General features: G+C 47.3%; 45 protein-coding genes and 5 tRNA genes. 2 read left to right on the top strand and 48 right to left on the bottom strand.

Translation table 11 applies throughout. The features are described 5' to 3' along the window. Positions 1 to 184 precede the first annotated feature (184 nt). From glmM to ACY2VT_RS06625, 42 genes are all read right to left on the bottom strand, one after another. On the bottom strand, positions 185 to 1,570 hold the full coding sequence (gene glmM / locus ACY2VT_RS06830) for a phosphoglucosamine mutase (RefSeq protein ID WP_461879369.1): 1,386 nt from the start codon (positions 1,568 to 1,570) through the stop codon (positions 185 to 187). A 6-nt stretch (positions 1,571 to 1,576) separates the two neighbouring features. Then, positions 1,577 to 2,593, bottom strand: a complete 1,017-nt coding sequence (locus ACY2VT_RS06825; protein WP_461879368.1) for an NAD-dependent epimerase/dehydratase family protein — start codon at positions 2,591 to 2,593, stop codon at positions 1,577 to 1,579. Next, positions 2,578 to 3,297 (bottom strand): IspD/TarI family cytidylyltransferase, encoded by a 720-nt coding sequence (locus ACY2VT_RS06820; RefSeq protein ID WP_461879367.1) that lies wholly within the window; start codon positions 3,295 to 3,297, stop codon positions 2,578 to 2,580. Before ACY2VT_RS06820 ends, ACY2VT_RS06825 begins: the two co-directional genes overlap by 16 nt. A 13-nt stretch (positions 3,298 to 3,310) precedes the next feature. Next, on the bottom strand, positions 3,311 to 4,516 hold the full coding sequence (locus ACY2VT_RS06815) for a CDP-glycerol glycerophosphotransferase family protein (RefSeq protein WP_461879366.1): 1,206 nt from the start codon (positions 4,514 to 4,516) through the stop codon (positions 3,311 to 3,313). Positions 4,517 to 4,520: 4 nt separating this feature from the next. Beyond that, positions 4,521 to 5,966: a lipopolysaccharide biosynthesis protein gene (locus ACY2VT_RS06810; protein ID WP_461879365.1), complete on the bottom strand. Its 1,446-nt coding sequence runs from the start codon at positions 5,964 to 5,966 to the stop codon at positions 4,521 to 4,523. A 2-nt stretch (positions 5,967 to 5,968) separates the two neighbouring features. Beyond that, entirely contained in the window at positions 5,969 to 6,472 is a 504-nt protein-coding gene (locus ACY2VT_RS06805) for an acyltransferase (RefSeq protein WP_461879364.1), read from the bottom strand. After that, on the bottom strand, positions 6,435 to 7,730 hold the full coding sequence (locus ACY2VT_RS06800) for an O-antigen ligase family protein (protein ID WP_461879363.1): 1,296 nt from the start codon (positions 7,728 to 7,730) through the stop codon (positions 6,435 to 6,437). Before ACY2VT_RS06800 ends, ACY2VT_RS06805 begins: the two co-directional genes overlap by 38 nt. Next, entirely contained in the window at positions 7,634 to 8,365 is a 732-nt protein-coding gene (locus tag ACY2VT_RS06795) for a glycosyltransferase family 32 protein (protein ID WP_461879362.1), read from the bottom strand. The genes ACY2VT_RS06800 and ACY2VT_RS06795 overlap by 97 nt, the downstream gene beginning before the upstream one ends. A 23-nt stretch (positions 8,366 to 8,388) precedes the next feature. Beyond that, positions 8,389 to 8,925, bottom strand: coding sequence for an acyltransferase (locus ACY2VT_RS06790; protein ID WP_461879361.1), 537 nt, complete (start codon positions 8,923 to 8,925; stop codon positions 8,389 to 8,391). Between the two features lie 125 nt (positions 8,926 to 9,050). Continuing rightward, a complete protein-coding gene (locus ACY2VT_RS06785) occupies positions 9,051 to 9,653 on the bottom strand; it encodes a DUF1919 domain-containing protein (protein ID WP_461879360.1) in 603 nt (200 codons plus the stop codon). A gap of 24 nt (positions 9,654 to 9,677) precedes the next feature. Then, positions 9,678 to 10,775: a glycosyltransferase family 1 protein gene (locus ACY2VT_RS06780; protein ID WP_461879359.1), complete on the bottom strand. Its 1,098-nt coding sequence runs from the start codon at positions 10,773 to 10,775 to the stop codon at positions 9,678 to 9,680. A gap of 63 nt (positions 10,776 to 10,838) precedes the next feature. Continuing rightward, a complete protein-coding gene (locus ACY2VT_RS06775) occupies positions 10,839 to 11,336 on the bottom strand; it encodes a glycosyltransferase (protein ID WP_461879358.1) in 498 nt (165 codons plus the stop codon). A 16-nt stretch (positions 11,337 to 11,352) separates the two neighbouring features. Further along, positions 11,353 to 11,802, bottom strand: coding sequence for a PssD/Cps14F family polysaccharide biosynthesis glycosyltransferase (gene pssD / locus ACY2VT_RS06770; RefSeq protein ID WP_461879370.1), 450 nt, complete (start codon positions 11,800 to 11,802; stop codon positions 11,353 to 11,355). A gap of 262 nt (positions 11,803 to 12,064) precedes the next feature. Continuing rightward, positions 12,065 to 12,562: a DUF1972 domain-containing protein gene (locus tag ACY2VT_RS06765; RefSeq protein ID WP_461879357.1), complete on the bottom strand. Its 498-nt coding sequence runs from the start codon at positions 12,560 to 12,562 to the stop codon at positions 12,065 to 12,067. 311 nt (positions 12,563 to 12,873) lie between these two features. After that, entirely contained in the window at positions 12,874 to 14,316 is a 1,443-nt protein-coding gene (locus ACY2VT_RS06760; protein ID WP_461879356.1) for a sugar transferase, read from the bottom strand. A 269-nt stretch (positions 14,317 to 14,585) separates the two neighbouring features. Then, a complete protein-coding gene (gene recO, locus ACY2VT_RS06755) occupies positions 14,586 to 15,329 on the bottom strand; it encodes a DNA repair protein RecO (protein ID WP_461879355.1) in 744 nt (247 codons plus the stop codon). 25 nt (positions 15,330 to 15,354) lie between these two features. Beyond that, positions 15,355 to 16,272: a GTPase Era gene (era, locus tag ACY2VT_RS06750; RefSeq protein ID WP_055227900.1), complete on the bottom strand. Its 918-nt coding sequence runs from the start codon at positions 16,270 to 16,272 to the stop codon at positions 15,355 to 15,357. Between the two features lie 20 nt (positions 16,273 to 16,292). After that, entirely contained in the window at positions 16,293 to 19,208 is a 2,916-nt protein-coding gene (locus ACY2VT_RS06745) for an insulinase family protein (RefSeq protein ID WP_461879354.1), read from the bottom strand. A 103-nt stretch (positions 19,209 to 19,311) separates the two neighbouring features. Then, complete coding sequence (locus tag ACY2VT_RS06740; RefSeq protein WP_158581007.1) at positions 19,312 to 20,277, bottom strand: SseB family protein; 966 nt, start codon at positions 20,275 to 20,277, stop codon at positions 19,312 to 19,314. 102 nt (positions 20,278 to 20,379) lie between these two features. After that, complete coding sequence (locus tag ACY2VT_RS06735) at positions 20,380 to 21,681, bottom strand: putative ABC transporter permease (protein ID WP_461879353.1); 1,302 nt, start codon at positions 21,679 to 21,681, stop codon at positions 20,380 to 20,382. Positions 21,682 to 21,941: 260 nt separating this feature from the next. After that, on the bottom strand, positions 21,942 to 25,490 hold the full coding sequence (nifJ, locus tag ACY2VT_RS06730) for a pyruvate:ferredoxin (flavodoxin) oxidoreductase (protein WP_461879352.1): 3,549 nt from the start codon (positions 25,488 to 25,490) through the stop codon (positions 21,942 to 21,944). A gap of 305 nt (positions 25,491 to 25,795) precedes the next feature. Further along, positions 25,796 to 27,610: an ABC-F family ATP-binding cassette domain-containing protein gene (locus ACY2VT_RS06725; RefSeq protein WP_461879351.1), complete on the bottom strand. Its 1,815-nt coding sequence runs from the start codon at positions 27,608 to 27,610 to the stop codon at positions 25,796 to 25,798. After that, positions 27,607 to 28,044 carry a GatB/YqeY domain-containing protein gene (locus tag ACY2VT_RS06720; protein WP_461879350.1) on the bottom strand — a complete coding sequence of 146 codons (438 nt, stop codon included), beginning with the start codon at positions 28,042 to 28,044 and terminating at the stop codon, positions 27,607 to 27,609. The genes ACY2VT_RS06725 and ACY2VT_RS06720 overlap by 4 nt, the downstream gene beginning before the upstream one ends. Before the next feature lie 89 nt (positions 28,045 to 28,133). After that, positions 28,134 to 29,285 (bottom strand): DUF362 domain-containing protein, encoded by a 1,152-nt coding sequence (locus ACY2VT_RS06715; protein WP_461879349.1) that lies wholly within the window; start codon positions 29,283 to 29,285, stop codon positions 28,134 to 28,136. 95 nt (positions 29,286 to 29,380) lie between these two features. Then, positions 29,381 to 29,737, bottom strand: a complete 357-nt coding sequence (rplT, locus tag ACY2VT_RS06710) for a 50S ribosomal protein L20 (protein WP_461879348.1) — start codon at positions 29,735 to 29,737, stop codon at positions 29,381 to 29,383. A 49-nt stretch (positions 29,738 to 29,786) separates the two neighbouring features. Then, positions 29,787 to 29,984, bottom strand: a complete 198-nt coding sequence (rpmI, locus tag ACY2VT_RS06705) for a 50S ribosomal protein L35 (protein WP_022461742.1) — start codon at positions 29,982 to 29,984, stop codon at positions 29,787 to 29,789. 35 nt (positions 29,985 to 30,019) lie between these two features. After that, positions 30,020 to 30,514 carry a translation initiation factor IF-3 gene (gene infC, locus ACY2VT_RS06700; protein WP_022461743.1) on the bottom strand — a complete coding sequence of 165 codons (495 nt, stop codon included), beginning with the start codon at positions 30,512 to 30,514 and terminating at the stop codon, positions 30,020 to 30,022. 269 nt (positions 30,515 to 30,783) lie between these two features. Further along, positions 30,784 to 31,107: a DUF1540 domain-containing protein gene (locus tag ACY2VT_RS06695; protein WP_461879347.1), complete on the bottom strand. Its 324-nt coding sequence runs from the start codon at positions 31,105 to 31,107 to the stop codon at positions 30,784 to 30,786. 127 nt (positions 31,108 to 31,234) lie between these two features. Beyond that, the gene (thrS, locus tag ACY2VT_RS06690) at positions 31,235 to 33,172 is read right to left on the bottom strand and encodes a threonine--tRNA ligase (protein WP_118741562.1); all 1,938 of its coding nucleotides are present in this window, start codon (positions 33,170 to 33,172) and stop codon (positions 31,235 to 31,237) included. A 395-nt stretch (positions 33,173 to 33,567) separates the two neighbouring features. Beyond that, entirely contained in the window at positions 33,568 to 34,035 is a 468-nt protein-coding gene (locus ACY2VT_RS06685) for a hypothetical protein (protein ID WP_461879346.1), read from the bottom strand. Between the two features lie 7 nt (positions 34,036 to 34,042). Further along, positions 34,043 to 35,329 carry an amidohydrolase family protein gene (locus ACY2VT_RS06680; protein WP_461879345.1) on the bottom strand — a complete coding sequence of 429 codons (1,287 nt, stop codon included), beginning with the start codon at positions 35,327 to 35,329 and terminating at the stop codon, positions 34,043 to 34,045. Positions 35,330 to 35,513: 184 nt separating this feature from the next. Continuing rightward, entirely contained in the window at positions 35,514 to 36,602 is a 1,089-nt protein-coding gene (locus ACY2VT_RS06675) for a hypothetical protein (protein WP_461879344.1), read from the bottom strand. Positions 36,603 to 36,614: 12 nt separating this feature from the next. After that, entirely contained in the window at positions 36,615 to 36,983 is a 369-nt protein-coding gene (locus ACY2VT_RS06670; RefSeq protein WP_461877209.1) for a type II toxin-antitoxin system HicB family antitoxin, read from the bottom strand. After that, positions 36,967 to 37,185 (bottom strand): type II toxin-antitoxin system HicA family toxin, encoded by a 219-nt coding sequence (locus tag ACY2VT_RS06665; protein ID WP_461877208.1) that lies wholly within the window; start codon positions 37,183 to 37,185, stop codon positions 36,967 to 36,969. The genes ACY2VT_RS06670 and ACY2VT_RS06665 overlap by 17 nt, the downstream gene beginning before the upstream one ends. A gap of 184 nt (positions 37,186 to 37,369) precedes the next feature. After that, positions 37,370 to 37,702 (bottom strand): helix-turn-helix domain-containing protein, encoded by a 333-nt coding sequence (locus ACY2VT_RS06660; protein ID WP_461874355.1) that lies wholly within the window; start codon positions 37,700 to 37,702, stop codon positions 37,370 to 37,372. A gap of 216 nt (positions 37,703 to 37,918) precedes the next feature. Next, positions 37,919 to 38,527 carry an HD domain-containing protein gene (locus ACY2VT_RS06655; protein WP_461879343.1) on the bottom strand — a complete coding sequence of 203 codons (609 nt, stop codon included), beginning with the start codon at positions 38,525 to 38,527 and terminating at the stop codon, positions 37,919 to 37,921. Positions 38,528 to 38,718: 191 nt separating this feature from the next. Further along, a complete protein-coding gene (locus ACY2VT_RS06650) occupies positions 38,719 to 41,775 on the bottom strand; it encodes a glycoside hydrolase family 2 TIM barrel-domain containing protein (RefSeq protein ID WP_461879342.1) in 3,057 nt (1,018 codons plus the stop codon). A gap of 94 nt (positions 41,776 to 41,869) precedes the next feature. Beyond that, a complete protein-coding gene (locus ACY2VT_RS06645) occupies positions 41,870 to 44,119 on the bottom strand; it encodes a glycoside hydrolase family 3 protein (RefSeq protein WP_461879341.1) in 2,250 nt (749 codons plus the stop codon). 306 nt (positions 44,120 to 44,425) lie between these two features. Further along, entirely contained in the window at positions 44,426 to 46,615 is a 2,190-nt protein-coding gene (locus ACY2VT_RS06640) for a DNA topoisomerase III (protein WP_461879340.1), read from the bottom strand. A gap of 16 nt (positions 46,616 to 46,631) precedes the next feature. Further along, positions 46,632 to 49,991: a 3'-5' exonuclease gene (locus ACY2VT_RS06635; RefSeq protein WP_461879339.1), complete on the bottom strand. Its 3,360-nt coding sequence runs from the start codon at positions 49,989 to 49,991 to the stop codon at positions 46,632 to 46,634. Between the two features lie 186 nt (positions 49,992 to 50,177). After that, the gene (locus ACY2VT_RS06630) at positions 50,178 to 50,405 is read right to left on the bottom strand and encodes an HPr family phosphocarrier protein (protein WP_147326098.1); all 228 of its coding nucleotides are present in this window, start codon (positions 50,403 to 50,405) and stop codon (positions 50,178 to 50,180) included. 332 nt (positions 50,406 to 50,737) lie between these two features. Next, positions 50,738 to 51,916 carry a serine hydrolase domain-containing protein gene (locus tag ACY2VT_RS06625; protein WP_461879338.1) on the bottom strand — a complete coding sequence of 393 codons (1,179 nt, stop codon included), beginning with the start codon at positions 51,914 to 51,916 and terminating at the stop codon, positions 50,738 to 50,740. 249 nt (positions 51,917 to 52,165) lie between these two features. Between ACY2VT_RS06625 and ACY2VT_RS06620 the strand changes: the two genes are divergently transcribed. Next, positions 52,166 to 52,540 carry a metal-dependent transcriptional regulator gene (locus ACY2VT_RS06620; protein ID WP_055221737.1) on the top strand — a complete coding sequence of 125 codons (375 nt, stop codon included), beginning with the start codon at positions 52,166 to 52,168 and terminating at the stop codon, positions 52,538 to 52,540. A gap of 104 nt (positions 52,541 to 52,644) precedes the next feature. Here ACY2VT_RS06620 and ACY2VT_RS06615 read toward each other — a convergent pair whose 3' ends face one another. Next, the gene (locus tag ACY2VT_RS06615) at positions 52,645 to 55,977 is read right to left on the bottom strand and encodes a family 78 glycoside hydrolase catalytic domain (protein ID WP_461879337.1); all 3,333 of its coding nucleotides are present in this window, start codon (positions 55,975 to 55,977) and stop codon (positions 52,645 to 52,647) included. 159 nt (positions 55,978 to 56,136) lie between these two features. On the opposite strand from ACY2VT_RS06615, the gene ACY2VT_RS06610 reads away from it, so the two are divergent. Continuing rightward, entirely contained in the window at positions 56,137 to 56,754 is a 618-nt protein-coding gene (locus ACY2VT_RS06610; protein ID WP_461879336.1) for a flavodoxin family protein, read from the top strand. Positions 56,755 to 56,863: 109 nt separating this feature from the next. Here ACY2VT_RS06610 and ACY2VT_RS06605 read toward each other — a convergent pair. From ACY2VT_RS06605 to ACY2VT_RS06585, 5 genes are all read right to left on the bottom strand, one after another. Then, positions 56,864 to 56,937 (bottom strand) — tRNA-Asp (locus ACY2VT_RS06605). Between the two features lie 34 nt (positions 56,938 to 56,971). Then, positions 56,972 to 57,045, bottom strand: a tRNA-Ile gene (locus ACY2VT_RS06600). A 4-nt stretch (positions 57,046 to 57,049) separates the two neighbouring features. Beyond that, a tRNA-Thr gene (locus ACY2VT_RS06595) sits at positions 57,050 to 57,122 on the bottom strand. 26 nt (positions 57,123 to 57,148) lie between these two features. After that, positions 57,149 to 57,220, bottom strand: a tRNA-Glu gene (locus ACY2VT_RS06590). Between the two features lie 54 nt (positions 57,221 to 57,274). Beyond that, positions 57,275 to 57,346 (bottom strand) — tRNA-Asn (locus ACY2VT_RS06585). Positions 57,347 to 57,387 lie beyond the last annotated feature (41 nt).

The following is a 57,387-nucleotide window of genomic DNA, read 5'->3' as shown; positions in this document are numbered from 1 at the left end:
TTAGTCACACTTGTGTGTGCCAATCTCATTATAGGATAAATTTATATGAATGGCTCACCTTCCGTGAAGGTGGCTCTATTCAAGCGATAGAGTGGTTCTGAATCACCGTGCAGATGGTTCTGTGCGGTCGGAATATACAACTTATACAAAACGACTCCGGACACTGCCAGAGTCGTCATTGACTTTACGCCTTATATCCCTTTTCGCCGATTACATTGACCACTTCGTCAACATACTTCTGGCAGATGTCGTGGTCAGGTGCTTCCACCATGACACGAACAACCGGCTCAGTGCCGGACTCACGTACCAGAATACGGCCGGTATCGCCCAGTGCCTCAGCAACCTTAGACACGGCTTCCTGCACAGCAGGGTCATTCTGTGCAGCCTTCTTATCGGTCACGCGAACATTCTCCAACACCTGCGGATAGATCTTCAGCGGTGCTGCCAACTCGCTCATCGGTTTCTTCTTAGCCAGCATGACTTCCATCATCTTCAGACTGGTCAGGATGCCATCGCCAGTGCTTGCGTACTTAGAGAAAATGATATGACCGCTCTGCTCACCGCCAATGCGGCAGCCGTTTTTAGCCATATATTCATAGACATACTTGTCGCCCACAGCGGTCTTAGCGTAACCGATACCCTGCTCATCAAAAGCTTTGTAGAGGCCAAAGTTGGACATAACCGTGGTGACAACGGTATTATTTAACAGCTTACCACGTTCTTTCATATAGCAGCCGTAGATATACAGAATGTGGTCACCAGTGATAACATTGCCCTTCTCGTCCACACACAAGCATCGATCAGCATCACCATCGTAGGCAAAGCCAATATCCAAGCCTTTTTCCACAACAAACTTCTGCAAACCTTCAATGTGGGTGGAGCCAGCATTCAGGTTGATGTTCAGACCATTGGGCTGGTTGTTGATAACATAGGTGTCTGCACCGAGAGCATCAAAGACAGACTTTGCAATGTTCCAGCTTGAGCCGTTGGCGCAGTCCAGACCGACCTTGACACCCTTGAAAGAGTAGATACCCAGAGAAATCAGATAACCCATATAACGATTTCGACCTGCCACATAATCCACCGTGCAGCCGATATGCTCACGGTGGGCGAAGGGCAGTTCCGGCCAATCCTTATCGAACACATGGAGCTTGCCGTCGATGTAATCCTCCACCAGCAGCAGAGTTTCCTCCGGCATTTTTTCTCCGTAGCAGTCAATCAGCTTGATACCATTGTCATAGTAAGGATTGTGACTGGCAGAAATCATGATGCCGCAGTCAAAGTCATCTACGCGTGCGATATACGCCACAGACGGGGTCGTAGTGACGTGGAGCAGATAAGCATCTGCGCCAGAAGCGGTCAGGCCAGCAACCAGGCTATACTCGAACATATAGGAACTGCGGCGAGTATCCTTGCCGATGACGATACGAGCAGGTTCGGTATCACCGTTACGCTCACAGAGCATATTATAGTACCAGCCTAAAAAGCGACCCACTTTATATGCATGGTCTGCTGTTAATGTAATTCCGGCTTCACCACGGAAGCCATCGGTTCCAAAGTATTTTGCCATACTAAACTAATCCTCATTAACAAATTGTTTTTTGATTATATAAGTTCTTTTCAATCCATCCTTAACACTGTATTGAGGTTTCCATCCAATGTTTTTTATCTTTTTGGTGTCCAGAAGTGCAAAAGTTGCTTTAGATACACTTTCATTGTTCTCTATTTCATAACGCACTTTTAAATTGGCCAATGATGCTATATATTCAGCATATTCCCCTAGTGTTAGCCCTTCATCATCATCAGAAATATTATAGGCTTGACCATCTTGTCCATCCAACAGTAATTTAAAAAGTCCGCTAACAGCATCTGCAATATAACAGTACGAATACCTTTGTTGGCCTTTACTTTTCAGAATGATATTTTCTCCATGAACTGCTTTATCCATAAATTGGCTCATAGCTTTTGTATCATGTTTTTTGTCTGCCCCAAATACTCTAGCAAATCTTGCAATTACTGCATCAACGCCAAAGGCACTTCGGTAAGACTGTGTTAATGCCTCACAAGTTCTTTTGGCTTCATTATATCCAGATCTTGCAAGGTTACAATCAATGTATCCGCAATATTTCTCATCCATAGGGACTGTCATACCTTGCCCATATATTTCCACGCTAGACGCTAAAAGGAACCGCGCCCTTTTCTCTACTGCCAATTTCAGCAAATTATCGCAGCCACATATATTTGTCATTATCGTTCCAATAGGATCGTCCGCATATTGTTTTGGATGAGTATTAGAAGCCAAATGTATGATGTAATCTATCTTTCCATCATACTGTACCGGTTGCTTAACATCCGCCCTTATACACTCAAGATATTCGCTTGATGTTCCTCCTCTTCTCGAAAGAGAAATCACCTTTGTGTTTTCGCCATATTTTTGATTTCGATATTTGATAAGCTCAATGAGAGATGTACCGATAAAGCCTGTTCCACCTGAAACCAAAATCGTTTTATCCTTAATTTTTTCCCAACTATATGGAAGCTCAGCTATTGATTTTATTTCTTCTTCCTTTAAATTCATCATTTTTTTATCCACTCGTCATTTTTTGCGCTTAATAATGCCTTGAAAATTTCAATATCCTCTACCGTTGTAATTTTTATATTTTTTTCTGAACCTTTTGAAAAATAGGTGGTATATCCATATTTCTGCATCAATGAACAAGATGCTGCCATATTAGTAACACCATCTCGAATCGCTTTATTATGAACAGTCCATAATTCATCAAACTTGTATGAATGTGGTGTCTGAGTTCTCCAAAGTTCTTCCCTGTTCAACGCCGCATTAGATTCCACACCATCTTTTGAAACGAACACAACTTCTGTAGTCGGAATCACTGTAACAGCAGAGCCAAATTTTTTTTGTTTTACGAGGTTGTCTGTAATTACATCCTGCGGTAACATAGGTCTATTACCATCATGGATTATCACCACAATATCTTTTGTTTCTTCATTATCTTCCTTAATCGCTTTCAAACCATTATAAATTGATTCCTGACCTGTCGCACCACCTATTACAATTCTTTTGAGTTTTGTGATATTAAATTGCTTTGCATATGCTTCAAGTACAGCATTCCATCCCTCTAAGCAAGACACATATATTTCATCAATACTTGGATGTTGCTGAAACGCTTCTAACGTATAGATAATAATTGGTTTATTTTCAACCGTCAAAAACTGTTTTGGAAGGTCTTGATGTGTTCTGCTGCCAATGCCACCAGCCGTTAAAACTGCAATGTTCATATACCTTGATTCCTCATTTCTTTAATCCCATATGGTTTACCAATCTTCTACATGCGTTGCCATCATCAAACTCAAATAATTTTTGTCTTAGCTTCACCCTCTTGTACTCATATTTATCTATACCTAATAATACTTCACCAACAAAATTCTTTAACTGCTCAAAGTCATTGATAATAGGCCCCGCCATCAATTCTGATGGATCATCCACAACTAATCCGTTCTTATATTCATTCAAATCAGAAAAAGTATATCCTAGTGGTTTATTCAAGAAAAGATAATCAAATGCCACGGATGAATAATCACTAATCATTGCATCCGTCTCTTTTAGAAGCTCGTAATTATCAATTCCAAGCTTCTTACACTTTGTTCCCGTTAGAAGTCGTATATTAGATTGTTCTTCAATGTGGACCGTACTCATATCCTGCATTGGATGAATTTTAATAATTAGTAGTCCATCACGCTCTTTCAAGATTTGATTTAACTTATATAATTGCTCGTTATTTTCCACAAGTGGTATTCCCAATGGCAGTTCAGCACGACTATCATTGCGCTGATACCCTCCACCTTTTCTAAAAGTAGGCATCCAGATAATTGTCTTTTTCCTGGCTGCGTCAACATTCATTTTACACAACTGCGGTTCACACGGTTTCAGAAGTTGATCATGTATAGGGAATCCTATGGAAATCATTTTGGTTTGTGGTTGCGGATTAAATTGGTTTTCTTGTATCTTTCTTGTATACTCAGACGGAATTAAAATATAATCCACACATTCTGGCACATCGATTTTTCCCTTTGAATTTTTCAGTGAAAATGCGCCGTGTGTCAAGTAATAAGATTTTTGTCCGTCCCGCACCTTTCCTGTTACAACACAATCCGCCGTGAAAAACTTTGCCATATAAATATAATAGTCTTTTAGCACATTCGGCTTATACAAGGGAAAGCAGACCACATTTGGGGGCAAGTTCTCCGGCTTTTTATTTTTGATTAACCACACAATCTTATATTTTTCATTGTAGCCATTTTCTATCAGATAACGATAAAATGCGCCGCCATTGCTATCAAAATCATTATGACTTTCAATAACAATAACGTCTTGTAATGTTCTTTTTTTAAGAAACACTTGCATAATTCTTTGAAGCATAATATCAATCTTGTACATATATATCACATCAAGTGTATGCTTCAAACCGTTTTTTTTCAGATACGAAATTACTTTCATGTCATCATTCCTTATTTTTAACAGCAAGTAACATATTCATGATTTTGTTTTTATTTACTATTGCAATAAGCACTATTATTGAAACCATTAAATATCGAATCAAAACATTTTTATATACCACAACAAGTGCAAACATCAACACTATTGTTCCTACAGAAACTGCCAGAATCAATTTTATATCGTAAATCTCACTTTCTATCTTTTTTTCACTCAACACTTTTCTATAGAACAGGTAGTGTACATAAGCCAAAAAGATATAGCAAATCAATGTCGTATAACCCGCCGCATAATATCCATATATTTTAATAAACACAAAATTCAAAATCAAATTCAATACAGCACAAATACAAGTAGCCGTTGAAATCCATTTTGTTTTTTCATAGTAATATTCAATAGTGCTGAATAATGAATACAAGAATATAAACAGAACTGAAAGTGCAATCGGGGGTATTACATAAATGGCATCCATGTACTTTTCCCCTGCAAATACATAAATCACTTCTGGTGCAAATGCCATCACACACATGCACAAACACGCTATTAAAACAACCAATCCATTTGCTACTTTTCTTATATCTTTAGTTTTTCCGTCCCTAATTGATTTGTAAATATATGGCGTCAGTGAATTATTTATTGCTGTCATCACCAACATCATCATGCTAGAGATCGTATAGGCCACACTATAATATGCGGCCTGTGCCGTTCCAACCATTCTGCCAATCATTAAACGGTCTGATTGGTTAAGAACATAGTTCGACAAATAATGTGGAATTAGAGGAAGATTAAATCCAAGCGCATACGTCCAATATTTTTTATTATAAAATATTTTTCCGCGGCAAAATAATAGAGCCAGAAGTAATACACCAACCAAGCCTTTTGCCAGCATATCCGCATAGACACGCGCTTCTGTTTTGTACGAAGTAAGTCCTACTGCAATTATGCCACCCCCTAATGAAAGGGCTGTCATAAAGATCGTCAAAGCAACATATTTTTTATATTTGTAATCAAATCGCTGCTTTGCGCTCCATAACTCCGTTGATGGCATGAAGAACAATTCAGCAAACATTGCAATCATCAAAACAGGTGATAGTTGAAATACCTCTGTCCAAAATGAAGGAGCAATAATATAAACACCTAAAAAGACTGCTGTAATCGTAATAATCAAGCCTAGTTGGGATGATGTAAAACGCTCAACATCGTCTGCAAATAGGATAAGCCCTTTTTGATAACCGCTCAAAAAAACATTTAGAGATGTGAATATAATTAAGATCGATACCCACGATTGAAAAATCGAGAATTGTCCATATTGTTCTTCGGACATCACCCTTGTAAAAATCGGAGTAGACAGCAATGCTATTCCTTTATTTATGACATTGCAAATGGTGTACCACAGTGATGCTTTTACGGGAGGTGAAAGTTCCTTATACTTTTCGGCTATATTTATTTTCATTTTCAATGAAATTGTCCTTCTTGTTTTAATTTCAAATAGTGTTCTTTATCTCTATATTTAAATGCAATCGCCGGATGTCCACCAGCAATTCCAAAAGGAAGTATATCTTTACATACAATCGAGCCAGCTTGCACAATAGCTCCTTCTCCAATCTTCACCCCCCCTAATACGATCACATTATTTCCCAACCACACACAATCTCCAATATAAACATCTTTATCCAGAAATGTTTCATCATAGGGAATCTTTTTTCCTTCATAATTATGAAATGATGTTATAATCTGGCAACCAACTCCAGAATGGAAATAGTTTCCTATTTCAACCTTCCCGTTTCCAGATATACCCATTCCATTAAAACTCACATGATTACCAAGATATGTATTACTCGTCACCCATGATTTTCCACCGCAATATAAACCAGCACCACATTTTGCGGCCTTTTTGCGAATACGCCAAGGATAATATTTCTTAGCAACTAGCTGTTTTACCTTTGTAATTAAACCCATTATTAATTATCTCCTCTCTATCTTTTACAAGCGTCCTCACGCTAAATATAATTGAAAGAATCATATACATATAAATATAAAGTGTCGTACTCTCAAATAACATAATAAACAGCAACGCTATTAAACTTGCATTGCACAAAACTCTATACCTTGTTATCTTAATTTTATTTATATCTTTTGCAAATCCAAGTATCATCCCCCAAAAAGAAATCATTAAAATCACTCCGCCGTCCAAAAGATTTTGAACAAGTTGATTATGTGCATAATTAAATCCTTTTGTCCAGAATGTACTCAAGAGCACACCATCTATTCCATATCCAAAAATTGGGCGAAGTTCTATCTTTTCAAGCGCGCTTTTCCACACGAAACTTCTTCCGTTAATGTCAAGATATAAAAGGAAATTAGTGTTTACAGCCGAAAAGTATACTATCAAAGCACTTAAGGCTACCATTACAATTATATAAACCTCACTAGGAAGCATTAAAACCTGTGAAAGTTTCCATTTATATATAACAAATGCAATTAAAAAAGCAATTGCCGTAAAAACTGCCGCTTCAGCGTCTGTTGTTAACATTGTATATAGTGTAATAATGAAAAGATATACAATTCTTTTTGTTCTATCATGATATAGCATCCACGAAAGCACAGATACTAATATTGCAAGGACTCCATACTGTGATACAACTTGTATATGTCCTAAAAATATAGTGTGATACAATCCATAAAAGTCTGGTTGCAACAATGTCATAACTAAGTTAATTGTAAATTCAACACACAAAACATTCACTATATTATCCAGCAACTTTTTAGGATTTCTTTTCATATTTAAAATCATAAACACGCACACACTTGGTGCTGCTAATAACTGCTGTAGCCCGCTCGACACGCTACGCCTACAAACCATCGTAATAATAATCGACAAAATAAAATATGTAGTTATTTGTAGCGCATATTTTTCAATTTTTCCTTTGAATAATTTGCTTCTAGTTCTTGAGCATTTTATCCATTGCAGCCATGTTAGAATTACCGATAACCACATAGTTGCAGAACACACTTTATGGTAAGTTTCACTTACTCCAATATATCCACGCGGAAATAAAAAGCCTATTATTATAACATATAAAAGCACAGATTGCAGTGACACTGTAAGAGATCTTTTCATCATTTTTTCTCCTGCTTGAGAAAAATCATATTCCGTATTTTCTTTATTTTTTGAACATTTTTTTCTCCTATAGTTCTTGCAATCTTTCTTTTCCACTTTTGTTTGTTACCAGCCCATGTTGCTGCATAATGATGGATTGAAACCGTGTCCTCACAAAGTAAATTCTCTGTATTACCTGTCGAAAGTGGATCAAAGAAACGTGGTGGATATACTGTTACTTCTTTTAGATAGGTAACGTCCTCATTGCTGACCTTACCAAATGAACGAATCACCTTATCATTAAGCCACGGACACGCAAATGTGTTTTTCTTCTGGTCAGAAAAAGGAATTGAATCATAGCATTCCATCATCTTCTGTACCACTGGACTTGATTTTTGGGCACCAAAACCAAGTCCAGTGTTACATAGGGATTCAGGCTGCTGAATCCCTATGTAACACTGATTTTCTAACAGAAAATCAGGTTTTTTCAGGAGTTCAACATCTGTATCTAAATAAATTCCACCGTTATCATACACTACTTTCAATCTTGCATAATCCGAAACAAACGCCCATGCTTTTGCTTCGTATGCTGCTTTCATAAACGGATGGCTATCCACATCAAAATTTGACTCATCCCATCGTTTGATTTCGTAATCTGGGCAATACTTTTCCCATGTTTTAATGCAATCCAAAACATCTTTTGGCAGTGGTTTTCCACCAAACCAGCAATAATGAATTATTTTAGGTATCATCTTATTTCCTCTATTATTTTATGTTATTTAATTCTTTTAGCCGGGACTCCTGCAACAATTGAGTGGGCCTCCACATCATTTACTACTACAGCATTTGCACCAATAACGGCACCAGATCCAATATGGACGCCCTTTGTTATCGTAACATTTGCCCCACACCAAACTCTATCCCCGATCGTAATGGGCTTTGAAACGAGTGTTTCTGTCACACCATCTTTTCCAATCTCATGGTCATGATCGATGATAACGAGATTATTGGCAAACATACAATCATTTCCAATCACAATATTCTCTGCACAAGTGAGCGAACAATTATGATTAAAGAATACATTTTCGCCAATAGTCATTTTCCCACCATCTACGGATTTTAAATAAAGCGGCCCTCTTGACATCAAAAAACGTCCAATGGTAATACGCCCATCACCTATAATTTCAGTTTTTAATGCGCCTCTAATCGAATTGATCCATGTTGCCTGAACTTTTCCATAAGTACAAACTTTAGCACACAGTATCTTCCACGCACTCAATAAGCCAGTGCAGCATTTATGAAATATCTTCATACTCCTCCATGCAAATCTGTCACAAACAAGTCTGCACGAAAGATAAACGAACTTCTCCTACAACTGGTTTATGACTGATGTAATGTTTATATATTTACTTTTTCCAAACGGTTCATAAGAAGCCATTATAGATTCATGCTTGGGGAACTGGCGAATAACTGTGTACCCCCCCCCTGAATATTTCTCCATTGCTTGCAGGTAAAGAACAACTTATTCTTATAAGGCAATTTCATAAACTCATCCACCTCCGTTTCTGTACACCCATTTTGATCATTGAATTTAATCAACAATTTATTCCAGTTAATTCTCTGAATACGCCGTTCCCACTTTTCTCTTGCTTCTTTTTCACTGTGATAATGTAAAAAGAATAGTTCAATCGTATTTATTCCATTAGATAGCACTCCTATGGGATACGAGCCAAACCTCTTATCTTCTGAAATCTGTGGCATATCTTTCCATCGAGACTTTTCTGGTTTAATAAACGTCAATTTCCCATTGACATAGCCTTTCAAGTCGGACAAAAATTCAATATAATCCTTTGCAACAAAAAACATCCCAACTGTTGGTGATTCTTTCGGAAGATTATAGCTTTCATATACCATTCCACCCCAGCAGTTATTAGATATAATTGTAAAATCTGTAACTCTTAGTTTCTTTTTTCGATAATTGGCTAATCCAAGCCTCCAGCACTTTAATACCTTCAACCGTAAACCTTCATATGTCGGCATAACCATTTTCTCCGTTCAGAAATTTCAAACTGTTTTCGTCAAGCCGAAATATATATTTCTAAGCCTTTCTGCACCAAATTCAATATCATATCCAGCTTTTCTTATGCTGCTAAAAAGCACATCCTTGCTTTTTTCTCTATCTTGCAAAGAAATATCTATAATGTTCCTTGCCCAGCTCTCAGGGCTTTCTTTGATTGATTTAAATTTCACCAATGGAGTAATTGCGCATTCTTTTGTGACTGTATCTGACACAATACATGGCAACCCGGCAATCTGCCACTCAATTACAACCATTGGAAGGCCCTCATACAAACTAGGCAAAAGCATTACATCGAAAGCTGAAAGATAATCTGCCACATTGTCTATTACGCCAGTAAAAATAACATTATCTCTAATCGTAGATTTTTTTACCAGATCTTTTATTTCGTCTATTTTCTCTCCTGTTCCTACTAACACGAGATATGTATTTCTATCTTTCTTGTAAAGTTCTTCAAAAACCTGAAGCAAATATTCATGATTCTTTTGAACGTTAAATCGTCCCACATGGCCAACCACTAAAGCGCTTTTTGGAATTTTCAATTTATTCCGATAATTTATTCTGTTTTGTGCATTATATTCGTACTTTTTTATATCGCGCCCATTAGGAATAATTACGAACTCACGATTTCCAAACATCCATTTTCCAGCTTCAGAACCACATGCAAATGCTTTTGTATAGGCCCTATTAAAAATCGGACGTAACAATTTATCGACTTCTTGATGCTCGCAGGTAGTATTATGACTATGCGCTATCCGTACTTTGCATCCTGCCAACATTGCCGCAACAAGTTCAACGCTCATAATGGCACTGCTGCCATGAACGTGAACAATATCTATTTTCTCTCTTACTAAATATCTACACAGCGAGAAAAAATATTTGACTATGTTCGTTTTTCTATACGGGATAGAAACAACTTTGCATCCACTTCTTTTTACTTTTTGAACAGCAACATCCTCTGCTTTATTTGTTGCAAGGACCCGAACATCCAAATCAGTTTTATCCATCGCCGCCATGTAGTCTGTAATACAGCTAAGTATCCCGTCCGAAAACAATCCTCCCGTTGGAATATGAAGAACTTTCACGATGTTATTCTCTCTTTCCTATTTATTTTTCATTTACTACGACTCAGCCACTATAAAATCAGCTTACTTCATAAGTTCCTCTACAATTTGCTCCAACTTTTCATTGAACCTTGCATTATTGCTATTCATTCCGTGTCCCATACCAGCGACAATCTGATCATAGTTCGTTATGATGTCTCCCAATATTTCAATATCTTCTACCGGGATGATTGTTCCCATTCTCTGAGCCACATTTCTCGCAAATTCAACCTGATGATCGTTTACATGCTCATTGAATTGATGCTGCCGCGGCACAACGATGGGTGTTTTCCCTACCTGCAATGGCATGATGAAACTTGCTGGGCCACCGTGAGTAATTACAATCCTGGCATCGGCTACATTCTTAACCATCTGCTGGTACGGAATCAATTTGCTCCACTGGCAGTATTTCGGCTCATATGTACTAAAGCCGGTTTGGATAATCACATCATCTTTGATAACCCCATCACGTTTCAATTCGTCTACTTTTTGAATCAGTCGATTAAACGGCTGCTCATGTGTTCCTACCGTCACAAAAATCATTACTTATTACCCCTACTTAGAAAATGCTTCCGAGGTTGACCGCTTTCGGATAGACCTTTTTCTGCTCTTCCCACTGCACAATAAACTTGTCAACAATGGGATAAACCATTTTTCCCGTCATCGTTGGCTTATCAATCCGATCAAAGACCTCAATATAAATCAGCTTTGCGCCCATCGTCTTTCCAATGTAGAAGAATGGAACCGCAACCGCTGCACCGCAGGAAATAATCAAATCAGGCTTTTCCTTATGCAGCACATCCCACGCAATTTTTGTATTTTTGATGAGTGCCTTAATACTACGGTTTGTCGGGAAGTAACAAGGGTATACCTTTTCTCCCTCTAAAAGGCTTCTTGCATCTTCCTTATCAAAGGTCACCCAAAAGCGATTTTTGTCTTTCCAAAATGGCTTTAGCATATAAAGGTGGGTCAAATGACCACCAGATGACCCCACAAGGCAAACTTTCATATTTTTCTCTATTACACTTTTTGTTTTCATTCAAATTCTCCCCCCGGTATGTTGTTCTTCATTGCACGACAACAAGCCTGTATACAGATCACCGCAGCAATCTATACGCAGGCTTGCCTTCGTACCTCCTTATTCTGTTTTCTGCTCTATCAGCTTTCGCTGTGGTGGGTTAAGTATAGAGCGCAACCAGAAGCCATTAGCACCTGAAATCACGCTGGTTATAACGCACCATGACAGGCAGAAACAGGTTGAGGTGAAAAGGTCAAGCCGCGTAAACCCGCATGAAATCAGGCTTTTCTCTGGTTGTCCATATTATTTCACACTCCCCATCCGGGTTCAGATACACCTTGCCACCCAGCTTATGAATTTTTCTGTAAAAATGCCCCGCAAATGGTCCAATACGGCAGGCCATAATATAAACAATTGGGTGATTGATATGATTTTTTTTGATGTGTTCACAACAAGCATGCAGAGCTGCTACATCATAATAAATCGCCTGTGCAGGTCCGATCTGAGGGACATCGATCTTAAAGCAGTGTGCATTATGGAGTTCAAACTCATGATCGTTAATTTTGGTCACACCCTCAAATTTGTTTTCATCCATGCAGCCATCACCATTGGCTTTGCATGCAACATGATATTTAATATTTTCTTTGTTCTGATGGTACTCTGTAAGCTTGAATACAAAGGTTTCGTAACCGCCGTAAGCTCCAAGGGATTTTGCGCCTACTAAATAAACATGCTGTACTTCTTTTTTCATATCTTCTCCAGTTCATTTCTATATTTTTTCAAAACTAATCAAACTTAACATTGTTTTCAAATATTAGTATTGATTAATCCTGAAATTCGATTATCCTGAAAAAATTCCAAATAATTGTTATTATTTGGACTTTTCCTCTCCACACCGAGACAGTCTCTCCTCTTGCCCTCTTCAAGAGCAGTGTTACTATGTTTCTCTTCATAAATCTTTCGACTTATTCCATCTTTTATCTTCCTAATCGCAACATTTCCGCAATTTTTCAGCACAGTATCCAATTCTGAATGATTTTCAAAGTCCGATTCCGTATCTTTTTACATAGACCCCTTCTGACCTAATACAATCAGTACAGTCTTAAACAGAATCCTGATATCCAGCATAAATGACCATTCCGAGATATACTTCGTATCCAGTTTTACAACTTCTTCGAAGTCCGTAATCTCGCTTCGTCCGCTTACCTGCCACATACCAGTCAGTCCTGGCTTGATTGCCAGTCTTGCTCTGTGATGGAGCTCATATTTCTCCCACTCGTCTACTGTCGGCGGACGGGTTCCTACGAGGCTCATGTCACCTTTTAACACATTGAAGAACTGCGGGAACTCATCCAGCGAGGTTTTGCGGATAAAGTTTCCGATTCCTTTGCCAGGTCCTTTTTCGCTTCCGATGACACGCGGGTCATTCTCCATTTTGAACATCAGACCATCGCTGACGCGGTTTTGTTTCATCAGTTCTTTTTTCCGCTCTCCCGCATCCATGTACATGCTGCGGAATTTGTAAATCTTGAATTTTCTTCCGTTCTTTCCGACACGGTACTGTGAAAAGAAGATCGGGCCCGGAGACTTGATATAAATCGCCGGGGCAACGAACAGGAAGATGATTCCGGTCAGAATACATCCGGCAAGACCGCCGCAGATGTCCATGATTCGTTTCAGCACAAGCTGTCCTGCGCTTGCCATGTTGATGCAGGTGGTGACCACGGTATAGTTGCCCATGCGCTCTACAGTCTGATTTTTTCCCTGCATTTCATTCACATCCGCAATTTTCACATGGATCGTAATTCCCATCTCAGCGAATGCGTCGAATACTTTCTGCGGAATTTCTCTGCCTTCCGGCAGAACGATCAGCACTTCGTCGAACCACTCACGGCAGACATACTCAGCTGCGTCTGCAAGATTTGATACCACCGGTACGCCGTGGATTTTGTGTCCGGTCCTGTCCTGGTCTACGAGAACAACGCCGGTCGGACGAACGCCGATGTAATCGAAGTCCAGCATGCTCTTTACAACGGACTGTGACTGTTTTTCGGTCGTGATAATCAGAAGCGAACGGCCGCTGTGTTCTCCGCTGCTGCGTTTCTTCAAAACGACTTTCCAGCCAGTGCGCACCAGATAGGAAAACATTCCGTACAGAACACCGGTCAGCATAATGGTTGCTCTGGAGAACTGGTCTCCCGCCTGAATCAGGAACAGGTAGAATACACCAAGAACGATGATGTATACCATATTTTTTGCGGTCATTCCGATTTCCACGAGGTATCCGCGCTTCATGACGTTTTTGAAAGAATCGTCAAAAAACATGATCATCAGCTGGATCAGAGCGAATACGATAGCCTCATTTCGGTAAATTGGGCTTCCATATGGATTAAAACTGTGATGTCTCAGAAAATAGCCCATAACGAAAGCGAGCTGAAAGCAGATAATATCAAGAACCATAAAATCCAGATGCTTCAGCCATCCTGTGGATGATTTTTTGTACATACCTTTCTCCCCTGTCGTATTTCTTTTTTCCGTATCCGTAACATTTTCTTATTACACATAGTTTTACTGCTTTTTCGCATTACCAGTTTTACTAAAATCTCTTTCTGGCGCTATGCATCTCATTTGTATATTTATAACTTCTGCAACGAATACCAAACCGTTTTTTCTTTAATCTCAAATATTCTATCCCACTTCTACTTATTTGTAAAGGTGTGGACCGCTTCTTGGACATACTTTTTTCACATTTTTGTAAGATATTTCATTTTCTATTACTTCATCAGATCCAATATTTGCAGCGTTTTCATTTTTTTCTCGACATACCGATGCAGATACGCCCGCAGTAACCGCTCCAGTTCATCCAGGATCTCTTCATTCACCGTAAACCCATACAGCTTTTCCAGTGGCGCCGCAATGATATAGCGGCATGCCAGCACGGTGCCCGGCTGCAGCGTCCATGGATCTTTGATTGTCTTTCCGCAGTTTTGGCAGTAGATGGCGCTGTCGCGCAGGGAGAAAACGGTCAGATTCTCTTTCGTGCCGCACTCCATGCAGGAGAACATCTGCGGTGCTTCTCCGCTGATCGTGATCGTCCGCAGTTCGAAGATGCACCGGATCAGGCGGAGGTCCTGTTTTCCGCGGCGGATGGCGTTCATCGTCACGTACAGTAGGTTCAGCATCTGGGTTTCATCGTTTCCTTCCTGACCGAAATATTCGGCCAGTTCCAGAAAATAAAAACCGTAGTAGACGCCGGGCTGCATCTGCGCCAGGTCAAGAAAGTATTCTTTGATGTTTGCACCGGAGAGAGTGTAGCTGTCGCGGCCTTCGTAGACCTGAAACTCGCCGAAGACGAACGGATTGGAAACGGCCATCAGCGGGCTTTTCATGCGGCGGGCACCGCGCGCGAAGGCAGTGATTTTGCCGAGCTCCCGGGTCAGGATCACGACGCGCTTGTCATACTCTCCGACCGGGGAGGCGGATAATACCATTCCGCTTACATTGATTGGTTCTCGCATGTTTCTTCCTTATTATAATGCAATATTATAAATCGAGTTTCTTTTTATCATATCCGAAGTTCTTCACAAGGAAATCGCTGTCGCGCCAGTCTTTTTTGACTTTGACCCAGAGTTTCAGATTGACTTTCTGCTCCAGCATCTGCTCCAGCTCATACCGCGCATTGCTTCCAATCTTCTTGAGCATCGCGCCCTGTTTTCCGATGATGATGCCCTTGTGGGAATCGCGCTCGCAGATGATGGTCGCATCGATATCAACGATTTTTCCGTTCGGGCGGTCTTTCATCTGATCGATCACAACGGCGATGCCATGCGGAATCTCTTCGTTTAAGGCGTACAGTGCTTTCTCGCGGATGATCTCAGCCACGATCTGGCGCATCGGCTGATCAGTGATGGTGTCCTCATCGTAGAACTGCGGGCCGTACGGCAGGTATTTGAAGATGCTCGGAATGATGTCATCGGTATTCTGATGGCGGAGTGCCGAGCACGGAATGATCTCGGCAAACTGGAACAGCTTGCGGTACGTGTCGATGAATTCCAGGATTTTGTCTTTCTCCACGGTATCGGTCTTGTTGATAATGAGGATGACCGGCGCATTGACTTTCTCCAGGATCTCTGCGATATGGCGCTCTCCTGCTCCGATGAAGTTGCTCGGCTCTACGAGCCAGAGAATCACATCGACTTCTTTTAACGTTTTCTCGGCTACATCGACCATGTACTCGCCGAGCTTATTTTTCGCCTTGTGGATACCCGGTGTGTCGAGGAACACGATCTGTCCCTCGTCACACGTATAAACGGTCTGGATGCGGTTGCGGGTGGTCTGCGGTTTCTTGGATGTGATCGCAATCTTCTGTCCGATCAGGTGGTTCATCAGCGTGGATTTTCCCACGTTCGGACGGCCGATCAGGGCTACAAAGCCGGATTTATAATTTGCATTGTTTTCCATTGCTGTTTTGTTCTCCTAACTTATAAGTTCTCTACGTTCTTGAACAGTTCTTTCTCTTTCTGAATGGCTGCTTCGCTTCCGACAACGCAGATGTTGTTCTGTTTTAAGGCTGCATCTACAAGGTCTGCCAGTGCATGAATGTCATCCAGGGTTGCATCGAGGATCTGGTCTCTCTCCTGCTGGAAATCGGCTTCGGTGATGCCGTTGAACCATGCGCTCTCGGAGGTCTGGCCTTTTGCGGACGGGTTCATCGGGACGTCGAGTTCGCTGATTGTTCCGATGATGTATTTGGTCATCTGGCGCTCGTCTGCTTCGAAATTGCGCACGTAATCGCCGATACCGCGGTATACTTCAAGGGTTCTTCCGACGTTCGGGTCACGGTAGGAAGAAATGCACGCGTTTCCGCCTCTTCCGAAAGCTCCGCCGCAGCCATAAGCGCCGCCTTTGACACGGATGTTGATCCACAGATAGTCATAGCTCAGCATGACACGCAGGATGCGCAGGGCTCCTGTGTAGTCGTAGCCTTCGCGCTCGAAGTTTCCACAGAGTGCCACGTACTGTACCTGGCCGGAGGTCTGGAAGGCTTCGTTTTTCTGTTCAAAGTCATACACAATGCTGCCCGGCTCCACTTCGTCGGTGTACAGATTCTCTTTGAATGCTGCGATTTTTTCTTCCAGCGGTGCGTAGCCTGTCTCGTCTGCGGTATAGGAGACGGTCAGATTCTCTTTGCGGAAGATGTATTTCATCAGGGTCTGCAGATTTTTAATCAGTTCTGCTTTTTTCTCATTGAAGTTCTCGTCCAGATCTTTTAAGAGCTGGTAAAAGCCGATGCCTGCGATGCGGTCCTGGAAATTGCTCATCGGGGAGTAATAGGAAGCTGCACGCATCACAGCCGTTGCATTTCCGGCGGAAGACAGGCGGTTCTGCAGGCCGGATTTCATGCTGGAGATGATCTCGTGAAGACGTTTCTCATCATCCAGGCGGGAGGTGTTCAGGATTTCCTTGATCATTTTCATGACGAAATCCAGTTTGTCGTACAGGAATTTCGCGCGGATGCCGAACATTCTGCGGCAGTCGTCATCATTTTCCGGAATGCGGAATACCTGCAGTCCGCAGTTGATGCCGCCGGTCTGTGCATTGATCTCGTTGAACAGTTCGCCATAGGTGTAGTGTTCGGTGTCCACATAGCCGAGAACGGATTTCAAGACACCCATGTACGGGATCAGATCGTTCGGCACATTTTTCGTATCAAACAGCAGGTTTAAGTAACCGATGCCGTTCGTGAATACGTTGTGATGAAGCACAGTCGTTCCATCGACTTCATGCTCGTCATTGTAAAGTTTGATAGACTCACGTTTGATATCGCTTCGCTTCAGGAGCGGAATCGTCTCGAGTGCTTCCTCGCTCTCCTCTTCTTCCTGATATGCTGCCAGCTCTTTGGTGTCAGCAATGATTTTCTCGATCTCTTCTTTTGACAGGCTCTCTTTGTATTTCTGCAGTTTTTCTGCGGTCTTTGCATCATTTTCTGCGGCAAGACCGGTCTTCGGAACGAGGGTCACGATGGAGGCATGGGTGTTGTCCAGCAGATACGTCTGGATCAGGTTTTCGAAATAGCCTTCTTTTGCCAGTTTTTTCAGCTCATCGTAGATCGCAAGCTGCTGCAGGTAGGCGAACGGTTTGTTCTCGTCGTACAGCCAGCTGTCGAAGACGTCAATGCCGTACATCAGGCCCTTCGGGAAGCTGGAGAAGTCCGCCTCACGGAAACGGAATTCGAAATAGTTGATGCCTGCCTCGAGGGCTTTCTGATCCATGCCGTTTTTCACGATATCCTCGAGGGTGCCGCGGATGATGGACAGGAATTTTTCTTTCTCGTTTTCATCGGCGTTTTTGGCTACGATGGAAAAGAATGGCTGTAAGATGCCGTCCTCGTAGGAGCCGTAAACGTCTTTTCCGATGTGTGCGTCAAGGAGTGCCTGTTTGACTGGGGCTCCCGGTGCGTCAAGGAGTGCATACTCCAGAACGGAAAATGCTACGTTCAATTTTACATCCAGACCGCTGCCGATGACCATGTTGTAGGACAGGTACGCATTGTTTTCAAGTGGATCGCCGTCGAGCACCGGATACTCGTGTACAATATCGAGGGTCTCTGCAAATGGTTTCTGGTACGGAATTTCGGATTTTACTTCTTTTGCCTCAAAATGGGACAGGTATTTTTCATCCATCCACGCCAGTTTTTCTTCCATGTCCATGTTTCCGTACAGGTAGATGTAGCTGTTGGACGGATGGTAATAGGTCTGATGGAATTTCAGGAAGTTTTCGTAGGTCAGGTCCGGGATGCAGGACGGGTCTCCGCCGGATTCTACGCCGTACGGGGTGTCCGGGAACAGGGTATTGAAGGTTTCACGCTCCAGGACATCGTCTGCGGAGGAGAAGGCTCCTTTCATTTCATTGTATACCACACCGTTGTAGGTCAGCGGGCCGTCTTCGCTTTCCAGATGGTAGCTCCAGCCTTCCTGACGGAAGATTTCGTCGTGTTTGTAAATGTTCGGGTAGAATACGGCATCCATGTAGACATGCATCAGGTTCTGGAAATCGGCATCGTTGGTGCTGGCTACCGGGTACATGGTTTTGTCCGGGTAGGTCATGGCATTTAAGAAGGTGTTCAGGGATCCTTTGACGAGTTCTACGAAGGGATCCTTTAACGGGAATTCGCGGGAGCCGCAGAGGACGCTGTGCTCGAGGATGTGGGCTACGCCGGTGCTGTCGGCCGGCGGGGTACGGAACGCAATGTTGAAGACTTTGTTGTCATCTTCGGTTTCGAGAAGGAGCACGCGGGCACCGCTCTTGTTGTGGCGGAGGAGGTAGCCGTGTGCATGGATATCGTCAATCTGCTGTTCCTGCAGCAGGGTATAGGCTTTGCAATGTTCTGCGTTCATTTTTGTATATCCTTTCTTGTTTTTCTTTATTATTTCCGGTTTTATGCAGTCAAAAACGGACCGCAGTGCCCGTTTGCTGGGATTTTCTGCGGCCCTGTCGGTTTTATTCTTCGTTGTCGGTTTCTGCTGCGGTGTTCTCTGTCTCGTCGACGTGTTCTTTTACTTCGTCGTTTGCAGCGTTGTTCTGTGCATTTTTCTGTGCCTGTGCTGCAGCGGCCTGTGCCATCATTGCCTCAAGGTTCGGTCGGACGCTCTGTGCCTGGGCTCCCATGATTCTCTGGAGCTGTTCTCTGGTCAACAGAAGGTTGAAGCCGGACGGGTTGATGACGAAGCCTTTGGCCTGTTTCATCAGGTACGGCAGAAGGTGCTGGAACGGGATGGCTGCCAGACGGAGTTTTGCCTGCGGATCCGGACGGAATTTCTGGAATTCACCGATATCGGAAAACAGCGGCTGGAAGATGTCTTCGTTCTGGTTTTTGATGTACGGGATGCGCACGTCTGGTCCCGGGTTGGCCGGATCGAATTCGCCCTGTACCTGGGAGATGTCGATGGCAAGGATGAATTTGCTTCTCATCAGGTTGACAAGCATTTCTTCTTCGAGTTCACGCAGGTGCTGCATGCGCTCGGCATCGTCTCTTCTCTGGTTTGGTTTTCTGAGTTCCTGCAGAAAGTATACGACGGTGAGCTGTACGCCCGGGTTCAGAACCGGGAGGTGCTGTTTGTTCATTTTCTCCATGTCTGGTTTCGGGAAGATCTGCTCGAGCTCGATGCGGCGGGTCTGGTCGCCTTCGTGGAAGATGACCATGTTGACGCCTTCGGCGTAGAGGCCCATATAGAAGTTCGGCATCTGCTTGCGCAGGACTTTTACGGTGAGCAGCGGGGTGTTCTTTTCTACATAGGATTTTGCAAACTCCTTGGCTGCTTCTTCTTCGGTAAACATGTATACCTGATCATCAAAGGTTTCCGGATCGCACTCTACGTATGGGAGTTTTGTGATCTGGGAAAAGGTCACATAGATGATTTCCATGCTCTGGAATTTCTTCATGGTGAAGCTGTTGTCTACTGTCATTTGTGGTTGAGTCCTTTCTTCGCTCTTAGAGGACGGTTTATCCTCAAAATATCTATGTGGTATTATATCATACTTTTGATGGGTTGCCAAAGGTTTATTGCTTCAGCTCGCCATTTTTGCGTTCGGATAGATTTTTTCCATCCGGCTGTCCGGAAAACGTTCATCAATGAGCTGCTCTATGGCGTTTGCTGCTGGCTCATTGTGGGCACGCTGGTCGTAGCGGGTGAGGGCCAGGGTGGAGACGAGGATGTTGGCGAGCATGAAGATGATCAGTATCCAGGTGATGATGGGACCCTGTTTCAGGGGGATTTTTTCGATCCATTTTGAGAACAGGGGGTAGAGTTTTTTCAGCCATACGACGGCGGCGATTCCCCAGAAGAAGCAGTACAGGAGGTTGATGCGGCCTCCGAGGTTGAAGGGGATGTCGCTGTAGTCCCAGAAAACTTTTCCGAAGACGATTTCGGTGAAGACGCTGCAGAGGTATTCGTAGGCGCCGCCGAGGAAGGTTCCGAAGGCGAATAAAAAGCCGTCGGAGCGGTTTCTGTAATTATAGAGGAACCAGGTGGCGAGGGCGATGGCGAGGCCCCAGACGATGCTGAACGGGCCCCAGACAAGGCTGCTGCGGCTCATCCAGACGCCGGCGGTGATGCGGCAGAAGATGGTCTCGACGATGTCTCCTAAGAAGGCGCCGATGATGAACAGAAGGATGATTTTATAAAAGCTGCATCCCTCGGCAAATACTTTCGATTTTTCTTTCTGCTTCGGAATCGGCTGCACCGACGGGTAGGCGCGCTCGACACGGGCTTCCAGGCAGCGGTACAGACGGACCGAAAGGCGTTTGGTGAAAGCGTCGATCTGATCGTTCATCGCGGTGATGCGCGGCATCTTTTTGGTGATGTGGCGCAGGACGGCGTAGGAACCGATGGCATCGACGGCAAGAATTCCGAACAGGATCCACAGCGTGATATGCATCATGCCGGTTGGCGCCAGATGGAGGAGGGTAAGGCCGAGTGCGTTGCCGAATTTCAGGGCAAGAACACCAAGGATTCCCCATAGTACGGAATACTGGAGGCAGATGTAGCCGTCCATGTTCCATTTTTTATTGGAATAATCCCACCATTTGCCGTGGCCGATACGCTCCAGGACGTGGCCGGCGATCCATTCGGCGGCGGTGGCGATGATCATACAGCCGAGGAACAGGAATACGGGGCTGGACTGCAGCTCGTACAGGTAGCGTGTCATAGCAACGGCTGTGATTCCGTAGATGGCACACAATGGGCCGTTTAAGAATCCTCGGTTTACCATATGTTTCTTTCGAATGGCTGCTACTGCTGTTTCCAGAAGCCAGCCAAGGAAAGCGTAGAGGAAGAACAGACCGAGGTAGTCGTAGATTGTGTAGTTCATCGGGATCTCCTTTTCGTTCTCATTTTTCTATTGTTTATAAAAATACTTCTTCTTTTTATACACTATTTACAGCCTGCTATTCTGCTATTATATCATAGCTTTTATACAAAGAAAGCAGTTTAAAAGAAGTTTATGCTTCCTTTTTTAAGAAAAGAAGCCACACCCTTTTGGGGGCATGGCCTCTTTCTTTGCTCAGGCGGCGGCAATACGTACCGCCCGAGGGTTTATGTTACAGGTTTGGAGTAATCTGAACGAAAGAATTACTCTTCTGCGCCGTACAGTTTTACGAGTTTGTTCAGGTAAGTGTAACGGTCTTTTGCTTCCTGCTCGTTCTTGCCGAACAGTCTTTCTGCTTTCGCCGGGTTTGCACGTTTCAGAGAGTTGTAACGTACCTCGCCGTTCAGGAATTCCTGATAATCTCCTGACGGAGCCTTGGAATCCAGTGTGAATGCGCTCTTGCCTTCTGCAGCGAGTGCCGGGTTGAAGCGGAAGCAATGCCAGTATCCGGTCTGAACAGCAAGCTGTTCCTCGGTCTGTGCTTTGCTCATACCTTTCTTGATACCATGGTTGATACATGGAGCGTAAGCGATAATGAGGGACGGTCCCGGATATGCCTCAGCCTCTGCGATTGCTTTGACTGCCTGGTTGTAATCAGCACCCATAGCGATCTGTGCTACGTATACATAGCCATAGCTCATTGCGATGCTTGCCATATCTTTCTTCTTGGTTTCTTTACCGCCTGCTGCGAACTGTGCAACTGCACCGGTCGGAGTAGCTTTGGAGGACTGTCCGCCTGTGTTGGAGTAAACCTCGGTATCGAATACCATTACGTTGATATCTTTTCCGCTGGCAAGTACGTGGTCTACGCCGCCGAATCCGATATCGTAAGCCCATCCGTCACCACCGAAGATCCACTGGGATTTCTTAGCGAGGAAGTCTTTGTTCTTCACGATTTCTCTGCAGGTATCGCAGTCAGCATCTTTGATTGCTTCTACGAGTTTATCGGTTGCGGTTCCATTGGTAGCGCCGCAGTCAAAGGTATCCAGATACTCTTTGCATGCTGCTTTTACTTCTTCCGGAGCTTTCTCAGAGTTCATAACATCCTCAACTTTGGCTTTCAGGCCGCCGCGGATTGCTTTCTGAGCGAGAAGCATACCATAACCGAACTCTGCGTTGTCCTCGAACAGGGAGTTGGACCAGGCCGGGCCCTGTCCTTTCTCGTTTACGGTGTAAGGAGTGGACGGTGAGGAGTTACCCCAGATAGAGGAGCATCCTGTTGCGTTTGCAATGTACATTCTGTCACCAAACAGCTGGGTGATCAGTTTTGCGTAAGGAGTCTCGCCGCAGCCTGCGCATGCGCCGGAGAACTCAAGCAGCGGTTTCTTGAACTGGCTGCCCTTTACGGTATTCTCTTTGAATTTTGCTACAACGTCTGTCTTCTCCGGAAGAGCTGCTGCATAATCGAAGTATTTCTGCTCTGCTTCGTGTGCTGCAAGGCTTTCCATAGCCAGTGCTTTCACACCCTTCTTGCCCGGGCATACGTTTGCACAGGAACCACATCCGGTACAGTCAAGCTGGGAAATAGCCATTGTGAAGGTGTAGTCCGGCATACCGGTCATCGGCATGGTCTGGATGCCTTCCGGAGCTGCTGCTGCTTCTTCTGCGGTCATGGCAACCGGACGGATAACAGCGTGCGGGCAGACGAAGGAACATCTGTTACACTGGATACAGTTTTCCGGATTCCATACCGGTACGTTTACGGCGATACCACGTTTCTCGTATGCGGATGTGCCGGACGGAGTTGTTCCGTCTACGTAGTCTGTAAATGCGGATACAGGCAGGTTGTTTCCTTCCTGGGAAGTTACTTTTGCCTGGATGGTATTTACGAATTTAACAGCGTCAGCGCGGCCGCTCTCTGCGTGAGTTGTGGTCAGACCTTCGTCTGCTGCATCTTTCCAGCTTTCCGGAACTGCAACTTCCTTGATCTGTTTTGCACCCTCATCGATAGCTGCCCAGTTCTTCGCTACGACGTCATCACCTTTACGGCCGTATGTAGCTTTTGCTGCTGCTTTCATGAGTTCGATGGCTTTTTCTTCCGGAATGATCTTCGCAAGCTTGAAGAATGCAGACTGAAGAATGGTGTTGATACGGGTCGGTCCCATGCCGGTCTCGATACCGATCTTAACGCCGTCGATGACATAGAATTTGATGTTGTGGTTTGCGATGAATGCTTTTACCTGTCCCGGCAGATGCTCTTCAAGGCCTGCTTCATCCCATGGGCAGTTCAGAAGGAAGGTTCCTCCGTCTACCAGCTCTTCTACCATGTGATATTTGTTCACATAGGAAGGATTGTGGCATGCAACAAAGTTTGCTTTGTGGATCAGGTATGTGGATTTGATCGGTTTCTTTCCGAAACGCAGGTGGGACATGGTTACACCGCCGGACTTCTTGGAGTCATAGTCGAAGTAAGCCTGTGCGTACATGTCTGTGTTGTCACCGATGATCTTGATGGAGTTCTTGTTTGCACCTACGGTACCGTCTGCGCCAAGTCCCCAGAATTTGCAGTTGATGGTTCCTTCCGGAGTTGTTACCAGAGGAGCGCCAACCGGCAGAGACAGATTGGTAACATCATCTACGATACCAATGGTAAATCTCTGTTTTTCTGTATTTTCATATACAGCAACGATCTGAGCCGGTGTGGTGTCTTTGGAACCAAGTCCGTAACGGCCTGTGAATACCGGTGTTCTCTCGAATTTGCTGCCTTTTAATGCTGCTACTACGTCCAGGTACAGAGGCTCGCCAAGAGATCCCGGCTCTTTTGTTCTGTCCAGAACGGAAATCTGTTTTACAGTCTCCGGAATTGCATTGATGAGTGCTTCTGCGGAGAACGGACGGTACAGACGTACCTTTACAACGCCGACTTTCTTGCCTGCTGCTACGAGGTAATCGATGGTCTCCTCGATGGTATCGCAGACAGAACCCATAGCGATGATTACGTGCTCAGCGTCTGCTGCTCCATAGTAGTTGAACAGTTTGTAATCGGTTCCGATTTTCTCGTTTACTTTGTCCATGTACTCCTGTACGATTGCCGGAAGAGCATCGTAGTATGGGTTACATGCTTCTCTTGCCTGGAAGAAGATATCCGGGTTCTGTGCGGATCCTCTCTGGCACGGATGGTTCGGGTTCAGGGCATGTTTACGGAATGCATCTACTGCATCCATATCTACCATGTCTTTCAGATCTTCGTAATCCCATGTCTCGATTTTCTGAATCTCGTGGGAGGTACGGAATCCATCGAAGAAGTTGATGAATGGAACTTTACCTTTCAGTGCTGCACAGTGTGCAACCGGTGTCAGGTCCATAACCTCCTGTACGCTGGATTCGCAGAGCATTGCGACTCCGGTCTGACGACAGGCGTAAACATCTGAATGATCTCCGAAGATGGAAAGTGCGTGGCTTGCAAGGGCACGAGCGGATACGTTGAATACGCCCGGGAGCTGCTCGCCGGCAATTTTATAAAGGTTCGGGATCATCAGAAGAAGTCCCTGGGATGCGGTGTAGGTTGTGGTAAGAGCTCCGGCTGCCAGTGATCCGTGTACTGCACCTGCTGCTCCTGCCTCAGACTGCATCTCAGTTACCTGAACTTCCTGTCCGAAAATGTTCTTTCTTCCCTGGGTTGCCCACTCATCGGTATGCTCCGCCATAACGGATGAAGGGGTAATTGGGTAAATAGCTGCTACGTCGGTATACGCATAAGACGCATGTGCTGCAGCCTGGTTACCATCCATGGTTTTCATCTTTCTAGCCATTTGATTTTATCCTCCTTAAAAAATGATGACCAAAAATTACTTTGGCTTTTCTCAGGTTGGTGTTCTGCCGGGTTTCGGTTGCCTCCGCGCTTCGAAAAACCCGGATAAGGGCATGGCAATGCCACTATGTCCAGTGTCTGAATTATAACACCGATTGGGCATTCTGTCCAGATTTTCTGTGGGTGTTCAGGGAAAAATACAAGTTTTTTACAACTTCTGGTAATTCCGCGTCGAATTTCTCGATAAAAAAAGAAGGAACGGCCCGCGTATTTTTTTCTCTTCTGCGGACAGTTCCTTTGCTTCTTTTATTTCTGATTCTGCGCCTCAATCTGTTCTGCGAGGTCGGTGAGATAAACCCATCTCTCGGTTTTTTCTTCCAGAGCAGCTTCGGTCTTCTCTTTTTCCGCCATCAGTTCGGCGAGCTTTGCAGAATTGGTGGCGTTTTTGAGCATCTGATCGTCAAGCGATGCAATCTTTTCCTCGAGTGCGGCGATATCGTCATCGATGGTCTCGTACTCGCGCTGTTCTTTGAACGTAAATTTCAGGCGGGTCGGACGGTTCTGCTTCCAGTCGTTGTTCTTTGGCTTTGCAGTTTCGTCCGCGGACGTTTTGGACGGCGCTGCTTTTGCCGTTTCTTCCGCACTTCCGCCGAAACGGCGTTCTTTTGCTTCGAGGTAATCGGTGTAGCCGCCCTCGTACTGCAGAAGATTTCCGTTTCCGTCGAATTCGAAGATGCGGTCCACGACGTTATCCAGGAAATAGCGGTCGTGGGAAACGGTGATGACGATGCCGACGAACGTGTTCAGGAAATCCTCAAGCACGGTAAGGGTCGGGATATCAACGTTGTTGGACGGCTCGTCGAGGATCAGAACATTGGCGCCGCTCACCAGGACGGATAAGAGATACAGTCTCCGTTTTTCGCCTCCGGAGAGTTTGGAAATCGGGGTGTACTGCATATCCGGTGTGAACAGGAAGCGTTCGAGCATCTGCGATGCGCTGATGCGGCCGTCACGGGTCTGGACATACTCAGCGATATCTTTCACGTAGTCGATCACGCGCTGATTCGTATCCATGTCCGGCTCTTCCTGTGCCAGATAGCCGATGCGGATCGTGTCGCCGATTTCGATGGTTCCCGCATCCGGCAGGACTTCTCCGGTGATCATCCGCAGCATTGTGGATTTTCCGCAGCCGTTCGGGCCAATGATGCCGACACTCTGGTTCCGCAGGAAGATGTATTCGAAATCTTTCATCAGCGTTTTATCGCCGAAGGCTTTGCTGACGTTATGGAATTCAATCGTTTTCTTTCCCATGCGGGTCTCGACAGCATCCATCTCCACGACAGCGTCTGCGGTCGGTGCTGTGCCATTTTTGAGTGCTTCGAGACGGTCGAGTCTGGCGCGCTGTTTTGTGCTTCTTGCGCGGCAGCCGCGTTTCGCCCATTCGAGTTCCATGCGCAGGATGCTCTGGCGTTTCCGTTCAGAGGCGAGTTCCATCTCCTCGCGCTCAGCTTTCAGTTCCAGAAAACGGGAATAGTTGGAATCGTAGCTGTACATTTTTCCGTGGCTGATTTCGAGGATGCGGTTCGACACTTTATCCAGGAAATAACGGTCATGGGTGACCATAAAGACGGTTCCGCGGTAATTTTTCAGGTAATCCTCAAGCCAGGAGAGCATCGCATTGTCGAGATGGTTTGTCGGCTCGTCGAGGATCAGGACGTCAAAATCGGACGCAAGCACTTTTGCCAGAGCAACCTTGCGGCGCTGGCCGCCCGAGAGGGTGTCGAGTTTTGCGTCGTATTCGGTGATACCGAGCTGTACAAGGTTGCTCTGCACCTGCCAGTCCTCCTCATCGCCGGAAAGGGCGTAGGACAGCACGGTGGCATCCTTCGGAAATTCCGGTGTCTGCGGAAGATAGGCCATTTTGAGGTTGTTCTGGCGGATAATCTGGCCGGAATCCGGTGTCTCCTCTCCTGCCACCATGCGCAGCAGCGTGGATTTTCCGGTTCCGTTGATTCCGACGATGCCGACCTTGTCGCCCTCCTGCAGGCCGAAGGAGGCATCGTCAAAAATCAGTTTATCGCCGAACAGTTTGCTGATGTGTTCGATGTTGATGATATTCATTTGCACAGTTCTGCAACGGTCTGGTTGATGACTTTTCCGTCTGCTTTACCTTTCATATCTGCCATAACAGCCTTCATGATGGCACCTTTGTTTTTGGTTGCCAGAACGTCTGCGAATTTCTCCTGGATGTAAGCTTTGACTTCGTCTGCACTCATCTGTTTCGGTGCATACTCGCTGATGACGTCATAGCGGAACTGATACTCTGCTTTTAAGTCCTCACGGGATGCCGGGCAGGTATCGATCTGCTCTTTTACGGTCTTCAGCTCTTTTAAGATGACGCGGTCTACCATTTCCGGTTTGATGTCATCGCGGCAGCCCTCGTCAATAGCAACCTTCTTGGCTGCGGAGATCAGGGAAGAGATGGCCTCTTTTCTCGCTTTGTCTTTGGCTTTCATTGCTGCTATCATATCACTTCTTAAAGTTTCTAATTCCATGGTGTTGTTCCTCCTGTACTAAATTTTGTCCGGTTTCAAGTATAACACTTCTCTTTTTGCTTTTCCAGTCACTTTGTAGGATAGCTCCCTTATTTTCCCCACGGCAGACGGTGTTTCTTTACCTGGATTGCCTGATGCGGGCACATTTCCTGACAGCAGAAACAGCGGATGCACTTTTTATAATCGTAGACCGGCGGATTTCTGCGGCCGTTATCAAAGCGGACGGCTTTCCCTTCCACCGGGCAGCTCTCGACGCAGACGCCGCATTTTTTACATTTTTCTTCTATGATATAGGGGCGGCTCTGGAATACCCCGAGGATCTCGAGCAGGTCGAGGGCTCCTTTTTTGCGGGCTTTGCGGCGGTCGACGTTGAAGTTTGGATTTCCGTACTTTCTTTTCAGTTCTTCCTCGGATATGTTATCATCCGCTGTCACGATTTCGATGCGGTCGTCGTGCCACGTTCCAAGACCGAGCGTTTCCCCGTAGAGATTTGTCGGCACATACGACGGATCGAGATCCACCAGATGGCAGAATACGGTATCCAGTGCGATCGGATCGGTGGATATAAGAAGAACTCCCATCGAAACCGGATCGCCGGAAGTCGGACCATTGCCTTCCATTGCTACGATGCCGTCGCAGATATAGAGGCGCGGGGCGACTTTCTGGTTCAGCTCGATCAGCATGTGTGCGAAGCTCTCAGCGTTCGGATACTGCGTGTGGCCGAGTTTTTTGTAGACGCCGCTGATGCAGCCGTACTGGTTCTTGACGGCTCCGGTGATGCGTTCCAGCGCGTGGGTTTTCATTTTGCTGACGCTGATGAGGGCATCACAGTCGAGAGCGTCTTTCGCGATCATCAGAAATTTGCCGTCGGCGGTTTCTACGCGCTCGCTCGTAAGGAAATCCTTCAGCGGAACGTTGTGTTTTTCCAGCACCTCTTTCAGCCCGGCTTCCTTTGCAATGCCCTCCGGGGTGCCAAGGCCGCAGGAATCGCCGCAGGAAATATTCTCATAGCCATTTTCCTGCAAAATCGTGATCAGGGCATCCATGACTTCCGGGTCGGTCACGACGGCGCGTTCGCGTTTTGCGGAGCGGACGAGGTTCGGTTTTAATAAGATATTTTCTTCTTTTCCGATCAGAGATTCCAGGCCGCCAATTGCTTCCAATCCCTTTTGCAGGCTTTCCTTTACGCGCGCCGGCTCATAGTCGGGACAGGCAACCACTGCCACTTTGCTTTTTTCCATATTCACCTCATGTTTTTCTATATTTCAAAAGAAGCTGCGATCCCCTTACCGGTTCTCACAGCTTCTTCGTATATTCACACAGAATATGTTTTTACTTATGCTACTTTGCTTTTTGCAAGCTCAGCCAGTGTTGCAAATCCTTCTGCATCGTTAACTGCCATGTCAGCCAGAACTTTACGGTTCAGCTCAACGCCTGCCAGTTTCAGACCAGACATAAATTTGCTGTAGGACAGACCGTTCATTCTTGCTGCTGCGTTGATACGAGCGATCCACAGCTGACGGAACTGACGTTTTTTCTGTTTTCTTCCTGCGTAGGAGCTGGTCAGTGCGCGCATTACGGACTGTTTTGCTACTCTATACTGTTTGCTTCTGGCTCCTCTGTAACCTTTAGCCAGTTTTAATACTCTGTTATGTTTTTTCTTAGCGTTCATGCCGCCTTTAATTCTTGCCATTTCTTATTTTCCTCCTTGATCTGTTGGGCGTAACTCTACCTTGCAAAAATTACATGTAAGGTAAGATTTTCTTCATGTTCTTTACGTTTGTTGCATCAACAGTAGTCTGTTTTCTCAGGTTTCTTTTTCTCTTCTGAGATTTCTTGGTTAAGATATGGCTCTTGTAAGCTTTATTTCTTACTAATTTTCCTGTTCCTGTTGTTTTAAAACGCTTTGCAGCTGCTCTGCTTGTTTTTACCTTTGGCATTTTAATTTCCTCCTTGATATTGATTCAAATGTATTTTAACGTTTAGCCGTCAAAAACATGGTCATGCTTCTGCCTTCCACCTTCGGCGCTTTGTCAACCGTTGCAATATCGGACAGACTCTCTGCAAATTCATCGAGGATGTATTTGCTGCTGTTCATATGTGCCATCTCACGGCCGCGGAAACGAAGTGTTACTTTTACTTTGTCTCCCTTTGTAATGAACTTACGGGCTGCACCTACTTTGGTATTAAGATCATTGGTGTCAATGTTTGGAGAAAGGCGAACTTCCTTGATTTCAATTGTTTTCTGTTTTTTCTTTGCTTCTTTTTCCTTGCGGGCCAGTTCATATCTGTACTTTCCGTAGTCGATAATTTTGCAAACCGGCGGTTTCGCTGTCGGAGCAATTTTCACAAGATCCAGACCTGCTTCCTGTGCTTTCAGGTACGCATCTCTGGCAGACATGATACCAAGCTGTTCTCCGTTCTGACCGATCAGACGAATTTCTCTGTCTCTGATCTGCTCGTTAATCATTAATTCGCTAATTGTAGTGCACCTCCATCATTATAAAAGACTGTGTTGCCCGCTTTTGCGGTTTAACCAAAAGAAAAGTGGATAGACAGACTATCCACTTAACATTGTACATAAATCTCTACACAAAGAGAACTTAAGATCAATATTGGACCGTAGTCGCGTGTTTGCGCTAGGGTGAGAGTGGATACTCTACTTTCTTTTTCTCAGACTATTGCAGTATAGCACTCTCCCATCCTGTTGTCAATACTGATTTTCGCATTTTTTCGTATTTATTTCCCGCAGCCACAGCGGAAGGAGCTGCACTCGGTTTCCTGGCAGCTGCATGCGCTGTCTCCGGAGATATGGATGTCTCCGGCTTCGCATTTACAGTTGTCGTTAAAGGTACAGTTCTGCGCCTTACAGTTGACACCGATTTTCGTACAGCCGCAGCCGGTGGAGTTGGACATCGTGCCCTCACCGCGCTCCTTGAAGCTCTCGCAGCACGTTTCCATGGAGCTTTTGGCTCCGCTTCCGCCTACGCGGATATCTCCTTTGGAACAGAGCTCGTTCTGGTTGTAAACACAGGTCATAGCGGAACAACTTAATGCTGGCATAATAAATTACCTCCTGAAATTTAGTTTTCTGCGGTTTCGCCCGCATAGAAACCATTATTTCCAGAAGGTAATTTTTTATGCATTCCGAATCATTTCCTGCTTTCGCATGGATTCAAAATGTTTGTTCTTATTTATTTTCTTTTGTTTCAACAGTAACCGGGCGGTTTACGCGGCTTGCGATTTCTTCTTTGATATCTGCGATAAACTGCTCCAGGCTTCTCTGGCCTTCATCACCTGCAAAACGGCTTCTGACAGATACAAGACCTGCCTCTTCCTCTTTTGCTCCGGCGATCAGCATGTACGGGATCTTCTGTCCCTGTGCCTCACGGATCTTGTATCCGATCTTCTCGGAACGGGTATCCATCTCTGCGCGGATGCCTGCCTCATGAAGGGCATCGAGAACTTTTTTGCCGTAATCTGCGTATTTGTCGGAGATTGGCAGAACCTTTACCTGTACCGGTGCAAGCCAGGTCGGGAATGCACCTGCGAAGTGCTCGATCAGGATTCCGATGAAACGCTCAACGGAACCGTAAACAACACGGTGGATCATGATCGGACGATGTTTCTCGCCGTCAGCTCCTGTGTATTCCAGTTCGAATCTCTGCGGCAGCTGGAAGTCAAGCTGAATGGTACCGCACTGCCAGGTTCTTCCGATGGAGTCTTCCAGATGGAAGTCGATCTTTGGTCCGTAGAATGCGCCGTCGCCTTCGTTGACTACGTAGTCAAGTCCAAGGTCATCGAGTGCTCCGCGGAGTCCTTCGGTTGCTACCTCCCAGTCCTCATCGCTTCCCATGCTGTCTTCCGGACGGGTGGACAGCTCTACGTGATATTTGAATCCGAACAGTTTGTAAACCTGGTCAATCAGGTTTGCAACGCCCTTGATTTCATCTTTGATCTGCTCCGGTGTCATGAAGATATGGGCATCGTCCTGGTTGAAGCAGCGTACACGCATCAGACCGTGCAGCTGGCCGGATTTCTCATGACGATGTACCAGGCCAACCTCTGCCAGACGCAGCGGCAGATCACGGTAGGAACGCGGCTCGGATTTGTACACGAGAACGCCGCCCGGGCAGTTCATCGGTTTGATTGCATAATCTTCATCGTCGATGACGGTGGTATACATGTTTTCTTTGTAGTGATCCCAGTGACCGGAGGTCTCCCACAGACGACGGTTCAGGATGATCGGGGTAGAGATTTCTACGTATCCTGCTTTTCTGTGGATTTCACGCCAGTAATCCATCAGCGCATTTTTCAGATCCATTCCTTTTGGAAGGAAGAACGGGAATCCCGGGCCGTCCTCACTCATCATAAACAGACCAAGTTCTTTTCCGAGTTTTCTGTGGTCACGTTTCTTTGCTTCTTCGATCATATGGAGGTACTCTTCGAGCTCTGCTTTCTTTGTGAATGCAGTTCCGTAGATTCTCTGCAGCATCTTGTTTTTCTCGCTGCCTCTCCAGTATGCGCCTGCAAGGCTGGTCAGTTTGAAGGCTTTGACCGGCTTTGTGCTCATCAGATGAGGGCCTGCGCACAGATCCGTAAATTCACCCTGGCGATAGAAGCTGATGACTGCGTCTTCCGGCAGATCTTCGATCAGTTCTACTTTGTACGGCTCTTCTTTTTCTTTCATGAAGGCAATGGCTTCTGCTCTCGGCAGTTCGAAGCGCTCCAGTTTCAGATCCTCTTTTACGATTTTCTTCATCTCTGCTTCGATTTTCTCAAGATCCTCGCTGGTGAGCGGAGTTTCTCTGTCTACATCGTAGTAGAATCCGTCTGCGATGGACGGTCCGATTGCAAGCTTTGTCTCCGGGTACAGTCTCTTGATTGCCTGTGCCATAATATGGGATGTAGTGTGACGGAATGCTGCTTTTCCGCCTTCATCGTTGAAGGTCAGAATGGAAAGATTACAGTCTTTGTCGATCACGGTACGAAGGTCTTCTACTTCGCCGTTTACTTCACCTGCACAGGCCATTCTTGCAAGGCCTTCGCTGATGTCTGCTGCGATCTCAATGATGGATTTCGGTTCGGAGTACTCTTTGGTACTTCCATCTTTCAGTGTGATGATCATTTGCTTTACCTCTTTCTTTGTATATTTTTCGCAAGCGTGTTTCAGGATTTTTATACTTTTTACAGCAACAAAAAAGTCCCTTCTGACACGCTTATGCTGTCAAAAGGGACGATGTATTTTCATTCACCGCGGTTCCACCCATTTTGTTTTTTCAAACCACTTCATTTGACGATAACGGAATCACCGGGCCGGATTGGGGCCGCTCAGAGCTGGTCTTCGATCACGTTCCTGTTAAAACCCTTGCACCACAAAACGGGGTTTCTCTCTGTCACATTCGCTGTGATTTACTTGTCTCTTCTACGCTTTGTTTTTTGTGTTCGGTGCTTTTTGGCTCCCGATAGTTTTAGATTATATCACCCAATGCGTGGTTGTCAAGACCTGTATGGGCGGAAAATTTATTTTTCCGGCGATTTTTGTCCTGCTGTCTGCAGAGCAATTTTTTCTTTTGCTTTTTCCGGCATTTCCAGCAGGGCAAACTCGTAAAAGATGCCGTAAATATACGTAATTCCACGGATATCGCCCAGCGCTTTCGGGCGCTCGACAACCGGTCTTTCGTTCTCCTGCTGTAATTCCAGCACTTTCTGATATGCACTCCGGACGGAACTCCAGACAAGACTTTTGCTTTTTTCTCTGCGGTTGATCCAGAGCTCTTTTGTATAGGTGCCGCTTCTGCCGTATTTCATATGGTAGGAATACGGCAGGCCGGAATACGTATGGAACTCAAAATCCTGATACGCAGTAACACAGTCCCACAGGGCTTCTTCTGTCCGCTCCCTGTGGAGCCGCTGCAGGGCCTGTTCTCTTTTTCGCTGTAAGCTTTCCTGTGTTTCTTTCGTTTCTTCCATCTTGTTTGTCTTCTCCATCCTGTTTTTAATCCACCAGAAATTTATCCAGCTCCGCCGTCACGACCGGATTACGTTTTACCTGCGGATGGTCGATTTTTCTTCCCTTCGCGACAACCATTTCGATCTGGCGCAGAGCGCGGAGGTTTTCGAGCGGATTCTTTGCGGTGACGATGAAGTCCGCGCATTTTCCCGGCTCGATCGTTCCGGTTTTGGCTCCGATTCCTGCCATCTCGGCGGCGCGGGCGGTTGCGGTGTAAAGTGCGAATGTATTGGAAACACCGACATATTTATGGAAATAAAAGAGTTCCCGCCAGAAGTCGTACTGGGTAATCCACGGGCATCCGACGTCGTTTCCAAGGACAACGGGGATGTCGTTGGCGATGGCTTTTTTCGCACAGTCGATAATTCCCTCAAATACTACGTTTCCATTGAACTGCTCCACTTCTGTTGCATTGGTGATGGAGCGGTCGAACAGCGCGTATGGGAGTGCCGGTGACAGCGTGGTGCAGAGAAATGCTTTCTTTTCTTTAAACAGGCGGATCATATCTTCGTCCATTTTTGCACCGTGTTCGATGGAATCCACACCGTTTTCCAGCGCCACGCGGACTCCCTGCGGCGATTCGACATGGGCAGCGACCTGATAGCCGAGCGCATGGGCTTTGTCGCAGACGGCTTTTACCATCTCCGGTTCCATTTTGAGTTCGCCCGGGACGCCTTTTTCTTTCGCATCGAGCACGCCGCCGGTGATCATCAGCTTGATCAGGTTGACGTTCTCGCGTTTTGCCTCCTCCACATGGGCGACGGCCGCGTCGATGCTCTCCGCTGCGATGGCTACGGATCCTGCCATGTGTCCGCCCGGTACGGAGATTCCCTCATTTGCGGCAAGGATTCTCGGGCCTGTCTTTTTTCCGGCTTTAATTTCATCGCGCAGCCGCGTATCGAAAGTTCCAAGCCCTCCGACGGTGCGGATCGTAGTGACACCGCTCAGTAACTCGTCTTTTGCAAATCCTGCCACCATGCGGTAGGCGATAGCGCGGGAAATACCGTTGCTCATCAGGGTTTTGACGAGTTTTGCATTGTCGCGCTGCTTCTTCTGCGGTTTTCCATTGCCCGCGAGGTGGACATGCATGTTGATCAGACCGGGCATGATGTATTTTCCCTGCAGATCTACCTCTGTATAACCGGAAAGTCTCGTCTCTTCCGGGACAATCGCCGTGATGTTTTCTCCCTCCGTCAGAATCGTGAGACCGTTCTGGACCTGCATCTCTTTCGTTCCGTTTAAAATTTTTCCATTTTTGTAGGCATATTTCATACTCGATTCCCTCTTTCTGCCGAACGTATTATGGTTTATTTTAACACGTCAGAGAGGGATTGTGCGACAGAAAAATCGTTTTTCTCTGTTTTTTATTTCTCTTTCATAATTTCCCGTTCTGCCGGATGTGTTCCTGGCAAAACGGGGATCTTATTTTCTAAAAGCGAAATCTCTGTGCGGATGCTTATTTTTCGAGGATTTCCCGCATCTGCTGCATGATTTTCTTTATTTCATAGACTGCTACGCTGTTTACGACTTCAAAATTGATCTGTTTTTCTTTTCCGCCGTATTTTGTTTCATATTCTCTGGCTTTTTCTTCGTCGTGATCTTTGTACCGTGCTTTGCCGATCAGATAAGCATCTGAATTGGCCGTATCGGGGTAGCCCGGGCCTTTTTCCAGTTCAAACAGCTCTTTCTTTTCTTTCAGATCCTTTTCCAGTCTGCTCAATTTTTCCAGAAACACCTGACAGACTTCAGGATAATGTTCTCTGATGTATATCAGATTTTTGTGCAGACATATTGCGCTTTTTTCCATCAGATGACGCTCTGTTTCGTTCGTCAGATAATCAAACTCCCCCAGCTGTACTTCATCCCCCTGAATGGACCGCGCAAGCTGTTCAAACCAGTACATCTGCCGCGGCATACTGTCCGGGAACATGAAATATGTTGAAAACTCATGATCAATCATCGGCGCCAGACGCAGAATCTTATCGTCTTCACGGCAGACAAATGCGATGTTTTCGTAATGGTAGTTCTGATCGCCTTTCAAAATCGAAACGAGAATCTGCAGTACCAGCTCCTCCGCCATCGCCGGGTGGGTCTGGAAATAGTCGGATTCGAGGATTTCGGTGTAGTCGTAGAACATCTGGCAGTAATTGACGTAGTCATCAATATGGACTTTGTCGTCAGGATATTTTCGAAAGAACTCCAGCAGATTCAGCAGATGTTCTCCTTCCCCGTAAATCATCGGTGAAACTGTTCCATAATCGTAATATTTCTCCACCTCCGCCTCATACCCTTCGCAAAACGCAAGCTGATACTGCGGCGCCGGCATAAAATACGCATCAATCACCCATGACCAGAAAACCTCAGCATAGGCGAACAGCGGTGTAGACAGCGGTTTAGATTTTGTAAGCGGTTTAAAAACAACATCTCCTTCAAAAACCGGAAAATGCTTCTCCCCTTTCACAACCCCTACCGCCTCCGCTTTCAGATTGCCGGTACGTTTGGCATAAATGTACTTTTTCGGAATGTAGGATGGTTTTTGTGTCATATTTTCACCGCCTTAAAATTTTCTTGAAACCATTGCATCGTTTTTTGATAGAAGATATACGCAATACTGATTCATACTGATTCCCTCTCGTTTCGAATGCTCTGCCAGTGCTCTGTGCAGGCTTCGCGGCATTCTCAGCTTAAATTGTCCGGAATACGCTTCCAGGCTATCCGGCTCAGCGATTTCGATTCCTTCCTCCAAAGCAGCTTCCAGCCATGCCTTTTTGGCATCCACCGCATTTGCTGCTGCGCTTTCTATGGTCTCTCCACAGGTAATACATCCTGGCAGATCTGGATAAGATACTACAAATCCGCCTTCATCCTGATCCTCTACAATTTCCATACGATAGGACATTTTCATATAATCATTCAACGTCTTCATGTTTCTTTTCCTCACTTTCTATCACCTGTCTTACCATTTCTACATACACTTTCTTGATCGGTTCATGTTTTGGTATTGTAATTGGTACGGCGCCTGGTTTTCGAAATGTATAATGACTGCTCCCGCTTTTCGGCGCATTCCGTTCATATCCGTAGCTTTCTAATACTTTTCTCAGTTCATGAAACCGCAGATCCTTTGACACTCCTCAGATCCTCGCAATCAGTTTATCCCATTTTGACATGTCTTATCTCTCCTTTTATTATATTTGGTGTCATATATGATGTCAATATTTTCTTTTATATTAATATACGTATCGTATATACGTATATTAATATAAAAGAAATCGCATGTCAATCTATTCTGACATACGATTTCTACATGTTTTCTTATTCCTCCTGTAATGCCGCCAGATATCCCAGGATTCTTTCCTTTTGTCTGCCTGGCAGATTGCGGAATCCCTCCAGAATCATTTTTTCTTCTGTATTTACCGCACGCAGTTCAAAATCCACAGCGCTTGGCTCTGTCTCATTCTCCCCCAGAAGTTCATACGGCGTAACCTTCAGCACTTCGCAGATTTTCAGTATTTTATCCGCCGACGGATTGGTGCCCTTTCTTTTCCAGTCGCTGATGGTGCTCTGGGAAATTCCGGTTTCTTCGGAGAATTCTTTCTGCGTCATGCCGTTTCGAAGAATTAATTCAAAAATTTTTTCACTGATCATATTTTATCTCACCCTTTCACTCAGATTTTGTTTGATACCAGGGGCAAAAGGGCAAAAAGCCGATGCAAGCTCGCTTGCAAGAGAATTTTTGATCTTTTGACCCGCCAAAAACATGAGTAAGTAGCCATTTTTCGAAGAAAAATGAGCGGATTACGAATGTTTTTGAAGATTGCGGGAGTGCCAAGCACGTAGCAATCTGGTATCTCAGGCTGTTTTTTACACATTCTGCTCCGCTTCCACTTCCCGGTTGATCTCATCCTCGCTGTCAGCCATGGCCTGCAGTGTCATGGTCAGCAGTTTGTCCAGCGGCCAGCCAAGCTGCTCGGCGCCCCGCTCGATGACTTCTCTGGAACATCCCGCTGCAAAGCCTTTGCTCTTATATTTCTTCTTCAGGGATTTCAGTTCCATATCTTTTGTGCTCTTGGAAGGCCGCATCAGCGCAGCCGCCCAGATCAGGCCTGTCAGCTCATCTGCGGCAAACAGCACTTTTTCCATCTCGTGAACCGGCTCCACATCCAGCGTCACGCCGCACTCGATGGTGATGCCATAGCCGTGTGAAACAACTCCATGAATGATATCCTCCGATACGCCGCCTTCCCGCAACAGTTCCGGTGCTTTCAGGCAGTGCTCAGCCGGATACAGTTCAAAATCAATGTCATGCAGCAGACCGACAATTCCCCAGTGCTCCTCTTCTGCTTCATAGCCGAGTTCTCTCGCATACCATTTCATCACCGCCTCTACCGTAAGCGCATGCTGAATATGGAAGGGATCTTTGTTGTATTTTTTTAATAAGGCAAACGCCTCGTCTCTTGTAATTTCACTCATGATCTGTTTTCTCCTTTTTCTTCCCTGATTTTCCAGAATCTGTGAATCTGAATTGTAATTTCATCCATTATATACCTATATTCATACCGTATCAATAGGTTTATTCAGACTTTTTCCTATCCCCCATACAAAAAACGCTGCTTCACTCCCCCTTTTCGGAAGATGAAGCAGCATTTTTTTCTGCAATCGTCTTACAGCAGTTCCGGTTTCAGCCGTACGGCGAATTTTATTTCGTTTTCTTTCAACTGATACTTCTCCAGCAGCATCGGACCGCAGCTTGCCGATCCGATTCCCGCCTGGCGGTAGTCAATGCAGAAAACAGTGCTTCCGCACGGCTTAAGCTCATAGTTATGTGCTTTTTCCGTCAGCTCCTCCTGCGTATAAACGGATGCCTGGAAGGAGAACGTTTTCTCTCCCACTGCCGTCAGCACCACGCGGTCATTAGCAAGGCTTGCGTAATCACAGTCATAGTGGCTGCCGTTCTCCTGCGGGCGGATGTAATCCTCCTGCTGTTCTGCCGGTGTGCTGTGGAAAACGCCGTGATAGCTTGCCTGATGCTTATCCACGTAGCTCTCCACCGGGCCGAGGCCGCAGTAGGTCAGTTTTGCAAACGAATCCGGCAGGAACAGGCGCAGGCCAAAACGCGGCAGAACCGGGAATACCAGGTCTTTCTTTGCTTCTACATGGACATCGGTCGTTCCGTCGCCGTAAATTGTCCATTTGATCACACCTGCAAGGATCCGCTGCAGAGCCGGAGACGAAATCGAATAGCTTGTCTCGATCTCCACGCAGCCGTCCTCTTCCCGCGCCGTTGTCTCATACGCCCGCGTCACGGTGCGGTCATACTGCGCACGCATCCAGGTATTCTTGATATTGCGGTCATTGTCTGTCGGTGCACGCCAGATGTTCAGCTCCATCGGGCGGTCGAGCAGATTCTGGTTGGCATAGCACATTTCCTCAAACAGGCCGGTAAACTTATTGTAGGTATAGCTGAACTGATCCGTCGATATAGTCAGGAAATGATCATCCTCTTTCCATCCGAACGAAGCCGTTCTCTCCGGGTGCTTCATCATCGCTTTTGCTTTCTGGTTCTGATTGTCTTTCGTCTCCACCGGAACTTCTTCAAAACCAAGCTCAAACTGCTCCGGCACCAGCTCTGTCGCATGTTTCTGATACCAGGTAACCTTCAGCGCACATTTTCCCTGCTCCGGCAGCACGGAAATGGCAAGCGGAATCGTCTTCTCACAGCCTGCCGCAAGCTCCAGCAGTGCTTCATCTGTAATCTTGCCGCTCTCCGTCACTTCGCCGTCCACAAGCACCTCATAGCCGAGCACAGCGTAATCTTTCAGATTCACAAAATTCATATAGTTTTTGATGGTCAGTGTACCCTTTTCGGCATCATATCCCGTCACGCGCACCGGACGATGCACGTTTTTAAATTCCATCAGTCCCGTATGCGGTGTGCGGTCCGGATAAACGAGTCCGTCCATGCAGAAGTTGCCGTCGTGCGGATACTCATTGTGGTCGCCGCCGTATGCGTACATCTTTTTGCCTTCGATCGTTTTTCCCATGTCGATCGCGTGGTCACACCACTCCCATATAAAGCCGCCGCACATCTTCTCCTCACTGTGGATCAGTTCAAAATAGTCCTCGAGATCTCCCGGGCCGTTGCCCATCGCATGGCAGTATTCGCACATGATATACGGCTTATCCCCGTACTCCACCAGCTCTTTTTTAATCTCCTCGAGTGATGGATACATGCGGCTGTAGAGGTCGAGGTTGCTGTAATCGTATTTCTTCGGATCATCCACATACCGTGCCGCCTCATAGTGTGTCAGACGCGTCGGGTCAAATTCCTTCGTCCACTTTAAGGCCGCCTCGAAGGTACAGCCGTATGCGCACTCATTTCCCATCGACCAGATGACAACGCTCGGGCGGTTCTTGTCGCGCTCTACGCAGCGCTGGGTGCGGTCCACGGTTGCCTCTGTAAATACCGGATTGTTTGCAATCAGCTTGTTCCAGTTCTTCGCATACTCTTCCCACGTCGTATAGTTGCTGTAAACCGCCTCGGTGCCGTGGCTCTCATTGTCCGCCTCGTCAACGACATAGAAGCCCAGACGGTCATAGAGCTGATAGCAGTACGGCGCATTCGGATAATGACTGGTACGAATCGCATTGATGTTGTGTTCTTTCATCACTTTCAGATCTTTTTTGATCTGCGCCAGGCTGATCGCAAAGCCCGTCACCGGATCGCTGTCGTGGCGGTTTGTTCCGTGGAATTTGATCTTCACGCCGTTCAGGTACAGCACACCGTCCTTCGCGTGGATCTCACGGATGCCGACATGATCAGTGATCACCTCACCCGCCGTCTCCAGCACCAGCGTATACAGATACGGCTCCTCGGCATTCCACAGATGTGCATCTTTTACATGCATCTGAACCGTATCGCCGCCAAACGCTGCCTCTGCCACAAGATGATTTTCTGCATCAAACAGCTTTGCCGTTCCTTCCTGCGGTTCCCCGTCATTCCAGGTAATCGCAATCGAAACTTCTCCATTCTGGTACGATGCGTCCGGCGCTGCCTTTACAAAGTAATCGCGGATGCCTTTTTCTGGTCTTGCAAGCAGATAGACATCGCGGAAAATGCCGCTCATGCGGAATTTGTCCTGATCTTCGAGATAGCTTCCATCGCACCATTTCAGCACCAGTACGGCGATGGTGTTGGTGCCATCTTTTAAGAAGTCTGTTACATCAAATTCACTCGTAGAATGAGACACCTGGCTGTAGCCGACGAAGCTGCCGTTCATCCATACGTAGAAGCAGGAATCCACGCCCTCAAAATTCAGGAATGCCCTCGGTGCTTCCTCCTGTTTTTTCCACTCGAACATTCTCACGTACGCACCGCACGGGTTCTCATACGGCACATACGGCGGATCCACCGGGAACGGGTAGCGGACGTTCGTATACTGATGGTGGTCATGGCCATAATTCTGCCAGACGGACGGTACCGGAATCGTCTCGAATGCAGAAGTGTCGTATCCTTCTGCGAAAAACTCCTCTTTTACATCGTAAACACTGGTAAAATAGCGGAATTTCCAGTCCCCGGAAAGCAGGAAAAAGCGGTCCGACGCCTCCCGGTTCTCCACCAGATCCTCCATGCGGCGGGATGCCGGAATGTAGTAGGCACGGTTCGGCATGGTATTCACATGCAGGTGATCGAAATCTTCGAAATATTTTGGAACAATCATCTCTGTTTAGGTCCTCCTTATTCTGTCTTTTGTTTCCAATATCGGCACCGAAACACACGCGGTCCCGGTGCCGATCAGGTTTTCTGTTATTCTTTTACTTTTTCCATGCAGGAAGAACGCCTTCGTAATTCATGCCATAACCGTAGTCATAGTTATGTCCTTCGCTGTCAATATAGGTTTCCATATCCAGCGCACGGTCCTCACTCTGCTCCTCAACCGCATCCATATCCTTCGGCATCTGGATCGGCAGACGGCCGGTCGGGTTGTAATCGCCGAAGACAACGTCGAGCACAGCGGCTCTCGAAACACCGAACTCTGCGACGATCGCATCGGCTTCGGCTTCAAATTCATGCATCACCATCGGGTTGTTGACGGTTGCGCAGACGATCACCGGCTTGCCGCCCATCGCGCGGCGGCATTCGAGAATATTGTCGAGATCAGCCTCGTTGTAGGCAGTGTTTGTCTTTCCAAGATAGCTGCGGTTCGTGAAATTCTCGCGGAAATCGCCGCCGGCAATGCTGACCTCACGCGCTTTTTTCGCCGTATACGGGCGGTACTGCAGTGTGATCGGCAGGTAGCCGTTGCCGCCGTTTGCAAGGTCTTCGGTGGAATACGGGTTGCACGCCGGGCTTTCGATAAATACCAGCGCCACATCGGCCTCCTCCGGTGATGCTACGCGTGTGCCGCACTTGGAGGGCAGCCCAACCGGCAGCGGATCTTCGGTTTTCGCCGGCAGATCGATACGGAAGAATGCTTTGGACGGTCCGATCTTTCTCTCCGGAATATACACTTTCAGGCCTTTCTTCAGCGGCAGTACACCGTTCTGTCCTTCCGGTGCGCGTTTGGCACTGTTTTTCAGCAGGACGATGGATTTCTGCTGTGCCTCATAGCCATGGCGGCAGAACTCTTCGCATCCTACAATCTTTGCGGATTCTTCCGGATCAAGATACGGATCCTCAAACAAGCCGCAGTGGAAAATGTTGATCAGAAGACGTTTGGCGGACAGCTCCATGCGCTCACGCATCGCTTTCTCGCCGTATTTCTCACAGCCGATCTTATACGCCTCGACAATCGGACCGGACTCGCTGTTTCCGCCGAACTGGTCAACGCCGTTTGTGATCGCCAGCAGACACCGTTCTGCCTCGGTCATATCCTGCACGCCGTAGCAGCGGCTTCCAAAGCCCTCAATCGTCTTCTCCGGATCCTGGGTGATGCCCCAGTCGGTGCAGACAATGCCCTTGAATTCATATTTTCCGCGTAGCAGATCCTTGATCAGGTACTCGCTGTAGGAGTTTCCGACGTTCTTGCCGTTTTTCTTGTCCACGCCGTAGGATACGGTGTAGTACGGCATAACCGCGGATGCGCAGTCGGTCGGTCCGTCCAGGTGGAAGGCTGCCTCGGTAAATGGTTTTAAATGCTCCTCAAAGTTTCCGGTCGGATAAACGGCAAACTGTCCGAATGCATAGTGTGCATCGCGTCCGGCTTCTCCGGTGCCGCCGCCCGGCCAGTGTTTTACCATCGTGTTGACGCTGTCTTTTCCCCAGCCGTCTGCTTCCCCTTCCGTTGTCTGCATACCGTCACAGTACGCTTTGGTAAGCTTTTTGGACATCTCCACTTCTTCGCCTAACGTATCGACAAAGCGCATCCATCTCGGCTCGGTGCAGAGGTCGATCTGCGGTCCGAGTGCCGTTGTGATGCCGAGTGCCCGGTATTCACGTGAGGCATCCTTTGCAAACTGTCCGGCTACTTCCGGGTCAAAGCATGCTGCAAAGCCGACACCCTCCGGCCATTTGCTGATCTCGCTTCCGCCGCTCTTGAACTCTGCGCCGGAATCCTTTGCTCCGTTCCGCGGATCAGAGGAGAGGTTGACCGGAATACCATATGGCAGTGTCTCTGCCCGTTTCTGCAGCTCATTGCTCCATTTTGCGGAGATCTCCGGGCTTTCCACGTTCGTCAGCAGGATATGGCGGATGTGCTCGTCCTCCAGAAATTCTTTCTGCTGATCGGAAATCGCATACGGTTCTTTACCGGATTCCAGATACGTTTTTCCGTCAAACGTTCCCTGGAACGGTCCGCCCGGCATCGGCGGTACAGCCTGGTGCGGTGAGTACAGCATAAGACCCGCGATCTCCTCGATGGAAAGACGGCCCGCAAGGTCTGCGGCTCTCTCTTCATCGGAGAGACGCCAGTCCTCATACGGCAGCAGTTCACCGGTTTTTGCCAGGTCTTTAAAGTAATATCCATCTTTTTCCAATACTTTTACGCCGGACTCTTCTGCCCAGGCGATCGTTTTTCCGCCCTCCTGGCTGATCCGGTTAATTCCGTTTTTCGTTGTTTTCTCCATAAGTTTCACCCTTCTTTTCCCAATTTATTTTGTTTCAACTCACAGTCGGTATTTTCACGGAGTCTGACATGTAGAGAATAGTTCGACTGTGATTTGCCTCATGTCAGTGGAGGATACCGATTTCTCTCCGCCTGCCACTGCCGTTATGTTTCTTTTAACAATTTTCCTGTTTCTTATATCATTTGTTTCTATTTTACGGCATAACTCTGCATAAAACAATCACTTTTTTTGACTCTTTTCTCTACGATTTTAACAAAAAGAGCGAGTCCACCGTTTTTTTGATTTTTGGCAGGACTCGCCCCATTTTTATAATTTAATTCCTTTTAATGCCGCGGCAAACGCATTGTTCACCGGCTCTTCGGCCTCTTTTTTCTGTTTCTTCATATAGGCTGCCACATCGCGCTTCGTCACACCGCCGCCCTCTTTTTTGCGGCGCTCCTGGAATTTTGTCATGCGCTCTTTGTGGCCGCAGGCGCAGACAAACGTCGCATCCTCGCCCTTTCCGATCATCTCCATGCGCTTATGGCAGACCGGGCATCTCGCATTCGTCGTGCGGGAAACCGTCTCGCGGTAGCCGCACTCTCTGTCCTGGCAGACGAGCAGTTTTGCGTTCTTTCCATTCACCGCAAGCAGCCGTTTTCCGCAGTTCGGGCACTTCTTGTTCGTCAGGTTGTCGTGGCGGAACGTTCCCTCTTCCGTCTTGATCTCATCGATCAGTTCCACCGTGTAGCTGCGGATCTCCTTCATAAACACATCGCGCCGCTTCTTTCCCTTTGCAATGTCGTTTAACTGCATCTCCCAGCTTGCCGTCAGCTCCGGCTTTTTCAAATCCGCCGGAACCAGCTTCAGAAGCTGGCGTGCTTTCGAGGTCAGATAGATCTCATTGCCTTTTTTCTCCAGCAGAAAGCTGCGGAACAGCTTCTCGATGATATCCGCACGGGTCGCAACCGTTCCAAGGCCGCCCGCCTCACCGATCGTTTTTACCAGGCTGCTGTCGCGGTTTTCCATGTAGCGGACCGGATTTTCCATCGCGGAGAGCAGCGTGCCTTCCGTGAAGCGTGCCGGAGGTTTTGTCTTTCCTTCGCGGAGACTGATCTTCGGCTGCCCGATCTTCATGCCTGCCTCCAGAAGCGGCAGATTCTGCTCCCGCACCTCTTCTTTCGCCTCATCCTCTTCGTCGTACCGGTTATCCTCGTACGCCTCCTGCCAGCCTTTCTCGACCATGCGCTTTCCGCGCGCAGTAAAGCATTCCTTTTCGATGGAAGCCTGGATCACCGTCTCTTCATATACACACGGCGGCAGCAGTACCGCAAGAAAACGGCGCACAACAAGATCATAAATGCGGTGCTCCTCGTTCGAGAGTGCGGATAACTGCACGTACTGCTCCGTCGGAATAATGGCATGGTGATCGGAAACCTTCGCATCATTGACAAAGGAGAGCTTTCCGTTCAGCGGACTGCGCTTCGCCTGCTGGGCCAGTGCTTTGTACGGGCCGATGCTGACCGCATCCAGCCGCTCTTTTAACGTCGGCACAATATCTTTCGTCAGATACCGTGAATCTGTCCGCGGATACGTAAGGACTTTATGGGTCTCATAGAGGCTCTGCATCAGATTCAGCGTCTGTTTTGCCGAATAGCCGAACCGTGCGCTCGCATCGCGCTGCAGCTCCGTCAGATCGTAGAGCAATGGCGCTTCTTTCTGCTTTTTCTTCTTTTCTACGTTCTGTAAGACAAGCGGATACCGTTTTGCCTTCTCTGCGATCTGCTTTGCCTTTTCCGGATCGGAGATTCTTGTGCCGCCCGATTTTTCATCTTTCCAGGTGTAGACCACACCGCCCGCCGCGGCCGTCACCGTGTAATACGTTTTCGGGACAAATTCACGGATTTCCTGCTCGCGCTGTGCGATCATGGCAAGTGTCGGCGTCTGCACACGGCCGCAGGAAAGCTGTGCATTGTATTTACAGGTCAGCGCCCGCGTCGCATTGATGCCGACGAGCCAGTCCGCCTCGGCACGGGAAACGGCAGCGCGGTAGAGATTGTCGTACTCTTTCGCATCCTTCAGATTGGCAAAGCCCTCCCGGATCGCCTTGTCCGTCACAGAAGAAATCCAGAGACGCTTACACGGCTTCTGGTTGTGCGCCTTGTCGAGAATCCACCGTGCTACCAGCTCTCCCTCGCGGCCGGCATCCGTTGCAATGACAACCTCATTTACATCCTTCCGCGCAAGCTGTGCCGTCACCGCGTGATACTGTTTTCCCGTCTGCGGAATGACCTTGATCTGCAGTTTTTCCGGCATCATCGGCAGAACTGCCATATTCCATTCCTTATACTTTTTGTCATAGTCTTCCGGATCTTTTAACGTCACCAGATGGCCGAGCGCCCAGGTAACGATATACTTGTTTCCCTCCAGCGCTCCGTTTTCTTTTTTGCTGCACTCCAGTACGCGCGCAATGTCGCGTGCCACGGATGGTTTTTCTGCAATTACCAGAGTTTTCATAAAATGTCTGCTCCTTTTATAGCTCTTTATACTGTTTTACTATTTCCTCCCGGTTTTTTCCGAGAATGAAGTAATAATCAATCTGTCCGTCCCCTGCGGTGTGAAGATACGTTCCAAACGTCCGTACATTGCACAGCAGTGCCGTCCGGGACGCGGCGGCCGCAATGCCGTAGCCGCGGTTCGAAACAAGCAGCGGCATCCGCGCCTGCTTTCCGCCAAAAGAGACGTAGCGCGCCTTCGCGGTCAGATCCAGCCACTCGGTCGAGAGAATGCCCTTTGCTTTCAGCTTTTCGGAACCGCTCCAGTCGAAAAATGTCCATGTCATACCGCCGTCGATCATGCGCGGCTCGTCACGCTTCTCGGAAAGGATTGGTTTGTTGTCCGGCGTCAGGAACTGCACCGCGCCGTCCTTTTTTTCTACCATGACGCGCAGCTTTTCCGTCTCGACCAGAACCGCCGTCTTCGATTCTTTCGCACTCCACGGAAACGCGGTATCCGCTTTCGGCTTCCAGTACGTATCCTGCACTTTTGCGGTCACACCCTTTACGAAACTGATGCGGATCACCTCCGGCGTGATCGGAGTGATGCGTAAGCTGCCGTACATGCTGGCAATCTCAACCGCCGATTTTCCTTTCTTCGCCCATTTCACCGCACACTTGATCTTCGAATGGCCCTTGATGCGCAGCAGCTCGTTTTCCGGGATTGCACCGAAAGCGTAAGGTGAGGTATTCAGGCGCTCCGTCTTCTCGGCTTCTCCTGGTACCATACCTGCTCCGCCCGGTCTTTTTGCACTCTGCACTCCGGCCGTGCCTGTTCCATTTGGCACCTCGGCTTTCCCTGTCTGTGTTCCTGCCGTTCCATTTCCAGCAAACCGTCTGCTTCCCGGCGCTTTGCTGCCTGCTTTCCCACGGTAAGCCGCACCTGCAAAAACAGATGACACCCCTTCCGGTGCACGCTGCTGCATTGTCTTTGCGGCAATTTCTTCTCCCGTTTCTGCCGCAGCCCTCCGCGTTGCCGTACTGCCTTTTGCCATCACCGCTGTTCTGGTCGTGCTTGTATTTCCAGGCGCCATTCCCGGCCTCTGCTCCGGCTTGATCACAATCCGCTTCGGTCCGTGGCTGTTCCGCTCGTCCATCTCCTGGATACCAATCGCGCGGTTCTCCTCCCGCGTCTCCTTCTGCGTCATCGAAACCTTTTCATACTCTTTCGCCTTTGTCAGCGTCTCCATGGCAAATTCCTGATTGTGACGGCCCTTCGGCGCTTCTTTGGCAAGGATTCCCGTCAGCTCTCCTGTATACAGCACCGCCAGCTCATGCAGTGCCCGCGTCGCCGCCACGTAAAGCAGCTTCACCTGCCCGTCATTTTCAGGATATTTTTCTTCCGTCGGATCAAGAAGCAGCACCGCATCAAACTCAAGACCTTTCGTATATGCTACCGGGAGCACCATCACGCCCTCGCCGAACTCTGCCGTCTCGAGATCCTCCTCCTCAACCGGCACGTATTGTTTCAGCTTCCGCGCCGTATCCGCCGCTTCTGTCTCATCCCGGCATACAACGGCAATCGTCTCATATCCCTGCGCCTGCCATGTCTTGATTGTCTGAACACCCGCGGCGAGCAGCGCCGCTTCATCGTCAAATGCTTCTTTCCGCACCGCCGTTCCGTGCCGCAGCACCGGCTCCACCGGATAGATCGCAAAGTCCCCATGCCGCAGAATCTCGTTTGCAAAATCGGAGATCTCCACCGTATTCCGGTAACTCTTCCGCAGAACGCCAAACGCATCGTACGTGCCGGTCAGAATCAGCTTTTTCAGCTCCTCCCAGTCGTTCAGGCCGTAGGAAAAATGGATATTCTGCGACGTATCTCCCATAATGGTATACGTACAGTCACGCAGACAGTAATGAAGCACCTGGTACGCCATCATCCCGAAATCCTGCGCCTCGTCGATGACCACATGGCTCGCCTCGCGCACGGGATCGTTTTCCTTGATCCGCTTATAGAGGTATGCCAGCGCCGCCAGATCATAGACATCAAAGGAGTTTTCCGGCACTTCCACCGCTTTTCCTTTCTCCGCCTGCTGCCCCAGAAACTGCAAATAGAGATCAAAAATAGATCCCCGCCATTTTCCATCTCCAAAATATTTCTCGTATTTCCGCTTCAGCGCCTTTTTCTCGCGCGCCGGAAACGTCACTTCTTTTCCCGAAACCTCGTTCTCAAATTTTGCCAGCAGGATCTCGTTCAGCATGCACATCTTTCCTTCCATGGAAAGTGTGGACTGCTCCCTGCAATAGTTATCAATATACTCGGCGTCCAGAAGCAATGTTCCCGTTTTTTCCAGCCGCACCGGCTCCCGCGGAATCTGCTCTGCCTCGTACGTACGGCAGAAATTTTCCAGATCGAAAAACCAGCCGCTTCCGCCCTTTATGCTGTTTTTCTCATCCGCGCGGTCGATGGTGTGTACCGTGTACTTTGCTTCGTCCCAGTCCTCGTACAGAAACCGGATGAAAAGCTGCTCCATCGTCATCTGACGGATGCCGTACACATCGAGTTCCGGCAGAACGCTGGTAATGTAGTTCAGCAGAATGCGGTTGCTTCCAATGATATAGAAATCCTCCGGCCGGAAGTCCTCCTCGTAATTATAGAGGATGTACGAAATCCGGTGCATCGCCACCGTCGTCTTTCCGGAACCAGCCACGCCCTGTACGATCAGATTCGTCTTCGGGGATCTGCGGATAATGAGGTTCTGCTCCTGCTGGATCGTCGCAATGATCTCACCGAGCACCGCTTTTTTGTTCTTCGCCAGATACTTTGTCAGCAGCTCATCGTTCGCTACCACATCGGAATCAAAAAAGTCTTTCAGACGGTCATTTTCAATCTCATACGTCCGCTTTCTTTTCAGATCAATCGAAAAAGTACCCTCTGAACTCACTGTATAACTGCACGGCCCGGTGCTGTTCTCGTAATAGACGGAGGAAATCGGTGCCCGCCAGTCGAGCACGACCGGCTCCGCCTTCTCATCGGAAATGCCGACGCGTCCGATGTAATACGACTCCAGAAATGAAAGCCGCGGATCCTGAAAATCAATCCGCCCGAAATACGGCTTCTTTCTCGCTTTTTCCAGCCGCGCCATGCCGTGCTGGTACGCATTCAGCTTCGCCGTCGCGTTGTTCCAGAGCGCCAGGCCTTCCGCCTCTTTTGCGTCGTACGTCTCCATCAGATCCGCCAGATCCTCATTCGCTGACCGGATATCCGCCTTCGCCTGCTCCAGATTCCGCTTGGCAATCCCGATCACCTTCGCAAGCTGTGCTTCCTCCTCTTCCCTCGTAAGTCCGGGAATCTCTGATTTTCTGATGCTTCTTTCCAGTTTCTCTTCTTCCACTTTGTGCCTCCTTTTTTACGAAAAACTTCTTCTACATCAGCCCGTTCTTTTGATTCTCTTATTTCCATCCCAATAGACTTTATTTTACCATGCACACGTCTCCCCGGCAAGATACTTCACCCGCTTTTTCGTGCATCAAAAAAGACACCATGCATCTTACACACAGTGCCTTTCCGACTTTTTTTCTTACTGAAGGTAATCCTTAAATTTCTTTTTAAATGCTTCGATATCGTTCGTATGGGCTTCCACAACCGCATCCGGGTTTCCGGCGATCATCAGGACACTCATCAGGGATTTCGCATCAAAGACGCATCGTCCTATTTTTACGTCAACGTCGTAATCCAGGCGTTTCACCATATTTACAAATTCTTCTACACTCTCTACTTCATCAAACTTTAACGGTAACGAAATCATATTTTCTGCATCCTTTCTGCTTTTTGGTCTTCTTTTCATAATTTTGAATTCTTTCTTTTATTTCCTTCAAAATCGGTCAAAAGCTTACACGATATCCCTTTTTTTCTGTTTTTTCTGAAAGTAGTAATGAAATCGCCTTCATTTTCGACTGACACTAAAATAGCATACATCTGTCTCACTGCAAATATCCGTTTTAGACAAAATTCGACGTGGTTTTACAGCAATTTGCTCATATGTTCCGTCTGATTCGTTAAGTTGTTTCTTTTCCGGCACTTTTTTCGTCTGATCTGACGGGCCGGAAGGCCTTACTTGAGAATCACTCTCATGAAAAGTCATTCGCTGAAAATAATATTTCGGATCTTCCGGGACAGGGTGTACGTTCCGGCATCTTTTTTCTGGGTCATCATCAGAAATGTCATATTCTGCTCCGGCACGACTTCCATGTAGCATCCAAGCCAGCCATCCCAGCCGAACTCACCCTTGCTTCCCAGCGTTACCACACGCGTCGGATCTACCAGAACACGCATCAGATTGCCATAGGAGAACCCTTCCAGACCAATCCAGTTATCAAAGCCTGCCTGCTGTACCGCGCTTAATGTGTGGCCTCCCAGAAATTTTACCGTCGCCGGACGGAGAATCTGTACACCGTTGTAGGTGCCGCCGTTCAGCAGCATCTGCGCAAATTTCGCATAATCGTCGATGGTAGATGCAAGGCCTGCTCCGCCTGCCTCATATGCCGGGCGGTACGCCATATCGTTCTGAATGCCAAGGTTATTGTCCAGATAACGGACGGACGGCTGTCCCTCCCTGCAGTCATACACCTTCGCCAGACGATCCTGCTTTTCTGCCGGAACCCAGAAATCGGTATCGTTCATGCCGAGCGGCTCGAAAATTTCTTTTTTCAGAAAATCCCCAAATCGCATGCCGCTTGCCACCTCAATCACCGCACCTGCGACATCCGCCGACGTTCCATAACTCCAGGACTGGCCCGGCTGATACAGAAGCGGGACTTTTCCAAGACGGTTTGCAAATTCTACTGTACTGATCGTTCCGCCGTTTTCTTCCTTAAGTCCGTGGATCACCTCCTGAAAAAGTGTATCGGTCTGCCGTCCCGTCTCATCCGTTCCGCCGTACGTCAGCCCGGATGTCATATTCATAATATCCTCCAGAAGGATCTCCCTCTCCGCTTTTTCTATCTTCCCATCCGCTGTACATACAACCGGGTTCCGGAAGCCCGGCAGATACTTGCTGACCGGATCCGCCAGATCGACGATTCCGCGCTCTACCAGAATCATCATGGCCGTCGCGGTAATCGGCTTGCTCATGGAGTAGAGACGGAAAATATTATCGCGGGAAACCGGCTTTTTCGCTTCGATATCCGCATATCCGCTCTCCAGATAAACCTGCTCTTCTCCGTCTTTGATCACCACCAGAAGACAGCCCGGTGTCTCTCCTTTTGCAACGGACGCATCCATCACCTGCTGCAGTCTTTTCTTTATCACCTGTTCCATGGTATGCTCTAACCTCCATCTAAATTTCATTGTTTTTTCCTATTTTACCTCTCTTTTTGCCCCCTGTCATCTTTTATCTTGCTTTTCTTCTTCTATCCTCATTGTCTTTTTTCTGAAATCTTACAACTTTTCTGAAATTAAGAAAAACCATCAAAAACCATCATTGCCCTATTCTGAAAAATATGCTATTCTATATTTATATATATTTATGAATCTTCAGCTATTTAGAAAAACGAGGTGAACATTTTGCTGAAAACGAACGAATCCGCAGAAAATTATTTGGAAACCATTTTAGTCTTAAGTCAGAAAAAGCCCGTTGTACGCGGTGTTGATATTGCAGAAGAACTTGGCTTTAAAAAATCAAGTGTCAGCGTTGCCATGAAAAACTTAAGAGAAAAAGAGCAGATCCGCGTAACGCCGGAAGGCTACATCTACCTGACCGACAGCGGACGCGCGATCGCAGAGATGATCTATGAGCGCCACCAGCTCCTCTCCCGCGGCCTGATGAGTCTTGGTGTTGATGAGCAGACCGCCACGGAAGATGCCTGCCGCATCGAGCATGTCATCAGCCAGGAAAGCTTTGAGGCGATCAAACGTCATCTGCACATGACTGCCGAAAAATAAGCATGACAAAGAAAACGCTGCCGGAGTTCTCTTCTCTCCGACAGCGTTTCTCTTTCCGCCCGAAAGTCTCCCATTTCTTTGCCGGAGCCTTTCGGGTTTTCTTTTTACAGCATAAAAGTATACGTTCCGCTTCCCAGTTCCACGGTATCCGCCGGATCCTCCGTGTTTTTAAACAGGGTTGCCGTTGTATTGACCGGAATCGTAACCTGATACTCTATTTTGTCACCTTTCCGCTCCCATCCGGCAGAAATCACGCCGTACGGGCTGTCTACGGAACCTTTCATAAACTCGAGCGGACCCGGCTGCGGTTTCAGCAGAATGTGCTGATAACCCGGTTTTGTCTCGTCTCTTTGGATACCAAGTCCCGTGTGATACAGCCAGGAAAGAACGCTTCCGAGAGAATAATGATTGAACGAGTTCATCGCATTCTGTCCGCCGAAGCCTTTTTCCTTCGTGTAGGAATCCCAGTGCTCCCAGATCGTCGTCGCTCCCTGGGTCACCGGATACAGCCACGACGGGAATGCCGTCTGCAGCATCATCTTCCAGGCATCCTCCACAGCGCCCTGCTCGGTCAGCATCTGGTTCAGAATACCCGTTCCAAAGAATCCCGTTCCGACCGTATGGCCGATCGCTCTCGTCTTTCGGATCAGATGCTCTCCTGTTCTCTTTCTGTCTTCTGCCACACCATAAGACAGTGCAATTGCATACGAGCACTGCGTATCACACAGCGTTCCGTCCGCATTGCAGGTCTTTCCGGAATCCGGAAGTACAAATGTCTCATTCCAGAATTTCTTCACCTTCGCAGCAAGCGCCTCATACTGATGCTGCTCCTCTGTTCTTCCGAGCGCACCGGCAATCCGGCTCATCAGATCGGCTTCTTTATAATAGAATGCATTCCATAAAAGCAGCAGATCCGTCTCTTCCGGTGCCAGCCAGTCGCCAAGCGGTCCGATCGCCGGATTTACCTTCGTTTCCGGCAGACCCTTATCCTTCATATAGTCCATATATTTCTGCATGCCAGGATAAAATTTCTCCAGTGTGCGGATATCCCCATACTGCTCATACAGCTCCCACGCCATAAAAATACTCGCACACTCATACGTAATGCCGCCGAATCCGCCGCCCACCGGTGCAATCTCCGGGTACTGGCCTTCCGGTGTCTGCAGATCACGCATCGCCTGCAGGTTCCGCTCATAGAATTTCTTCAGGCTGCTGTTGTTGAGCGCCGTATGGCAGAAAATATGCGTATCGCCCGCCCAGCCCATGCGCTCATTTCTCTGCGGGCAGTCGGTCGGAATGTTGATAAAGTTGCATTTCTGTGACCAGGAAACATTCTCGGCAAACCGGTTCAGCAGTTTATGGCTGCTCGTAAGGCTTCCATGGAATTCCGTCACAGAAGAATACTGAAGACTCTCTACTTCTTCCAGCTCCGGCGCATGCTCCACACCGCTGATCTCAATATAGCGGCAGCCGTGGAAGGTAAACTTCGGCTGGAACACCTCTTCCCCGCCGCGGCAGATATAAACATCCGTACTCGTCGCATCCCGGTAATTTTCCAGCATCATCGTGCCTTCTTTTCCGGCATACTCCGGCAGATCCGGATAAAGCACCTCCGCATAGCGGATGATGATCTTTGTGCCCGCCTTCTCATGCAGTGTAATCCGCGGTACACCGGCCATCTCCTGTTCCAGATCGTAGAGATACACACCCGGGAACAGCTCTTTTCTCGTCTTTGCCGTTCTCCGATCCACAATCCGCACCGGCGCATCGTACTCACCGATATATTCCGGCTTCTGCTCATGAACCGCCGGCCAGGACCGTCCAAAGCCCGGCATCGTGCAGAACTCTTCGATCATGACGGTATCCACAACAACCGGTTTTTCCCATGTGCTGTCATCAAACTCCGGCAGAGAATACGTTTCATAAACTTCCGCCCGGCGTGCATCATACTGCTCTCCTGCAAAATAGCTGGAAAACAGATAAGGACCTTCACCGAAATATTTCCAGTCCTTCGTATTCGTTCCAAAGACCTCGCGGCTTCCATCCTCGTACGTCATGACAATCTTGGCAAGCAGACTCTCCTTGTCTCCAAAGTAATTGAAGTTCTTCACCACAAAGGTCTGTGCCTCGCTCCACCAGCCTGATGCCAGCGTCACGCCGATTCCGTTCCGGCCCGGTTTCATCAGCCCTGTGATATCGTATGTCTGATAGTTCATTCTGTGGTCATACTGTGTCAGTCCCGGACGCAGCAGATCTTCCGTGATCTCCTGTCCGTTGATCCGGCAGTCATAGATGCCTCTCGCGGTGACATAAAGACGTGCCGATGCCAGCTTTTTCTCCTCCTGGCAGAAAAAACACGACCGCAGCATCGGAATCGAATGATGGGACGGATCTGCTGTGACCTGGCTGTTTTCTACTTTAAAGCAGCCGCTTTCCACCGGAATCTGATCCGCAAAGATACTTTTTCCCCCATCCAGCCGTCCTTCCGGCGTCTCACGAACAATTTCCGCGGATGGTTTTCTTACATTTCTTACCGTCAGGTTCTTAAAATAACCCGTCGTCTCTTTTCCTGCATAAAATCCAATCTCATTCAGTCTCGGATACGGCAGTACATCGTTGTTTCCTCTCGGATTCAACTGGCGGCCTGATACTTTCGTTCCAAAAAATCCATGCTCCTCAATGGCATCCACGAGGATGTCGTCGACATAGGCGTATGCCACATTTCCGTCAACCTGTACAGTCAGCTTATGAAAAGCATCCGCATTCTCCGGTGTCAGAATTTCCTGTGTTTTTTCGTTCCAGTTGACCAGTTCTGTAACGGCAAACGGCTTTTCTGCTGTATCCTCCGGTGCATAGCCCACGCGGTAAATCTCAAGGCGTGCATCCCCCTCCTCAAAACACACAGCATAGCGGATATAGTTCTCCCCTTCCATGCCGAGTTCATTTTTCGTATGATCGTTCAGACGGAAGTCATTGGCTCCAAAGACGATACCCGCTTCTCCCTTCCCGCCTTCCATCCTAAATTCACTCTCGATCGTAAAGACACCGCGGTTTTCCGCGCATACCGTCGCATGCGGTGCGCCGATCCACTCAGCTCCCTCCCATGCTGCATACGAAGAATCCATAAGGCCTGTCTCGAAGGAACTTTCTGCTTCTGCTTTTCCGCCGTGGTTATCCCACACTTCTGCCTTTACTTCATATTTTGTGCAGGGCTGCAGTGCTTCTCCTTCATACACAATCCCCGTCGATACACCGGTTTCCATTTTTCCGCTGTCCCACACCGTACTTTCTCCGGTGCGCACAACAATCTGGCATGCGCTCTGCAGTAAATTCTGTTCTCCCTCTTCTGCTGTCAGCAGCCAGGAAAATGCCGGCTTTTTCTCATCCAGCCCGATCGGCGCCATCTGGTCTTCGATCAGAATTCTCTCTATCTTCATTTGGTAACCTCCCATTGCAAGTTTTGCCTTCTTTACTGATTGTATTATACCGTCCATCAGCCATTTCTGTTAAGATCAGTTTTTGCCCAAAAAAGCGTCTTTATTTGCATCTTTCCCGGTGCTATAATAAAGGAAATTACGAAAGAGAGGTACCATCAAATGAAAGTATTATTAATCAACGGAAGTCCTCACGCAAAAGGCAGCACTTATACTGCCCTGCACGAAATGGAAAAAGTCTTTACAGAAAACGGTATTGAGGCGGAAATCGTACATATCGGAAATAAAGATATCCGCGGCTGTGTTGCCTGCGGCGCCTGTTCCAAGCTCGGAAAATGTGCTTTTTCCGATATGGTAAATGAGGTTGCTCCGAAATTTGAAGAGGCAGACGGCCTTGTTGTCGGAAGCCCGGTTTATTATGCATCTGCAAATGCAACACTTATTGCTTTTCTTGACCGGCTGTTCTACAGCACACACTTTGACAAGACCATGAAAGTCGGCGCTTCGGTTGTCTCTGCACGCCGCGGCGGTCTTTCCGCTACCTTTGATGAGCTGAACAAATATTTCACCATCGCCGGCATGCCGGTTGCCTCCGGCCAGTATTGGAACAGTATTCACGGAAATAATGCAGACGAGGCACAGCAGGATCTCGAAGGCCTGCAGATCATGCGTACCCTTGCACGAAATATGAGTTTTCTGATGAAGAGCATTCAGCTCGGAAAAGAATCCTTTGGTCTTCCGGAAAAGGAACCGCGCGTCGGCACAAACTTTATCCGTTAAGTAAAATACCGTCTTTTAGACTTTTCTTTCCTGTCTGGAAGGCGGTGTTTTTCATAATAGAAAAAAATTTTATACACGAAAAAAGCCTGCTTCCGCAGACTTTTTAAAGCGACCCGGATCGGGATCGAACCGACGACCTCCGCCGTGACAGGGCGGCGCTCTAACCAGCTGAGCCACCGGGCCAGATATAAACAGAATATAAAATATAGAACTAAAGTGGACCTTCAGGGACTCGAACCCGGGACCGACCGGTTATGAGCCGGTTGCTCTAACCAACTGAGCTAAAGGTCCAAAGAGCCGATGATCGGACTCGAACCGATAACCTGCTGATTACAAATCAGCTGCTCTGCCAATTGAGCCACATCGGCATACATAACAAATATTTTATATTCAGTGACTCCGACGGGAATCGAACCCGTGTTACCGCCGTGAAAGGGCGATGTCTTAACCGCTTGACCACGGAGCCATATTTACTTTTTGAAAGAACTGACCTGTAAGAAACTCTTACAGGTCGCATTCACTCCCCGAGTTGGGCTCGAACCAACAACCCTTCGGTTAACAGCCGAATGCTCTACCATTGAGCTATCGAGGATTATTTAATTGAAGATATTTGATATACCTTCAAAACCGCAT

The sequence above is a fragment of the Fusicatenibacter sp. genome (assembly GCF_050872605.1).
Taxonomy (GTDB): domain Bacteria; phylum Bacillota; class Clostridia; order Lachnospirales; family Lachnospiraceae; genus Fusicatenibacter.
The sequence above is the reverse complement of the archived record's forward strand: the minus strand, read 5'-3'. Positions and strand labels throughout refer to the sequence as shown.

Coding starts and splice junctions, on each gene's coding strand:
- glmM (WP_461879369.1), bottom strand. CDS start 1,570: ATGGCAAAATACTTTGGAACCGATGGCTTCCGTGGTGAAGCCGGAATT.
- ACY2VT_RS06820 (WP_461879367.1), bottom strand. CDS start 3,297: ATGAACATTGCAGTTTTAACGGCTGGTGGCATTGGCAGCAGAACACAT.
- ACY2VT_RS06815 (WP_461879366.1), bottom strand. CDS start 4,516: ATGAAAGTAATTTCGTATCTGAAAAAAAACGGTTTGAAGCATACACTT.
- ACY2VT_RS06810 (WP_461879365.1), bottom strand. CDS start 5,966: ATGAAAATAAATATAGCCGAAAAGTATAAGGAACTTTCACCTCCCGTA.
- ACY2VT_RS06805 (WP_461879364.1), bottom strand. CDS start 6,472: ATGGGTTTAATTACAAAGGTAAAACAGCTAGTTGCTAAGAAATATTAT.
- ACY2VT_RS06795 (WP_461879362.1), bottom strand. CDS start 8,365: ATGATACCTAAAATAATTCATTATTGCTGGTTTGGTGGAAAACCACTG.
- ACY2VT_RS06790 (WP_461879361.1), bottom strand. CDS start 8,925: ATGAAGATATTTCATAAATGCTGCACTGGCTTATTGAGTGCGTGGAAG.
- ACY2VT_RS06785 (WP_461879360.1), bottom strand. CDS start 9,653: ATGCCGACATATGAAGGTTTACGGTTGAAGGTATTAAAGTGCTGGAGG.
- ACY2VT_RS06775 (WP_461879358.1), bottom strand. CDS start 11,336: ATGATTTTTGTGACGGTAGGAACACATGAGCAGCCGTTTAATCGACTG.
- pssD (WP_461879370.1), bottom strand. CDS start 11,802: ATGAAAGTTTGCCTTGTGGGGTCATCTGGTGGTCATTTGACCCACCTT.
- ACY2VT_RS06765 (WP_461879357.1), bottom strand. CDS start 12,562: ATGAAAAAAGAAGTACAGCATGTTTATTTAGTAGGCGCAAAATCCCTT.
- ACY2VT_RS06760 (WP_461879356.1), bottom strand. CDS start 14,316: ATGTACAAAAAATCATCCACAGGATGGCTGAAGCATCTGGATTTTATG.
- recO (WP_461879355.1), bottom strand. CDS start 15,329: ATGCGAGAACCAATCAATGTAAGCGGAATGGTATTATCCGCCTCCCCG.
- era (WP_055227900.1), bottom strand. CDS start 16,272: ATGGAAAACAATGCAAATTATAAATCCGGCTTTGTAGCCCTGATCGGC.
- ACY2VT_RS06745 (WP_461879354.1), bottom strand. CDS start 19,208: ATGAACGCAGAACATTGCAAAGCCTATACCCTGCTGCAGGAACAGCAG.
- ACY2VT_RS06740 (WP_158581007.1), bottom strand. CDS start 20,277: ATGACAGTAGACAACAGCTTCACCATGAAGAAATTCCAGAGCATGGAA.
- ACY2VT_RS06735 (WP_461879353.1), bottom strand. CDS start 21,681: ATGAACTACACAATCTACGACTACCTCGGTCTGTTCTTCCTCTACGCT.
- nifJ (WP_461879352.1), bottom strand. CDS start 25,490: ATGGCTAGAAAGATGAAAACCATGGATGGTAACCAGGCTGCAGCACAT.
- ACY2VT_RS06725 (WP_461879351.1), bottom strand. CDS start 27,610: ATGAATATCATCAACATCGAACACATCAGCAAACTGTTCGGCGATAAA.
- ACY2VT_RS06720 (WP_461879350.1), bottom strand. CDS start 28,044: ATGGAATTAGAAACTTTAAGAAGTGATATGATAGCAGCAATGAAAGCC.
- ACY2VT_RS06715 (WP_461879349.1), bottom strand. CDS start 29,285: ATGGAAAAAAGCAAAGTGGCAGTGGTTGCCTGTCCCGACTATGAGCCG.
- rplT (WP_461879348.1), bottom strand. CDS start 29,737: ATGGCAAGAATTAAAGGCGGCATGAACGCTAAGAAAAAACATAACAGA.
- rpmI (WP_022461742.1), bottom strand. CDS start 29,984: ATGCCAAAGGTAAAAACAAGCAGAGCAGCTGCAAAGCGTTTTAAAACA.
- infC (WP_022461743.1), bottom strand. CDS start 30,514: ATGATTAACGAGCAGATCAGAGACAGAGAAATTCGTCTGATCGGTCAG.
- ACY2VT_RS06695 (WP_461879347.1), bottom strand. CDS start 31,107: ATGCCAGCATTAAGTTGTTCCGCTATGACCTGTGTTTACAACCAGAAC.
- thrS (WP_118741562.1), bottom strand. CDS start 33,172: ATGATCATCACACTGAAAGATGGAAGTACCAAAGAGTACTCCGAACCG.
- ACY2VT_RS06685 (WP_461879346.1), bottom strand. CDS start 34,035: ATGGAGAAGACAAACAAGATGGAAGAAACGAAAGAAACACAGGAAAGC.
- ACY2VT_RS06680 (WP_461879345.1), bottom strand. CDS start 35,329: ATGAAATATGCCTACAAAAATGGAAAAATTTTAAACGGAACGAAAGAG.
- ACY2VT_RS06675 (WP_461879344.1), bottom strand. CDS start 36,602: ATGACACAAAAACCATCCTACATTCCGAAAAAGTACATTTATGCCAAA.
- ACY2VT_RS06670 (WP_461877209.1), bottom strand. CDS start 36,983: ATGAAGACGTTGAATGATTATATGAAAATGTCCTATCGTATGGAAATT.
- ACY2VT_RS06660 (WP_461874355.1), bottom strand. CDS start 37,702: ATGATCAGTGAAAAAATTTTTGAATTAATTCTTCGAAACGGCATGACG.
- ACY2VT_RS06655 (WP_461879343.1), bottom strand. CDS start 38,527: ATGAGTGAAATTACAAGAGACGAGGCGTTTGCCTTATTAAAAAAATAC.
- ACY2VT_RS06650 (WP_461879342.1), bottom strand. CDS start 41,775: ATGATTGTTCCAAAATATTTCGAAGATTTCGATCACCTGCATGTGAAT.
- ACY2VT_RS06645 (WP_461879341.1), bottom strand. CDS start 44,119: ATGGAGAAAACAACGAAAAACGGAATTAACCGGATCAGCCAGGAGGGC.
- ACY2VT_RS06640 (WP_461879340.1), bottom strand. CDS start 46,615: ATGAAAACTCTGGTAATTGCAGAAAAACCATCCGTGGCACGCGACATT.
- ACY2VT_RS06630 (WP_147326098.1), bottom strand. CDS start 50,405: ATGATTTCGTTACCGTTAAAGTTTGATGAAGTAGAGAGTGTAGAAGAA.
- ACY2VT_RS06625 (WP_461879338.1), bottom strand. CDS start 51,916: ATGGAACAGGTGATAAAGAAAAGACTGCAGCAGGTGATGGATGCGTCC.
- ACY2VT_RS06615 (WP_461879337.1), bottom strand. CDS start 55,977: ATGAAGATAGAGAGAATTCTGATCGAAGACCAGATGGCGCCGATCGGG.
- ACY2VT_RS06610 (WP_461879336.1), top strand. CDS start 56,137: ATGAAAGTATTATTAATCAACGGAAGTCCTCACGCAAAAGGCAGCACT.